General features: G+C 62.2%; 42 protein-coding genes and 1 pseudogene (1 of these 43 running past the window's edge). 26 read left to right on the top strand and 17 right to left on the bottom strand.

Annotated features, from left to right (window positions below):
* Both ABWP89_RS01620 and ABWP89_RS01615 read right to left on the bottom strand, forming a co-directional pair.
* Positions 1–1779: the 5' portion of a thiamine pyrophosphate-dependent enzyme gene (locus tag ABWP89_RS01620; protein ID WP_353226700.1), read on the bottom strand. Its footprint begins 360 nt before the window's first position; the window shows 1779 of its 2139 coding nt (coding positions 1–1779); its start codon is at positions 1777–1779; its stop codon lies off the left edge, out of view.
* 12 nt (positions 1780–1791) lie between these two features.
* Positions 1792–2577, bottom strand: a complete 786-nt coding sequence (locus ABWP89_RS01615) for a cyclase family protein (RefSeq protein ID WP_353226699.1) — start codon at positions 2575–2577, stop codon at positions 1792–1794.
* Between the two features lie 370 nt (positions 2578–2947).
* On the opposite strand from ABWP89_RS01615, the gene ABWP89_RS01610 reads away from it, so the two are divergent.
* From ABWP89_RS01610 to ABWP89_RS01585, 6 genes are all read left to right on the top strand, one after another.
* Entirely contained in the window at positions 2948–4459 is a 1512-nt protein-coding gene (locus ABWP89_RS01610; RefSeq protein ID WP_353226697.1) for an AMP-binding protein, read from the top strand.
* 78 nt (positions 4460–4537) lie between these two features.
* The gene (gene leuC / locus ABWP89_RS01605) at positions 4538–5962 is read left to right on the top strand and encodes a 3-isopropylmalate dehydratase large subunit (RefSeq protein ID WP_353226695.1); all 1425 of its coding nucleotides are present in this window, start codon (positions 4538–4540) and stop codon (positions 5960–5962) included.
* A complete protein-coding gene (gene leuD / locus ABWP89_RS01600) occupies positions 5962–6579 on the top strand; it encodes a 3-isopropylmalate dehydratase small subunit (protein WP_353226694.1) in 618 nt (205 codons plus the stop codon). Before leuC ends, leuD begins: the two co-directional genes overlap by 1 nt.
* Positions 6576–7469, top strand: a complete 894-nt coding sequence (locus tag ABWP89_RS01595; RefSeq protein WP_353226693.1) for an alpha/beta fold hydrolase — start codon at positions 6576–6578, stop codon at positions 7467–7469. Before leuD ends, ABWP89_RS01595 begins: the two co-directional genes overlap by 4 nt.
* 66 nt (positions 7470–7535) lie before the next feature.
* Positions 7536–9953 carry a penicillin acylase family protein gene (locus ABWP89_RS01590; protein ID WP_353226691.1) on the top strand — a complete coding sequence of 806 codons (2418 nt, stop codon included), beginning with the start codon at positions 7536–7538 and terminating at the stop codon, positions 9951–9953.
* A 164-nt stretch (positions 9954–10117) separates the two neighbouring features.
* The gene (locus ABWP89_RS01585; protein WP_353226690.1) at positions 10118–11938 is read left to right on the top strand and encodes a hypothetical protein; all 1821 of its coding nucleotides are present in this window, start codon (positions 10118–10120) and stop codon (positions 11936–11938) included.
* A 50-nt stretch (positions 11939–11988) separates the two neighbouring features.
* On the opposite strand, the gene ABWP89_RS01580 is transcribed toward ABWP89_RS01585, so the two are convergent.
* Both ABWP89_RS01580 and ABWP89_RS01575 read right to left on the bottom strand, forming a co-directional pair.
* Complete coding sequence (locus ABWP89_RS01580; RefSeq protein WP_353226689.1) at positions 11989–17517, bottom strand: AAA domain-containing protein; 5529 nt, start codon at positions 17515–17517, stop codon at positions 11989–11991.
* A gap of 2 nt (positions 17518–17519) precedes the next feature.
* The gene (locus ABWP89_RS01575) at positions 17520–18713 is read right to left on the bottom strand and encodes a M48 family metalloprotease (protein WP_353226688.1); all 1194 of its coding nucleotides are present in this window, start codon (positions 18711–18713) and stop codon (positions 17520–17522) included.
* A 483-nt stretch (positions 18714–19196) separates the two neighbouring features.
* Here ABWP89_RS01575 and ABWP89_RS01570 point away from each other — a divergent pair, with 483 nt between their 5' ends.
* A complete protein-coding gene (locus ABWP89_RS01570) occupies positions 19197–20459 on the top strand; it encodes a site-specific integrase (RefSeq protein WP_353226687.1) in 1263 nt (420 codons plus the stop codon).
* A 241-nt stretch (positions 20460–20700) separates the two neighbouring features.
* Here the strand turns inward: ABWP89_RS01570 and ABWP89_RS01565 are convergent, their stop codons facing one another.
* On the bottom strand, positions 20701–21357 hold the full coding sequence (locus ABWP89_RS01565) for a lytic transglycosylase domain-containing protein (RefSeq protein WP_353226686.1): 657 nt from the start codon (positions 21355–21357) through the stop codon (positions 20701–20703).
* Between the two features lie 125 nt (positions 21358–21482).
* Here ABWP89_RS01565 and ABWP89_RS01560 point away from each other — a divergent pair, with 125 nt between their 5' ends.
* The 5 genes from ABWP89_RS01560 (at position 21483) to ABWP89_RS01540 (ending at position 29304) form a co-directional block, all read left to right on the top strand.
* The gene (locus ABWP89_RS01560; protein WP_353226685.1) at positions 21483–22379 is read left to right on the top strand and encodes a DUF7146 domain-containing protein; all 897 of its coding nucleotides are present in this window, start codon (positions 21483–21485) and stop codon (positions 22377–22379) included.
* A 65-nt stretch (positions 22380–22444) separates the two neighbouring features.
* Positions 22445–26683, top strand: coding sequence for a strawberry notch-like NTP hydrolase domain-containing protein (locus ABWP89_RS01555; protein ID WP_353226684.1), 4239 nt, complete (start codon positions 22445–22447; stop codon positions 26681–26683).
* A gap of 52 nt (positions 26684–26735) precedes the next feature.
* Positions 26736–27149, top strand: coding sequence for an MbcA/ParS/Xre antitoxin family protein (locus ABWP89_RS01550; protein WP_353226683.1), 414 nt, complete (start codon positions 26736–26738; stop codon positions 27147–27149).
* Positions 27146–27868, top strand: coding sequence for an RES family NAD+ phosphorylase (locus tag ABWP89_RS01545; protein WP_353226682.1), 723 nt, complete (start codon positions 27146–27148; stop codon positions 27866–27868). The genes ABWP89_RS01550 and ABWP89_RS01545 overlap by 4 nt, the downstream gene beginning before the upstream one ends.
* Before the next feature lie 296 nt (positions 27869–28164).
* Positions 28165–29304, top strand: coding sequence for an MFS transporter (locus ABWP89_RS01540; RefSeq protein ID WP_353226681.1), 1140 nt, complete (start codon positions 28165–28167; stop codon positions 29302–29304).
* A 148-nt stretch (positions 29305–29452) separates the two neighbouring features.
* Here the strand turns inward: ABWP89_RS01540 and ABWP89_RS01535 are convergent, their stop codons facing one another.
* Entirely contained in the window at positions 29453–31432 is a 1980-nt protein-coding gene (locus ABWP89_RS01535) for a TonB-dependent receptor plug domain-containing protein (protein ID WP_353226680.1), read from the bottom strand.
* Between the two features lie 625 nt (positions 31433–32057).
* Here ABWP89_RS01535 and ABWP89_RS01530 point away from each other — a divergent pair.
* The 5 genes from ABWP89_RS01530 to ABWP89_RS01510 all read left to right on the top strand — a co-directional run bounded on the left by ABWP89_RS01530 (position 32058) and on the right by ABWP89_RS01510 (position 38372).
* Complete coding sequence (locus tag ABWP89_RS01530) at positions 32058–32327, top strand: hypothetical protein (protein WP_353226679.1); 270 nt, start codon at positions 32058–32060, stop codon at positions 32325–32327.
* 67 nt (positions 32328–32394) lie between these two features.
* Positions 32395–33636 (top strand): TolC family protein, encoded by a 1242-nt coding sequence (locus ABWP89_RS01525; protein ID WP_353226678.1) that lies wholly within the window; start codon positions 32395–32397, stop codon positions 33634–33636.
* Positions 33626–34876: an efflux RND transporter periplasmic adaptor subunit gene (locus ABWP89_RS01520; protein ID WP_353226677.1), complete on the top strand. Its 1251-nt coding sequence runs from the start codon at positions 33626–33628 to the stop codon at positions 34874–34876. The genes ABWP89_RS01525 and ABWP89_RS01520 overlap by 11 nt, the downstream gene beginning before the upstream one ends.
* Positions 34873–38022 (top strand): efflux RND transporter permease subunit, encoded by a 3150-nt coding sequence (locus ABWP89_RS01515; protein WP_353226676.1) that lies wholly within the window; start codon positions 34873–34875, stop codon positions 38020–38022. Before ABWP89_RS01520 ends, ABWP89_RS01515 begins: the two co-directional genes overlap by 4 nt.
* A complete protein-coding gene (locus ABWP89_RS01510) occupies positions 38019–38372 on the top strand; it encodes a copper-binding protein (protein WP_353226675.1) in 354 nt (117 codons plus the stop codon). The genes ABWP89_RS01515 and ABWP89_RS01510 overlap by 4 nt, the downstream gene beginning before the upstream one ends.
* Before the next feature lie 31 nt (positions 38373–38403).
* Here the strand turns inward: ABWP89_RS01510 and ABWP89_RS01505 are convergent.
* From ABWP89_RS01505 to copC (ABWP89_RS01475), 7 genes and pseudogenes are all read right to left on the bottom strand, one after another.
* Positions 38404–38619: pseudogene (locus ABWP89_RS01505) on the bottom strand (CopD family protein); the annotation flags it as partial.
* A gap of 99 nt (positions 38620–38718) precedes the next feature.
* Positions 38719–40038 (bottom strand): hypothetical protein, encoded by a 1320-nt coding sequence (locus ABWP89_RS01500; protein WP_353226674.1) that lies wholly within the window; start codon positions 40036–40038, stop codon positions 38719–38721.
* A gap of 13 nt (positions 40039–40051) precedes the next feature.
* On the bottom strand, positions 40052–40423 hold the full coding sequence (locus ABWP89_RS01495; protein ID WP_353226673.1) for a hypothetical protein: 372 nt from the start codon (positions 40421–40423) through the stop codon (positions 40052–40054).
* Between the two features lie 93 nt (positions 40424–40516).
* Entirely contained in the window at positions 40517–42874 is a 2358-nt protein-coding gene (locus tag ABWP89_RS01490; RefSeq protein ID WP_502915212.1) for a heavy metal translocating P-type ATPase, read from the bottom strand.
* Between the two features lie 145 nt (positions 42875–43019).
* A complete protein-coding gene (locus ABWP89_RS01485; RefSeq protein WP_353226671.1) occupies positions 43020–43565 on the bottom strand; it encodes a DUF305 domain-containing protein in 546 nt (181 codons plus the stop codon).
* 89 nt (positions 43566–43654) lie between these two features.
* Positions 43655–44569: a copper homeostasis membrane protein CopD gene (copD, locus tag ABWP89_RS01480; RefSeq protein WP_353226670.1), complete on the bottom strand. Its 915-nt coding sequence runs from the start codon at positions 44567–44569 to the stop codon at positions 43655–43657.
* A gap of 3 nt (positions 44570–44572) precedes the next feature.
* Positions 44573–44917 (bottom strand): copper homeostasis periplasmic binding protein CopC, encoded by a 345-nt coding sequence (gene copC, locus ABWP89_RS01475; protein WP_353226669.1) that lies wholly within the window; start codon positions 44915–44917, stop codon positions 44573–44575.
* A 224-nt stretch (positions 44918–45141) separates the two neighbouring features.
* On the opposite strand from copC (ABWP89_RS01475), the gene ABWP89_RS01470 reads away from it, so the two are divergent.
* The 6 genes from ABWP89_RS01470 (at position 45142) to ABWP89_RS01445 (ending at position 50170) form a co-directional block, all read left to right on the top strand.
* Positions 45142–45429, top strand: coding sequence for a hypothetical protein (locus ABWP89_RS01470; RefSeq protein WP_353226668.1), 288 nt, complete (start codon positions 45142–45144; stop codon positions 45427–45429).
* The gene (locus ABWP89_RS01465; protein WP_353226667.1) at positions 45426–45869 is read left to right on the top strand and encodes a periplasmic heavy metal sensor; all 444 of its coding nucleotides are present in this window, start codon (positions 45426–45428) and stop codon (positions 45867–45869) included. Before ABWP89_RS01470 ends, ABWP89_RS01465 begins: the two co-directional genes overlap by 4 nt.
* Before the next feature lie 47 nt (positions 45870–45916).
* A complete protein-coding gene (locus ABWP89_RS01460) occupies positions 45917–46486 on the top strand; it encodes an RNA polymerase sigma factor (protein WP_502915211.1) in 570 nt (189 codons plus the stop codon).
* Positions 46487–46569: 83 nt separating this feature from the next.
* Positions 46570–48150, top strand: a complete 1581-nt coding sequence (locus ABWP89_RS01455) for a TolC family protein (protein WP_353226665.1) — start codon at positions 46570–46572, stop codon at positions 48148–48150.
* Positions 48147–49502, top strand: a complete 1356-nt coding sequence (locus tag ABWP89_RS01450) for a multicopper oxidase family protein (RefSeq protein WP_353226664.1) — start codon at positions 48147–48149, stop codon at positions 49500–49502. The genes ABWP89_RS01455 and ABWP89_RS01450 overlap by 4 nt, the downstream gene beginning before the upstream one ends.
* Before the next feature lie 17 nt (positions 49503–49519).
* Positions 49520–50170 (top strand): hypothetical protein, encoded by a 651-nt coding sequence (locus tag ABWP89_RS01445; protein WP_353226663.1) that lies wholly within the window; start codon positions 49520–49522, stop codon positions 50168–50170.
* A gap of 329 nt (positions 50171–50499) precedes the next feature.
* On the opposite strand, the gene ABWP89_RS01440 is transcribed toward ABWP89_RS01445, so the two are convergent.
* From ABWP89_RS01440 to copC (ABWP89_RS01430), 3 genes are all read right to left on the bottom strand, one after another.
* Positions 50500–51234 carry a phosphatase PAP2 family protein gene (locus tag ABWP89_RS01440; RefSeq protein ID WP_353226662.1) on the bottom strand — a complete coding sequence of 245 codons (735 nt, stop codon included), beginning with the start codon at positions 51232–51234 and terminating at the stop codon, positions 50500–50502.
* 99 nt (positions 51235–51333) lie between these two features.
* The gene (locus tag ABWP89_RS01435) at positions 51334–52188 is read right to left on the bottom strand and encodes a diacylglycerol kinase family protein (protein ID WP_353226661.1); all 855 of its coding nucleotides are present in this window, start codon (positions 52186–52188) and stop codon (positions 51334–51336) included.
* 415 nt (positions 52189–52603) lie between these two features.
* Complete coding sequence (copC, locus tag ABWP89_RS01430; protein WP_353226660.1) at positions 52604–52987, bottom strand: copper homeostasis periplasmic binding protein CopC; 384 nt, start codon at positions 52985–52987, stop codon at positions 52604–52606.
* A 148-nt stretch (positions 52988–53135) separates the two neighbouring features.
* Here copC (ABWP89_RS01430) and ABWP89_RS01425 point away from each other — a divergent pair, with 148 nt between their 5' ends.
* The 3 genes from ABWP89_RS01425 (at position 53136) to ABWP89_RS01415 (ending at position 56451) form a co-directional block, all read left to right on the top strand.
* Positions 53136–53462 carry a hypothetical protein gene (locus ABWP89_RS01425; RefSeq protein ID WP_353226659.1) on the top strand — a complete coding sequence of 109 codons (327 nt, stop codon included), beginning with the start codon at positions 53136–53138 and terminating at the stop codon, positions 53460–53462.
* Between the two features lie 941 nt (positions 53463–54403).
* The gene (locus ABWP89_RS01420) at positions 54404–55414 is read left to right on the top strand and encodes an acetamidase/formamidase family protein (RefSeq protein ID WP_353226658.1); all 1011 of its coding nucleotides are present in this window, start codon (positions 54404–54406) and stop codon (positions 55412–55414) included.
* Between the two features lie 86 nt (positions 55415–55500).
* A complete protein-coding gene (locus ABWP89_RS01415; protein ID WP_353226657.1) occupies positions 55501–56451 on the top strand; it encodes an MBL fold metallo-hydrolase in 951 nt (316 codons plus the stop codon).
* A gap of 94 nt (positions 56452–56545) precedes the next feature.
* Here the strand turns inward: ABWP89_RS01415 and ABWP89_RS01410 are convergent, their stop codons facing one another.
* Entirely contained in the window at positions 56546–57247 is a 702-nt protein-coding gene (locus ABWP89_RS01410; RefSeq protein WP_353226656.1) for an SDR family NAD(P)-dependent oxidoreductase, read from the bottom strand.
* Positions 57248–57671 lie beyond the last annotated feature (424 nt).

The following is a 57671-nucleotide window of genomic DNA, read 5'->3' as shown; positions in this document are numbered from 1 at the left end:
CGGTTTGGTGCGGCGCTGCTTGTTCAACATGCATTCGGATTCGGCGATGATGATCTTCGGCCCCTTGAAGTCGGTCGTCATCGCCTCGGTCAGGGTGGCGGTCATCGCCGCCAGGTCATAGCTGCGCACGGTGCGCACCCATTGGCCGCCGATGCCGCGGATCGCGTTTTCCATCGGATGTTTGGTGGTGCGGGTGCGGTTTTCAGCGCGGCTGGACAGGATATCCTGCCCGCCGGTCGCCGCCGAATAGCCATTGTCGACCAGCACGGTCACCCCGTCGTTGCGGTTGAACACCGCGTGGCCAACCCCCGATGTCAGGCCATTGTGCCAGAATCCGCCATCGCCCATCACCGACACCGTGCGCTGGCTGGAATCCGACTGGAACGCGGCGGCCCCCGCCATGCCCAGCCCATAGCCCATGGTGGTGTTGCCCAGGTTGAACGGCGGCAGGATCGAAAAGATGTGGCAGCCGATATCGCCCGAAATGTGGAATTCGCCGATGTCGCGCTCCACCAGCTTCATCGCGGTAAAGATCGGGCGTTCGGGGCAGCCGGTGCAAAACCCCGATGGCCGCGCCGGCACCACATCGGTCAGCGGCGCCTGGTTGCTGCCAACCGGCGACGGCGGCAGCGCGGCCTTTGCCGCCAGCCCGGGCGCATGGTCGCGCAGGAATCGCACCAGGCCGTCCTTGATCACCTGGCCAGTATATTCCCCCGCCAGCGGCAGGGTTTGCTTGCCGATCAGTTTCGTCTGCAGATCGGCGCGGCGCAGGATGGTGTTGACATTGTGTTCGATGAATTCGGGCTGGCCTTCCTCGATCAGGAACACCGCCTTTTTGTCAGCGCAGAACCCGGTCACTTCGCTGTCGATCAGCGGATAGGCGACGTTGAGGCAATAGATCGGAATTTCGGTCTGGCCAAAGCTGTCGGATAGCCCGACCAGTTCCAGCGCGCGGATCAGGTTGTTGTACATCCCGCCCTGCACGATGATGCCGACATCGCCCAGGTGCCCGCCCAGAAATTCGTTGAGCTTGTGCTCCTTGATGAACTTCACCGCCGCCGGCCAGCGCTGGCTGATCTTTTCGCGCTCGTGCAGGAAATTGGCCGGGGGCAGCACGATCCGGTCGACATCGCGGACCGGGTTTTCCATCGCCTGTTTCAGGCCGAACGCCGGGCGCACATTGTCCTTGGCGGTGAACCGGCCGTACAGATGGCACGAACGCACCCGCAGCTCCAGCATGACCGGGCTGCCGGATGCTTCGGACAGTTCAAAGCCCTTTTCGACCATGTTGACGATCGAGGGCAGGTTGGGGCGCGGATCGAGCAGCCAGATCTGCGATTTCATGGCAAACGCATGCGTGCGTTCCTGCATGATCGAGGACCCTTCGCCATAGTCCTCCCCCACGATGATCATCGCGCCGCCGGTCACACCACCGGATGCCACGTTGGACAGCGCATCGGACGCCACATTGGTGCCCACCACCGATTTCCACGCGACCGCGCCGCGCAAGGGGTAATTCACGCTGGCCGCCAGCATCGCGCCGGCGGCCGCTTCATTGGCCGACGCTTCGAAACGGATGCCCAGTTCACCCATGATGTCCTGCGCATCGGACAGCACATCCAGCAGGTGCGAAATCGGTGAACCCTGATAGCCGCCGACATAGGATATGCCGGACTGGAGCAGCGCCTTGGTAACCGCGAGAATGCCTTCGCCCGCAAATTCCTCACCCGCGCCAAGGCGCAGCTTTTCGACTTCCTGGGCGAAGGAGCGTTCTGCCACGGTCTGGCGGGCTTAGGCCGGAACCAGGGCCAGCACCCGCAATGGGCTGCCCGATCCGTTGTCGATTTTCAGCGGCGCCGCCACGATCACCGCGCCGGTGGGCGGCAGCAGATCAAGGTTGGTCATGCATTGCAGGCCATAGCGGCCCGCGCCGTGCATGTAGTGGTGGCACGGGTATTGCGGTTCGAACAAAAACGCCTGCCCCGCATCGGTGCCCACGCATTCGGTGCCAAAGCCGATCACGTCGCGATCGTTGATCATCCACAGCGTTGCGGCCGCATCGGGGCCGGGCGAATGGGCGCCCGCGGCATCGAGGTTGGTATAGTTGGCGGGATCGGCAATCTTGCGCCAGTCGCTGCGCAGGAACACCCAGCTGCCCGCAGGAATGCGGCCGTGATCGGCCTCCCACGCTTCGAGCACGGCGACCGACAGGATGAAATCGGGGTTGGCGGCGACTTGCGCAGTGCAGTCGATCACGCAGACCGGGGCGATGAACCGCGCGGGGTCGATCGTATCGACCGAGCCGTTTTCGACATCCTTGCCGGTGACCCAGTGGATCGGCGCATCGAAATGCGTGCCGGTGTGTTCGCTGATGGTGAAGTTGTTCCAGTACCAGCCTGGCCCGCGATCGTCATAGCGCGAGATTTCGGTCTTTACGAAGGGTGACGCCTGGCCGAATTCCGGGGGCAGGGCGATCGTCGGGTAATCGGGCGTCAGCGTTTCGGTCAGGTCGATGACCTTGATGCCGCCACCAGCGATTGCGCCGAGCAGGCCCGCAAGAATTCCCGTATCTGCCATCGTGATGCCTCCTGTCCTGTCGTACATCGCCATCCGAGCCGATTTGGCGGCCGTGTGCAATGGGGCTTGCCCGAAGTTTGGCATTCGGGCAATTTATTTCAAGCTTAAAATGTATCGGCTGGTGCACGATCGCGCCGACGGTGATTTCATCATATGAGAAGTCTGGCTTTGCGGGCAAACCGTCGTCCATCTATGGGTAAGCACCTTTTGCCAAGACGCGCTAAGCGCGACTCATACCTCCCGCCCCGCCTCCCCGCCCGACCACCACAGCATGATGGTATCATTGGTGGTCGGGCGGGGAGGCGGGGCGGGAGGTATGACTGCACGGCAGTGCAGCTTCGCATCGGGCGTAAAACAAGAGAGCAGGGCCATGAACGCTAACCTGATTGCCATTTTCCTGTCCCGCCAGGCCGGGCACGACAGCAAACCGGCGCTGATCTGGCAGGGCGAAACGGTCTGCACGTTTGGCGAACTGCCCGCTGCCATCGGTCGTTACCGCGCCGCGCTGGCCGCGCTGGGGGTGAAGCGGGGCGACCGGGTGATGGTCAAGGCGGAAAACTCACCGGCGTTTGCGCTGACCTATTGCGCCGTGCTGGCCGCAGGGGCGATCTTTGTGCCAATGAATCCGGCCTATACCGCCAGCGAAGTGGCGCTGCTGGTCGATGATGCCGATCCGGTGCTGCTGGTGCACGGTTCTGCCACCGCGGTTCCGCCCGCCGGCGATGGCCTGACCCGCGCCACGCTGGAACCGGATGGGTCGGGATCGCTGCCCGACCTGGCCGCGCAGCTTTCGCCAGACCTGGCGGTAGAGCATATGGCGGAAACCGATCTCGCCGCGATCCTGTTCACATCCGGCACTACCGGCCGGCCCAAGGGCGCCATGCTGATGCATCGCAACCTGTCGTCCAACGTCGCGGCATTGCACGAGGCCTGGCATTTTTCGGATGCGGATGCGATTTTGCACAGCCTGCCGCTGTTCCATGCGCACGGCCTGTTCGTGGCACTGCACCTGGGGCTGTACAGCGCGGCGACGGTGCACCTGCTGGGCCGGTTCGATGCGGCAAAGGTGGTGTCGCTGCTGCCAACCGTCAGCGTGTTCATGGGGGTGCCGACATTCTACACGCGGCTGCTGGACCGCGCCGATTTCGACCGCGCCGCGACCGCCGCAATCCGCCTGTTCGTGTGCGGATCGGCGCCCTTGCTGCCGTCGGTGTTTTCGGCGTTCGAGGAACGGACGGGCCAGCGCATCCTGGAACGTTATGGCATGACCGAAACGGTGATGATCACGTCAAACCGCTATGAGCAGGATGGCCGCATTGCGGGTACCGTGGGTTATCCCTTGCCCGGCGTCGAACTGCGCGTGGTCGGCGGCGAAGCGCGGTCGGAGCTGCCCCCCGGTGAGGTCGGCGAAATCGAAATGCGCGGCCCCAATCTGTGCGCCGGATATTGGCGCCGGCCCGAAGCCACGGCCGAGGCGATCGGCGCGGACGGGTTCTTTGTGACCGGCGACACCGGCTTTCGCGATGCCAGCGGTCGGCTGACGATTGCCGGGCGGTCAAAGGATCTGATCATTTCCGGCGGCTTCAATATCTATCCGGCCGAGCTGGAGATGGTGCTGGCCGAGGTGGAGGGCGTGACCGACGTGGCGATCATCGGCGTGCCGCATCCCGATTTCGGCGAGGCGGTGGTGGCGGTGGTGACAGCGGACCGGCCCGGCCTGGACACCGCGCTGATCGCGGCGGTGGCGCAGGTAAAGCTGGCCCGGTTCAAACAGCCCAAGGCGATCCACATCGTCGACGAATTTCCACGCAATGCGATGGGCAAAGTGCTGAAGGCCGAGCTGCGCAAACGCTTTGCCGAATTGTTTGCGGCGCAGAGTTGAACGGCTGCCGGCTTCACAGCTTGCATTCTCCGCCAATTTGTCGATCACCTGCGGCCAGACCTATCGACGGGGTTTGCCTTGCCGCCACCGACCACGCTTTATGACAAGATCATCGATCGGCACCGCGTCTGCGCGCTGAATGACGTGCGCGGGCCAGGTGAGCGGCTGTTGCTGTATGTCGATCGCACCGTGCTCAACGAATATACCAGCCCGCAGGCGTTCAGTGGCTTGCGTGCGGCCGGGCGCACGGTGTGGCGGCCGCGCGCGGCGATTGGCGTGGTCGATCATGTCAATTCAACCGCGCCCGATCGCGCCGGGCCGGTGGCGGATGCGGATGCGCAGCAACAGATCGACTATTTCGCGCGCAACGGCCGCGATTTCAGGATCGAAATGTTCGACGTGTTCCATCCGGCGCAGGGCATCGAACATGTCGTGCTGCCCGATCTGGGCTGGGTGCTGCCGGGCATGGTGTTTGCCGCCGGCGACAGCCACACCACCACTTATGGCGCGTTCGGCTCGGTCGGGTTCGGCATCGGCACATCGGATATCGAACATCTGCTCGCCACCCAGTGCCTGCCCTATACCCGGCTGAAGACGATGCGGGTGACGGTCGATGGCGCAATGCCGATCGGCAGCACCGCAAAGGACCTGGTGATGGCGGTGATCCGCCAGATCGGCGCGGCGGGTGCGCATGGTTATGCGCTGGAATTTGCCGGAACAGCGGTGCGTGCACTCGCAATCGAGGGGCGCATGACGCTGTGCAACATGGCGGTCGAATGCGGCGCACGCGTCGCGCTGATCGCGCCCGATGACACGGTGCTGGCGGCTATAGCGGGCCGACCGCGCGCGCCGGGCGCGGCAATGCTGGAACGCGCGCGCAAAGCCTGGACCGAGTTGTACAGCGATGCCGATGCGCGGTTCGATTGCGAGGTTCGGCTGGATGCTGCCACGATCGCGCCGATGGTGACCTGGGGCACCAGCCCCGATCAGGCGCTGCCGATCACCGGCACGGTGCCAGACCCCGCCGCATTGCCCGCGCCGGCGCAGGCCGATGCGCAGCGGGCGCTGGCCTATATGGGCCTGATCCCGGGCACGCCGTTGCACACAATCCCGATCGACCGTGCGTTCATCGGATCGTGCACCAATGGCCGCCTGTCGGATCTGCGCGATGCGGCGCGGGTGTTGCGCGGGCGCGTGGTTGCGCCAGGGGTGCGCGCGATGGTGTCACCGGGCAGCAGCGCGGTGCGCCGCGCGGCAGAGGCGGAGGGGCTGGACCGGATATTCACCGCGGCGGGCTTTGAATGGCGGCAGTCCGGCTGTTCGATGTGTCTGGCGATGAACGACGATGTGCTGGCGCCGGGCGAACGCTGCGCATCCAGCACCAACCGCAATTTTGAAGGGCGACAGGGCACCGGCGGGCGCACCCACCTGATGAGCCCGGCGATGGTCGCCGCCGCCGCGATCGCCGGGCATCTGGCCGATGTGCGCGCGATGGTGCCGTGATGGCGGGGTTTACGCGCCTGACCGCGACCGCAGCGCTGTTGCCGGGCGCGAACATCGATACCGATGTGATCATGCCCAAACAGTTCCTGAAAGGCATCGACCGCGCCGGGCTGGCGCGCGGGCTGTTTCACGATCTGCGCTTTGCTGCCGACGGCGCGCGGCGTGCCGGCTTTGTGCTCAATCGGCCGGGGATGGCGGACTGTCGCATCCTGCTGACCGGGCCCAATTTCGGCTGCGGTTCTTCGCGCGAACACGCAGTGTGGGGCATGCTGCAATATGGCATTCGCGCGGTGATCGGCACCAGCTTTGGCGCGATTTTTGCCGATAACGCCGCCAACAACGGGTTGCTGCTGATCAGCCTGGCGCCCGACGCGCTGGCGAATCTGATGGAGGCTGTGGCCGGCGGCGCGGCCGAGCTGACGATCGATCTGGAATCGCAGCAGATTGTCGCCGACGCGCTGACTGTGCCGTTTGCGATTGAGAAATCGCAGCGCCGCGCGATCATGCTCGGGCTTGACCGGATTGGTGAAACGCTCATGCTGTTCGACCGCATCCGCGCGTTCGAGGCGGACTATCTGGCCGCTGCGCCGTGGTTGCTGGACGATCAGCCCGGATGAAACCGGTCGCCGGGCATCCCGACATCCTTCCCGGATTTCGCTGGTTCGATGCCGATGTGGATGGCGTTTCGATCCGTTTTGCCACGGGCGGCAGCGGCCCGCCGCTGCTGTTGCTGCACGGCCATCCGCAGACCCACCTGACCTGGCACAAGATTGCGCCGCAACTTGCCGAACGGTTTACCGTCGTGGCCAGTGACTTGCGTGGCTATGGCGACAGCGCCAAGCCTGCCGGTGGCCCCGATCATGGTGCCTATGCCAAGCGGGCGATGGCGCTCGACCAGGTCAAACTGATGCGGATGCTCGGCCACGAAACTTTTGCCGTGGTCGCGCATGACCGCGGCGCGCGCGTGGCGCACCGGATGGCGCTCGACCACCCGCAGGCGGTGACGCGACTGGTGCTGATCGATATCGCGCCGACCGCGACGATGTATGCGCGGACCAACATGGAATTTGCGCGCCGCTATTTCTGGTGGTTCTTTCTGATCCAGCCGTTCGATCTGCCCGAACGGCTGATTGCGGCCGATCCCGATCACTTTCTCGACACCCATTTGGCCACCCAGACCGGAATTGCCGGCACCAGCGACCCGCGCGTGATCGCGCAATACCGGCGCTGCTATGCCGATCCGGCGACGCGCCATGCGATCTGTGAGGATTATCGAGCGGCGGCGGGAATCGACCTGGTCCACGATGCGGCGGATGCAGATGCGCGAATTGCTGCGCCGCTGCTGGTGCTGTGGGGCAGCATGGGCACGGTCGGTGCGCTGTATGATGTGGTCGCCACCTGGCAGGACAAGGCCACGGATGTGCGCGGGGCCGCGATCGCCTGTGGTCATAGCCCGCAAGAGGAAGCGCCGGCGGCCTTGCTGCAGGCTCTGCGCACATTCCTGTGAAGGTGTTGCCAGCGGCTGGCGCATGATCATAGTGTGGGCATGCCACGCCGACGCGAGTACGTGCCCATGAAGCGCCTTGTAATCCTGCCGCTGTTGCTGACCTCCGCCGCCTTGCCGGCAGGCGTTGCCCACGCCGGTGACACGCCGGCGCCGGCGCAGACCGTCAGGATCGACCGCGACGCGATGGGTGTGCCGCATGTGTTTGGCGATACGGCCGAAGCGGTGCTGTTCGGCGCCGGTTTTGCCGAGGCGCAGGACCGGCTCGCCGATCTGGAACAGGCGCGGCGGCGCGCGCTGGGGCGGCTGGCCGAAATTCTGGGTCCATCAGCGGTGCAATCGGATGTGGTTTCGCGTCAGCGCCTGGCCGACAAGGCCGAGCTTCTGCGCATGTTTGGTGCGATTCCGGCCGAATACCGGCGCATGCTGCAGGCCTATGTCGATGGGGTAAACCGCGCGATCGACGACATTGCGCGCGATCCGGCGCACAAGACGCCCTATCAATTCACCAAATGGGGCGTGTCGCCCGAACGCTGGGCGCTGACCGATTTTCTGGCGATGGTGGCAGGGTTTCCGCGCGATCGCGGCGGGTCAGAGGTTGAAAATCTGGCCTTTCTGCAGGCGATGATCGCGCAACATGGCGATAGCGCGGGGCGGCAGATTTTCAACGATGTCGTGCCCGCCAGCGATCCCGACACGCCCACCGCCATTCCCCCCGGCGAAGACCTGGCCCCGGCGCGACCGCTGCCCGTGCCGACCTTTCTGACCCTGGCGCCGCTGGGGGCCGCAAAGGCCGCCGCCGTTCTGCCGGCGCCGGGCAGGGACCATAGTCGCTGCCTGGTGCTCGGCCCGCAACGGACCGCCAGCGGCAAAGTGCTGATGATGGAATCGACCGCAGATGGCCCGGAAATTCACTTGCATGGCGGCGGCTTTGACAGCGCGGGGTTTACCACCCCGGCGTGGGGCGTGCCGATCATGGGGCGCGCGGCCCATCATGGCTGGCTGATCACCTCTGGCCAGTCGGACAGCACCGATACGTTTGCGGAAAAGCTCGATCCCCACAATCCCTATCGCTATTGGTTCAACGGTGCGTGGCGCCAGATGGAGCGCAGCACGCAGACCATCGTGGTCAAAGGCACTGTGCCCGTCGTTCACGAATTCACGCGCACGGTGCACGGCGCGGTGGTCAGCCAGGACCCGGTCAACGCCATCGCCTATACCCACCGCTTTGCCCAGCGCGGGCATGAACTGGAAAACTGGGTCGCGCTGGTCGATATGCAGCGGGCGCGCTCGATCGGTGAATTCGACGCGGCCATGGCCCGGCTCTCGACCAATTTCGGCATCTGTTATGGCGATGAAAGCGGCCAGATCGGCTATTGGGAAACCGGGCTGCAACCGCGCCGCGCAGCCGGCACCGACCCGCGCCTGCCAACCCCCGGCACCGGCGAATACGAATGGCAGGGCTTTCTGTCGCCGGCCGAGCGCCCGCACATGATCAACCCGAAACAAGCCTATATCCACGCCTGGAACAGCAAGGCGACCAGCTGGACCCGCGAAGGTGATGAGGCGCGGATGGGCGCCACGTTCCGCACCTGGCTGGGCAACCGGCTGGGCGCGGCGGCCCACGGCGCGACATTGGTCGATATGGCCGAATACAACCGCCAGATCTGGCACGCCTATGGTGCGCGCGACCGCGCCAATGCCCCGCCCGACCTGTTTGCGCCGTTCCTGCGCGCCGCCGCGACCTCTGCCAACGACCCCGACGTGGCGCAGGCCGTGGCACTGATGACAGCGTGGGACGGGCTGTACGAGGACCGCGACGCCGATGGCCGCTATGACAGTGCCGGGCTGACCCTGTTCCGCACCTGGCTGGAGATCGCACCCAAGGTGCTGTTCGATCCCGCGATGGGCAATTGGTGGAAGGATATCGATGCCAACCGCTATCTGAAATACCGCACCGGCCTGCTGTATCGCACTTTGCAGGGCAAGGCGGCGGGGTTGCCGGTCGAATTTGACTACCTTCTGGGCCGCACGCGCGACGCGGTGGTCGCCGACACGATCCGCCAGACGATTGCAGCGCTTCGCCCCACATTTGGTCAGAGCGCGATGGCGGACTGGAAAACGCCGATTTTCTGGAAATACTTTACCGATCAGCCCGACGATCCGGCGCGGCCGCCGTTGCCCGATGACGACGAGCGGGGCACCGCGCTGTGGGCAGAGCTTGGCCTGGGGCCCAAAATGGTGCCGCTCAACGGTGAGGAGGATTGGGTGGGCATGATGGAGCTGACCCCGGCGAACGCTGCGATCTACACGATTACCGAGGTGGGCGGGCAGAACCAGTTCATCGATCCGGCCGGCCACGGCACCGCGCATCTTACCGATCAGGTGCAGATGCACGCCGAAAACCGGTTCAAACGGATTGATCTGGCACCCGCCGCGATTGCGGCAGGTCGGGAATCTTCGACAGAGTTGACCTACACACCCTGAATGCGCGGCGCCAGGGCATCGCCGTGGTTTGGATGCATGCCGGTCAGCGGGATGTCTGCCGGCAATTAACCGCGATTAAACCGGGATCTGATTATTGTGCCTGAACGCAACGTCCGGCCGAATGTTCGATCGGACCAGACGATCTTCATGCTGTCGGAGGTACAATGTTTGAATTCGGCAGAAAAGTGTTTGGTCGCAAGTCTGCCGGGCTCAAGCTGGAATCCAGCCCGTCGCAATCTGGCAGCGACAACCGGTTCGCGCGTCCGGGGCACGAGGGGGCTATTTCGCTCGACTGGCTCCAGCACGCCTTCCGGCCCGTGCCCGGGTTTACCCTGAGAGATTTCGTCGGCCAGATGTCGGTCGCAGAGCGCATGGAACTGTTGCGCGCGCTGGGCGGTGAGGTCGCCCTGATTGCGGCTTATGTGGGTTCGCGCGGCACGCCCGAAACACGGGCGGAGTGGGCCGACCAAGCCTTTGACGCATGCTTTCGGCATGAGCTGCGCGCCACGCGCGAAGATTTGCCAGCGCTCATGGCATTGATCACTGGTCGCGAACGCTATCGGGAGGACTATTACCAGCAGGAAGTGCTCACGTTGTTTCGGCTGATGCGCGAAGCGGTGAAGGACGGCGCGTTTCTCACCACGGTCGATCAGGACGTGCTGGGCGAATATGCCGCAACCTTGCGCCGGCACGCCGACATCAGGGCCTATGACAAACCAAGAAAGCGCAAGCTTGTCACCCGGGCGGAGATGGTCGAGAAATTCGCCGGCAAGGAAGCGTCTGCCACGGCGCTGCTGCTCGAACGCTGCGACGGCGCGGAAAATCCCCATGCCCTGCAGGATATGCCGCCGAACCACGCCTTCTGGTGCGAACTGCTTGGCGCGACGGTCGACGGTTTGCATGGTATCCTGGCGCAGCTGAAGGCAAAGCCGGCACCGGCCTGGCTCAAGAATGAGGCCGCGTTCAAGGCGGCATTCCCGCCAGCCGGCCCTTTCGCGCCGCGTTTTGGCGCGTGGGCGGACTGCGCGTGGGAAGCCTCACGCGACTTTGCCGATCTCAGGACACACTATGGCAGGATGAAAACCCCGCTGGCCCAGGGCGACGATTACCGCCGGCTGCATGTGGTGCGCGCCGAAGTGGAGCCGATGCTGCGCTGGCAATGGCAGGGCAAGGATATCCCCGCGCTGGATGCCCTGGGCGATCTTTCGGATCCGAAGTGCACAGCGCTGATCGAACACCTGATCTGCGTTCCCAATGGTCCCCGGCCGACCGCGGCCTGGCTCAAGCAAGCCAAAGCGCTCGCCGATGCTGCCGGTTCCGCGCAGGCCCTGGCGCAGTTGTGCAGCTGGCTGAGCGTGTTTCATTCGCCGCTGCCGACGCCACAGTCGCTCGCCGATGCAGACAACGCCTGGCTGATGGATCGCACGGTCAGATGGCTGAACGAGCAGCGCCCGGATTGGCCCGCGGTCATTGCGCAACGCGACATGGCTGCCACGGGACTGGCGCTGGCCATGGAACTGGCGTCTGGCAATTGCGCCAGCGTGCCCGCGCCGTTCAGACTAAGCCTGCTGGGCTACACGGACCATTACTGGGACCGGCAATCGGCCACGCACCACAAGCTGCCGGTGGCCGCGAGTGTACCGGAACGGCCTGATAGTCCAAGGGACTATGGCACGATCCAGTCCTGGCAAAAGGTTTCGCTGGAGAACGAACAGCTCTTGCGCGGCGCGATCTGGCTGATGACCGCCATGGCGGAACGGCAAGTGGCCATCGCCACGCTTGAACAGGTGGCCTTGTCTGCCAGCGCGCGCCTGACGATGGGCGATGATTGCCGGCGCAGCAAGGTTGTCGCCAATGCCGCGATTGCCTCGCTGATCCATCTGGGCGAGGCCGATGTTGCGCCCGCGCTGATGCGCCTGATCCGCGCAATCGATGATCGCACGATCAAGGCAGCCGCGATGAAGGCGCTGAACACGCCGGTCTGACCGTACCGGGCGGCGAGCGCGCGCATGTCCCCGCGCTTGTGGCCCGTGGCTTACCCGATTTCCTGATAGCCCTTGCGCGTCTTTTCAAGCGTCAGCTTGATTTGCTCGCGCCGGGCACGGTCTTCGTCGTCAAAGGTTTTGACCACGCGCTGGCCCCGTGTGCCGATTCTTCCGAATTCGACGGTCAGGTCACAACCCGACACGCCGATGCGCCAGAACTTGCTGGATGAACCTTCGACCAGGCGGAATTCCGTTAACGCGGCCTCGGCCGTTTGGCGCGGCGGGGCATCGGCCTGTGGCGGAAACACGGCGGCGGACGGGGCCCGGTCGTCGTCCGGCGACAGGATGCCCGCGCTGGTTGCCCCGGTTGATTTCGGCGCGTACGCCGCATCCGGCTGGGGCATCGTGATGCCGGCAAACGGATCGCTATCGATCAGGGTCCAGCTGCATGACGTCAATTCGCGTTCTATCCGTGCGATGGTCGCATCGGGTGCATGCCGCCAGTTGGCCACCGGAACGTCGATCACCCGCCAGCCCATCGCGCGCAGAATTCCGGGGCGGAACACATGGCGTTCCTCAACCGCACCCACCGCGCCATCATCGCGATCAAGCAGCACGGCCAGCGCATAGCCATCGCCGGCGGTGTTCACCACGGCCAGATCGCAGCGAAAACTGGCCCCGCCGACATGTTCATGAACGGTGTGGCCGCGCGCCCGCAGGCCGGCGGCGATGGCATCGCGGACCGGATCGACCGGCAGCGCCGCCGCGAAGGTCCCGGCGATCTGCGGGTTGAGCCCGGCCAGCACGGCCTGGGCGTGATCCTGCGCGCCGCCGGACTGCGCCTCTGCAAACGACAGGAAGCTGCGCAAGGCGCGGGCGCCGTCGTTGTGCGTGTTGGTAATCGCCTCTGGCGCGATCGTGGTCACGATTCCCATGTGGCGGCGCGCGCGGCTGAAAATTACATTGAGCCGCTTTTCCCCGCCGCGTTGGTTGATCGGGCCGAAATTCATCACCATGCGGCCCTTGCGATCCGGCGCGTAACAAACGCTCATCAGGATCGCGTCACGTTCGTCGCCCTGCACGTTTTCCAGATTTTTGACGAACAGGCCGTTGAACTGGCCATCGTCCTCACGCGTGTATTCGCGTTCCAGCAACGCCGCGAACGCGGAATCTTCGGCGGCGAGGTGATCGAGCGCAATTTCGATTTCGCTTTGCTGCGCTTCGGAAAACGCCACGATGCCGATGCTCTGGCCGGTTTCGCGTGACAGCATTTCGCGGACCAGTCCGGCAATATAGCGCGCCTCGGGCAGGTTGGTGCGGTTTTCGTAAAGCCCATCGGCCATGCGGTGCACGGTGATCGGGGCCGCCAGCAGGCGCGTGACACCAGCCGCCCACTCTGCCGCTTCGCCCGATTCCACCGGCCCTGGCTGGCCTTGGGACAGGCGCAGGCTGCGGTCGGGAACGGTGACCAGCTGGCCACCATAGAATGCCGCATTGGAAAAGCTGATCAAGGCTTCGGACCGGCTGCGATAGTGCCAGGCCAGCAGCGTGGCGGGCAGATTGCGCGCAGCCTGGTTCAGCAGGCTGTCCGCATCGAGCAGGATCGCGATCCGTTCACCATCCTCTTCGGCGACGATTTCCATGTCCTCGTCATCCAGTGAAGCCGAAAAGAAGCTGGTTGGCGGCAACTGCATTTCATCGCCGACAATGATGACCTGGTTCGCACGGCACAGCGCCGGCACCGATTCCTCGGTCGGGATCTGGCTCGCTTCGTCAAAAATCACCACATCGAACAAGTCGGCCGTGAGCGGAAGCGTGTCCGACACCGACAGCGGGCTCATCAGCCAGATCGGCTTGAGATCGTTGACCACATTTCCCGGATCGCCGCTGGCAAGGTCCCGGATCGAACGATAGCGCATGGACTTGCCGAACTCGTGTTCCAGCTCCCGGCGGCCGGTGGCATAGGCTTTCTTCAAAGCCCGCCCGGCAGCATCAAGCTGGGTGACCGATTGTTCGGACACTTTGACATTTTCGCGGAATTTGCGCTGCAGCACGGCGGTGATCGCGTCGGAATTTTCATCCCGCAGCCGGTCGCGCGCCGAACTGGCCCGCCGCGCGGCGGCAACCAGGCGGTCGATATCAAAGCGTCTGATTTCGGGCTTGGTGCGTTCGATCCTGGCGATTGCCTCATCGATGATCAGTGCCTCGATCGCGGCGAGGGGAAGCGGGATGGTCCGCAAGGCCAGCGCGACGCCGGCTTCGGCCTGATGAACCTCGCGCAGCGCAGGCAGCAGGTCGGGCAGATCGTCCAGTGCCTCACGCATGTCACGCAGCACTTCGGAAAGCTGGTCAAAGGAAAACTGGCCGGCACCATCCAGCACCGCATCCACCGCACTGCGCAGGTTGCGCACCGTATCGGCGTGTCGGGCCTCTGCCGCCAGCGTTTCGGCCGGGTGCGGCGATTGCCGGGCGCTTTCCAGCAGCGCGATCTCCACCTTGCCGGGGTTGCCGCCGTCCAACAGCGCGGCGCGCAGTGCGATCAGATCGTTCACGTTGGCCGATTGCAGCCGTTCGCCCAACGCCGCCGCAGCGGCGTCAACCGCCGTTTCCGCCGCGTGCCGTGCGGCCAGCAGTTCGAGCACGGCGGTGATCCCCGGCGTTACGGCGTGGGCGGCAAAGTCATAGCGTTCCTGCACAGTCTGCCGCAGCTGCCGCCAGGGGCCGCTGAACAGGCGCAGAAACGATGTCTCTTTGGCACGCGCAAGATCGAGCGCGGCAGCGGTGTCGCCGGGCGAAAGCGGTTCGCGCCAGTTCGCAGCATCGCGCACCGCAGTATCGCGCAGGGTTTCCAGCCGGGCAATTTCGGCGCGATGGGTCTGCAAGCGGTTCGACGCGTCCGACAGCGGGTCCAGCAGGTCAAGCGCGCGGGCCAGTCCGGTGGTGACCAGCCGGTTTGCCAGGTCGGTCGCGATGGCCGCGTCGCCAACCGGCGTGGTTCCCGATGCGACCGCACTGCCGCCGTCCAACCAGCGATCGAGGCGCTGCAGCAGTGCTTCTGCGGTTTCGATCATGTCCGTGACCCTGGCCACCGGCCGCGCGTCATCGACGGTGGCGCGGTTGATCAGGGCAAACGGATGGGCGGCAAGACTGTTTGCGCCCAGCAGTTCATGCGCCGAACGGAACGCCCGGCCGGCCATCGCGCGACTGGTGTCCCAGGCTTCAAAGGGTGGCAATTGTTCGCGCAATTGCGGGCCAAATCCAGCTGGCGGTGGCGGCAAAGTCACGGCGCGGCGCACCAGATCGCGTAACCCCGGTCCTTGCGCCGGGCGGCCCACCGCCGCGTCATAGCGGGCGATGGCCGCGATATGCTGATCGAGCGCGGACACGGTTTTTGCCCGCACGGTCTGGAAATGGCCGAGGCGGTCGTCAGACTTGCCCCACTGTTCGTACTGCTGCTTCAGATCGGCAATGAAGCCCTTTTTGTCTTCCTGCGAATCGTGGATGATGCAGGCCAGCCGATCAAGCCCGGCCTGGCCCAGCCGGTGGAACACCACATCCAGCGCCGCCCGTTTTTCGCAGACGAACAACACCCGTTTGCCGCGCGCGGCATAGTCCGCGATCAGGTTGGTGATGGTCTGCGATTTGCCGGTGCCCGGTGGGCCCTGGATGATAAAGCTGCGCCCGGTCCGCGCCAGCGCGACAGCGGCATCCTGGGTGGCATCGGATGCCAGCACGTTCCACTGATCGGCATAGGGAACGGGTGGCGGCACGTCTTGCGTGAACGGCCGGGGTTCGATCGAGAACACCTGGTCAAATCCCGGCTGTGCTGCGGGCCGGTCGATCAGTTCGGCATAGTCGCGCACCAGCGACATCTTTTTGTAATTGAGATTGGCCAGCGTGACCTGGGTCAGATCGATTTCCCAGGCGAACTTGTGGCCCTCGTCGCCGCCTTTGGCATAGCTTAGCGCTTCGGTTTCGGCGACCATGAAGGTCCGCTTTGGCGCCAGCGACCCGCCAGAGGCAATGCGCTGGGGCAGCGGCGAGGGCCTTACGAATTTTTCAAACAGCGCGTGGCCAAGCGGGCGATAATCATCGCGCGCATAGCTGTAATCCACGCTGGTGCTGACCGTTTGCCGGCCGGGATTGCGCCGCCGGTTGAACCGGTTGACGCGCTGCACCGCCTTGCTGTGGATCAGCTGGATCTGTGGCCGTTCCTGCAGTTCCAGCCTGACGCCGGGTTCGCTGTGGTGGATCTGGCGCATGAGATCGGCGTGCACCTCGGCCAGCGAGGTCTGGGTGAGATCGATTTCAGCGGGCAGTTCGATATTGTACAATTGCCGCAGCATGTGGCGCAACGCGGGGTTGTATTCGGCCACAGCATCGACGCAGCGCAGCATGTACTGATCGCGCACGCCCTTGGTTTTGGTCACCTCTGCGGTCAGCCACAGCAAGGGCGAACTGATCCGCTCGTTGGGGGCCTCTTTCAGATTGTGCCAATGCAGGAACGCAACCGCCAGGCGCAAGTGACTGAAACCGTATTCTGCCCGGTCGCGCCGGGTTTCCTGGATCAGCCGGTCGAATGACGAGGGCAGGTGGGGTTGATCTTCGAAACGCAGCCATTGGCCCAGCGGTACGTTGCGGCCGGACAGCACATCCTGAATGAATTTGCCCTTCCACGTGCACAGCTGCTCGCTGCGCACCGATTCAATCCGCATGACGATCGGCATGCTGGATTCGGTCAGGTTGACGCTCGACTGGGTGGGGCGGAAGTGAATCAGTTTGTTGCGCCGCGACAGATCGAACAGGCGATCGCGCAGATGGGCCATGACGGCGGTTCTTCGGCCGGGCACACCGTGCGTTGCCGACAGGACCCGGTCGACGTCAAGCGCGACCGGCTGGTCGCGATAGCTTTGCAGCCGCCCGGCCAGTTCGGCCAGGTCCGTCGCGCGCTCGTGCCGGTTGAGCATGGTCGCTTCGAGAATGATCGAGGCGAGCACCGGGTGCAGTCGTGGTGCGATCGCGAACAGGTTTGACCGGTTCATCGAAAAGCGTTCGATCTGCGCCGGATCGGTGGGGTCGAGGCCGCACACGAAGCAGGCCATGATCATCCCGATCACAAAGACATCGGTAATCTCGTCATGATGGCCCAGCTCGATTTCCCAGCTGCGCAAATCGGGCAGGTAGATCGGCTTGGTGATCGCCGCGTCCTCATCCGTCGCGGCGCGCAAGTCGTGGACGCTCGTGCCCTTTTCCTCGTCGCTGACGACGCGGTATTCGCCCACCACTTTCAGCGCGGAGGAAACCTTGGGCTGTACCCGGTCGATCGCGGCCAGGTTCTTGCGCGTTGCGGCGCCAGCCGGGTTGACCAGTTCAAGCCGTCCGTCGGGCCTTTCCCGCACTGACGATAGCGTCAGTTCGGCAACGCACCCGTGCGCGTGCAACGCGGCGACCTGATGCATCAGCTGCACCATGATCAGGATCATGTCTTCCGGTGACGGCACGTGCTGCACCTGGCCAAACACATCGCCCAGGCTGCGCAGTACGACGGTTGCAGCGGACTGCTGGTGCGTTTCAGGCACGGTCAGGCCGCCTTTACCGCACGGGCGAACAAGCTGTCGGTCGCCTTTTTGGTCCATTTCAGATCGCGTTTGAGCGCAGTCTTGAGCTGATCTGCGGCACCGATCTCGCCTGCCGTCCTGGCCGCCAGGGTCATGACGTAATCGCACGATTCCGGATCGGACAGCGCGCAATCGAACATCAGCGAGATGAAATAATCGCGCGTCGGATCGTCGATCCGGGTGTGCGCAATCTGGTTCAGGTCCAGCGCGTCTTCGCCCGGCGCAAGGTTGGGGAAGTAGCGATGGATTTGTGTCAGCACTTCCTCGCTCGGCGCCTCGATCTGCGCGACGAAGCCCGACAGGAATTCGCGCGTCAATTTGGTCAACCGGTCCTGCCCGAGCAGATCGAGCGATTCGATCGAAATCGGGCCGAACAGGTGGCGGTCGATCCAGTTCTCAAGCTGTTCCGATGCCCGCCACCACAATTCGAGCGCGCGTGCCCGCAAATGGGATTCAGGATGGGAATGGCCTGATGACTTGATGTTGCTTGCCTCAAGCTCGGCGGCCTGGCGCAAATAAGCGGCCGGATCGACGCTGCGCAGCCCGGTCATCACCATCACCAGCATCGCAACCGCGGGCGCAACGTCTCCTGCCACCAGCGCCGCACCGCGATCGGCATAAAGTTCGGTGTTCAGGCTCAGCAGGCGGGCGGTTTCGCGGTGCGATGGCGTGGCAGCAGGCGATGACAGAGCCATTTCGAGAATGCGGCTGGCATTGAAATAGGCGTTATCGTCGCATGACCACAATTTGTAATGCGCCAGTTCGTGCCCCATCAAGGCCAGCAGCTCGGCCTCACCCAGCCGCTCCAGCGTAGGGCCGGAAAACATCAGGTGAATTTCGCCGGGCACGTAATACAGCGCGGCATTCATGGTTCCGTCGGCGGCCTGGTAGATGGTTACGGGCGCTTCGATGCCCAGCTTTTCCATGGCGGCGGCACACGCCGCGAACACGGCGGGATGGCTGTCCGGTTCCAGCCGGTAGGTCTGGCGCAGCATGGCATCGCGAACGTCGTCGGATTGCTGCGACGCGGCACTGGTCGAACTGGCCCATTCCCACACATGTGGTTCGGATTGTTTAAGGTATTCAACAAGATCGCGGTGATATTTAAGCGGAAGCAAATCCCTGGCTTGCGCGGAATGGCCGTCTTGCATGGTCATTTTTTCCGGATTTCCCTGCTGCAACCGAAACCTGCCGAACGGGCTCTATAACGATCAGCTGTTAAACTGTCGTTTGCAATAGGGTTCTTTGGGATGTTCAGACCGGTTTCCATGCGTTTCGGCATACCGGACCGATACAACTGGGCGCGTAAAGTTGCGCCGGCCACCAAACTTGCGCCAGCAACGCCAACAGCTCTGCACGCCGAAGGGCGGAGAGCGTCTTTTTCAGCATATCGAATTGATTGTTAGTTGGTCGGGACGAGAGGATTCGAACCTCCGACCCCCACACCCCCAGCCGTTAATTTGAGCGACCCATAAGGCACCGAAAATAAACAAAAAACCTTGATTTTTCGGGCCTTATTGGGTACCTCCATGGTGCTGTGGTGGTGCAGATTTTCCTGTTTTGTTCCGCCTTGTTTCATCAATTTGCACCACCACAGCACCACGGGATTTCAAGTTCTGCTAGAGAGGTGAGGCCGCCCGATGCGCTCTGCATTGACACAACTGGTTGTTGACAAGATCACGCCGACACAGCGACCCGTGGAGCATCGCGACACGCGGCTCAAGGGGCTGGTCTTGCGGGTAACGCCGGGCGGTGCGAAGTCGTGGTATTGTGAGTTCGCCCGCGGCAAGCGCGTCTGGCTTGGGCGCGCCGATGTCCTCAGTTTGAGCGACGCGCGGGAAAGCGCCCGCGGAATTTTGGCTGAAGTCTTCCAGGGTATCGATCCGATCGAGGCACGCAAGCCGAAGGCAGAGATGCCGACCTTCGGGGCGTTTCTTGAAGGCGACTATGCAGCTTGGGCGAAGGCGAGCCAGAAGGCCCATGAGCAGAACGTCAAACGGCTCAAGACCGCATTCAAAGCGCTGCTCAAGAAGCCGCTCGACAAGATCACCGCACTCGATGTCGAGCGCTGGCGCGCCAAGGAGGTCGATCGGGGCCTCAGCAACCAGACGATCAATCGGGACATTGCCTCGATCAAGGCCTGCTTCAATCGTGCGGTGGATTGGGAGATTCTTCCCACGAACCCTCTTGCAAAGGTGAAGAAAGCGCGCGTCGATGACTGCCTCAAGGTTCGCTATCTCAGCGCAGAAGAAGAAGTACGACTGCGCGATGCGATAGAGGATCGGGAAGAGCGCCGCCGCGCTGAGCGCGACAATGCCAACCAATGGCGGGCGCAGCGTGGATATCCGTTATTGCCCAGCCTGCGGGATGTGGTCTTTACCGATCATGTCAAACCCCTGATCCTGCTCTCTCTCAACACGGGATGTCGCAGGGGAGAGCTGTTCGACCTGACCTGGCCAAACGTCAATCTGGACCGGCGGATCCTGACTGTTACCGGCGCAACCGCCAAGTCGAGGCGGACGCGTCATATCCCGCTCAATCGGGAGGCAACATCGGCATTGCTCAACTGGCGCGCACAGAGCGAAGACACTACCGGGCTGGTGTTCGTCAACGAGCAGGGCGACCGGTTTGATCGCGCCAATTCGTCATGGCGGCGTTTGCTCAAGCAAGCACAGATTACGGAGTTTCGCTGGCACGACATGCGCCACCATTTTGCATCGCGTCTGGCTATGGGCGGCGTCGATCTCAACACCATCCGCGAATTGCTCGGCCATAGCGACTATACGATGACGCTGCGCTACGCGCACCTTGCGCCAGAGTTCAAACTCAAGGCCGTCGAAGTACTCGACGAAGCAAGAGAAGCGGCGCTGAACGGAGCCAAGGTCTTGGCCCTCGTTCGTTGAAGGCTGTTGCCGTGGCTCGCCTCGATTAGCCAGTAGTGGACTTCAACGACAGCCTGCTGACACGAAGACATCTGTATTTCTGAAACAACGTACCAAATGAAATATTTATGGGTGCAAAGACGGCCTCACACTTTGACCGACAAAATTGTCTGGCCCGGATCGCCCTGAGTGGTTTGCAGATTTTCGCATGCCATCGCCCTAGGATCTGGCAGAGCGATTTCACCCGGCGCGAGGGTGTTCGTCAGGGTCTCAAGCTCTGCCAAGTAGCGAGGACGTTCCGGACATAGCTGGGCGTCTCGGCATTCTTTGGGATGCCTCCGGAATCTCGGACTGCGCCGGGACCGGCGTTGTAGGCGGCAACTGCAAGATGGATCTTGCCGAACTGGTCGAGCAGTTGCCGTAAGTACTGTGCGGCACCTCCAAGGTTCGCGCGTGGGTCATAGCGATTAACCACGCCCACCGCACGGGCGGTGCTAGGCATTAGCTGGCCCAAGCCAGCTGCACCCGCTTTGCTTAGTGCCAAGGGATTATAACGGGACTCGGTCCAGATCAGCGCATCGAGCAAGCCATGGGGAAGGGCGTATCGCCGTTCCGCCGCTTGCACATGCGGGAGATAGATCGCCCGCCGGAAGCTGCCGCTAGATAGGTTGTTAGGGCGTACATTCGTAAGTTGCCCGGTCGCCGCGACGGATGATGCGATAGGGTTACGAACCTCGGGTGTGTGCCAGGTGCCGAACGTCACCAGCGCAAATCCGCCCGGCTTGGTCTCGGTAGTCACGCCAGTCTGCTGAACTTGAACAGCGTTGGTCGGTGAGAGCGGCGCCTCTGCCGCGAATGCCGATCCGGTCAAAGCCAGCGCTGTTATCAAAATCGCACCACTGCATTGCAGACGTTTCATGATGAACCTTTCGCTAGCCGACTCGGATTAGAACATATATAGAACATCGAGCGCGATAAAGCGCGTTTCGAATGGGCGCAGAGCGGAGGCTGCGCGGGCGGTGGCATCCATTATGGAGATGCCCAATGTCGAATGCCCCTGTTATTGATCGTCTTGAAGTCCGTGCCCGAGAGATTGTCACCGGCCTTGGCGGCTCGTGGTCGCGCTCGCGCGGCATGTGCCGCTGTCCTGCCCACGAAGATCGCACCCCGTCGCTCAGCGTGACGCTGGGCTCACGTGCAATCCTGTTCCATTGCTTCGCCGGCTGCGCAAACGACGCCGTGCTGGCGGCATTGGCGCAGCGCGGGATCAAAACTGCGACATTATTCGACGGTCGATCCGTTTCGGTCCGATCGGTTCGCTCGGACGAAGCACCTCCGGAGAATATCCAACGCCTTTGGCGTGAGGCTGTTTGCCTTATCGATAGTCCCGCAGAACGCTATCTGGCGAAGCGCGGCATCACCGCTGGTTCGCCTGATTTGCGCTATCTGGCGCGCACGCCGCTCGGCCCCAAGGGTGCAGTGCGGTTCTTTCCGGCGCTGGTGGCGACAGTGCGCAATGACCTGGGCGTCCTTGCGCTCCACCGCACGTTCATCGACTTGAAGACTGCCAGAATCGCGAAAGTCGATGGCCCGAAGCGCGCGCTCGGTGCCTTGGGGCGCGGGGCCGTTCGCCTGCACGGCGCGCGGGGCGGCAAGCTGGGCCTCGCCGAGGGGATCGAGACGGCGCTGTCGGCAAAGCAGCTGACCGGCATTCCCTGCTGGGCGACGCTTGGGACTGAACGCTTCGGGCTTGTCGCGATTCCGGAGAGCGTGAGCGAACTCCATTTGTTTATCGATCACGATGCCGGAGGCGCGCAAGCCGAACTTCGCGCCCGCGCGGCTTATGCGTGCGAGGGACGCACCATCGTGACGCATCGGCCCGAGCAGCCCGGAGCGGACTGGAACGACGTGCTGATGGCCGGGATTACCGTCGACACCTGATCAGAGGGGAGGGGGCTTGGCGCCTTTCGAGACCTGCATGGCGCGGGTTTCTTCAGGAGGTTTTCATGTCCACGTCCCCCGTTCTTGCCTTGCCCTTTGCGGGTGAGCCGCTTGTCCTGTCTGCCGCCAAGGAACTGGTAGGATACCTCGAAACCGGCGCGCCGGTCACAAAGGCTGTGCGCAATGCCGTCCTCGCCGCGCACTTTAGTGGGAGCGATGCCGATGGCCGCTGGTCGGTACGCGACGCGCATACGGCGCTCGAACTGGCGCAAGTGCTGCGGCTGCGTGAACAGCCTCAATTGACGTTGGCGTCCAGTCCATCTGCTGCATCGACATGCTTCGATTGCCTCGAAGCGCAGCTTCCGCGTCAAAGCGTTCGCAGCGAGGAACAGATCGAACTCCAGCAATTTGCGACCCCGCCGCGCATTGCCTGGCTCGCGGCGCGGGCTAGCGCGTTGGCACCCGGCGATCTGGTACTCGAGCCATCGGCAGGAACCGGGATGCTTGCGCTTTGGGCTGACAAGGCCGGAGCGAGGCTCGTCCTCAATGAGATATCGGCTTTGCGCCGCGATTGTATCGAAAGCGTGTTTCCTGCGGCGAGAGTCACCGGGCTCGATGGCGAGCTGATCGACGAACTGCTTGATCCCGCGCTGCGCCCCAGCGTGGTTCTGATGAACCCGCCCTATTCGCATGGGCTTGAGCGCGGGCATGACGGTCGAACCGGTGCGCGGCACTTGCGTTCGGCCTGGAACCGATTGGCACCCGGCGGACGGCTCGTGGCAATCATGCCGGAGTGGTTCGATCTTACGCGCTTTCTGAAAGACGCAATCGGCCAAGTGGCCTTGCGCCTCGACGTGGCGATCGAGCGTGGCTTTGTCGCCCATGGCACATCGATCACAACGCGGCTGCTCGTGCTCGACAAGATCCAGGGCACCACCGACGGGATCGACGCCAAAACCGCCGAGTTCGGCGAACTTTGCGAGCTGATCGATAACCTCCCAACCCGATCGTCCCGTGTTGCTACTCAGGTTTTGGCGTTACGCCCCGTTCGAGCCCTTCCGCTGCTGAACTCCGCTTCCCGTCCACTGCCCGCAGCCATCAAGCCGGCTTCGGCCACGCTGGCAGTGCAGCCAGTGGCGTTCACATCGCTCGACACCGCCGCACCCACGCCCGAACAAGTCGGACACTATCTCCCCTATCGGCCGAGCCGCATCGTCATGCCCGGTGCCGCAGAACATCCGACGCCGCTCGTGGAATCGGTGGCGATGGGCTCGATCACTGCGCCAGTCCCGACGCAGGTCCCGCAGTTGCCCGGCGGCGTGATCGACCGGGGCCTTCTATCGGCGGCCCAGGCAGAAACGCTGATCTACGCCGCCAATGCCCATGCACGCGATTTGCCCGGCCTGTTTGCGCCCGAGGACAAGGGCTGCACGCTCAAGCCCAGCGCCGAGGGCAGGGCTTATCGCGCGGGCTATTTCCTTGGCGACGGCACCGGTGCAGGCAAGGGACGGCAAGTTGCCAGCGTCATCCTCGACCGCTGGGTGCGCAGCGAACGGCGGCATATTTGGATCTCGAAGAACGAGGCGCTGCTGGAAGATGCACGCCGCGACTGGTCCGCGCTTGGAGGGCTGCCCATCGACGTCCAGCCGCTGGCGTCATGGAAACTCGGCATACCGATTGCCATGCCCGAGGGCATCCTCTTCGTAACCTATCCTACGCTTCGCTCAGGCCGCGCCGATGCCACCCGACTCGATCAAATCCTTGCCTGGGCGGGTGACGATTTCGACGGTGTGATCGTGTTCGACGAAGCCCACGCCATGGCCAATGCAGCTGGCGGAGAAGGATCGCGAGGCAAAGTCAAGGGGTCCGAACAAGGCGTAGCCGGTGTCCGCCTTCAGAACCTGCTGCCGCGCGCCAGAGTGCTCTATGCATCTGCAACTGGCGCGTCGGATGTCAACAATCTGGCCTATGCAACCCGGCTCGGGCTTTGGGGACCGGAAACGGCCTTCGCAAACCGTGAGGAATTCGTCACCGACATCCGAGCGGGCGGGATCGCCGCGATGGAATTGGTCGCCCGCGATCTCAAAGCGCTCGGCCTCTACACAGCAAGGGCGCTGTCGTTCGCTGGTGTCGAATATGAAATACTCGAACACTGTCTGACACCGGACCAAATTGCGGTCTACGATGCCTATGCAGACGGCTGGGCGATCATCCATGCAAACTTGCGCGAGGCGCTGGAAGCCACGCGCATTGTCGATGGCGATAGCGGCAATACGCTCAATTCGGGTGCCAAGTCGGCGGCGCTATCGGTCTTCGAAGGCACCAAGCAGCGCTTCTTTGCGCAGCTTTTGCTCTCGATGAAGCTGCCGAGCTTGCTGCCAGCCATCGATTTCGCGCTGAGCGAAGGCCAAGCGGTCGTCGTGCAGCTGGTCTCGACTGCGGAGGCCATGCTCAACCGCAGGCTTGCCGATCTTTCCGACGCCGAACGCGAGGCGCTCGAGATTGACTTGTCTCCGCGCGAGGCCGTCGTTCAGTACCTCGAAAAGAGCTTCCCCGTCCGGCTGATGGCGGTCTTCACTGACGAGAACGGCAACCCGCGGTCCGAGCCGATGTCCGACGATCAGGGCAATCCAGTCTTGTGCCGCGCGGCGATGGCTGCGCGCGACCGCATGATCGAGCAGCTCTGCGCCTTGCCGCCGATTGCGACCGCGCTCGATGCGATCATCGAACAGTTTGGCACCGATCAGGTTGCCGAAGTCACCGGGAGGACGCGGCGTCTGATTGTCGGGTCTGACGGACGCCAGAAGCTGCAAACGCGCACGCCCCGCGCCAATGTTGCCGAAACGAAGGCGTTCATGGACGCCGACAAGCGCATTCTGGTCTTCTCGGACGCGGGCGGAACGGGCCGCAGCTATCATGCCGACCTTGCCGCCAGAAACCAGGCACGCCGCATCCACTTCCTGCTCGAACCGGGCTGGCGGGCTGATGCCGCTATCCAAGGCCTTGGTCGCACCAACCGCACCAATCAGGCCTCCGCCCCGTTGTTCCGGCCGGTGACCACCGATGTGCGCGGCGAGCGCCGCTTCATCTCGACGATCGCGCGGCGGCTCGACAGCCTGGGTGCACTGACGCGCGGGCAGCGCCAGACCGGCGGGCAGAACCTGTTCGATCCCGCTGACAACCTCGAGAGCGTCTATGCCAAGGATGCGCTGCACCGGTGGTTCGGGTTGCTGTTCACAGGCAAGCTTGAGGCTGTCGGGCTGGCCCGGTTTCAGGACCTGACCGGGCTCAGGATCGAAAGTGCCGATGGCGGGATGGTCGATGACTTGCCCCCAATCCAGCGCTGGCTCAACCGCATCCTCGCCCTGCCGATTGGCTTGCAGAACGCGATCTTCGACGAATTCCTCGGCCTTGTCGAAGCGCGGATCGATGCGGCGCGGGCGGCAGGAACGCTCGACCTCGGACTCGAGACCATCGCTGTCGAGAGCTTTGAGGTCCTGTCCGACACTCTGCTGCGCACCGACACTGTGTCGGGCGCCACGACGCACCTGCTTGAACTCGAGATTGCCCGAGCACTGAAGCCCCTGACTCTCGACCGGCTTGAGCAGATTGAAGCGCCATCGGGTAATCGTCGCAGGTTGCTGCGCAATGCGCGCTCGGGCCGGGCGGCGTTGCTGGTGCCGGCGCGCAGTCTGCTTGCCGACGATGGCAGCCGGGTTACCCGGTATGAATTGGTGCGCCCACTGAAGCGCGGACACCTGACCGCCGATCAGCTTACCGAAAGCAGCTGGGAGCCGGTCGATGAGCAGGCGTTTCGGGCTGCCTGGCAGGCAGAAGTCGATGAGGCTCTGTCCTCGCTCAAGCGCGAACGGCTCCATCTGGCGACGGGCCTTCTGCTCCCGGTGTGGGACAAGCTGCCGAAAGATCATGTTCGGGTGAGCCGCATCTCTGCAAGCGACGGTCGTTCGCTGCTGGGGCGCGAAGTCCCGCTGCATGCCGTCGGCGATATCTGCACCACTCTGGGCCTCGATGCCCTGCCTGAGATTGCGCCAGAAAGCCTTGTTGCGGCGGTTCTGACTAGCGGCCGTGCCATGTCTGTCAGAGCGCGCGAGACACTCTCGCTCAAACGCAGCCTCGTCAACGGCGCGCAGCGGCTTGAACTGACGGGTTGGTCGGCAAGCCGCCTCGACTGGTACAAGGCGCAAGGGTGCTTCACCGAAATCATCCGGTTCCAGACGCGGCTGTTCATCCCTATTGATGGCGCGCCGGGCATCCTTGACCGAATTGGCGGCGAATCTGGGTAAAGATTGCCAAACGGCATCATATCGCTTATATACTGCCATAAGGAGATTTCCAGTGCTGGCATTGCAACCCGTTGAAACCGTCCCTCCCGCGTTCCGAGCAGAGCCTGTCACGCAGGAAGAAGCCGCCGCGATGTTCCGGGCCGCGCTCGGCCTGTTCGGCAAATGGGAGCTCACCGATGATCAAGCGGCGACCCTGCTCGATATGCCAGTGCGGACCTACCGGCGCTGGAAGGCAGAGGGGCCGGGCCGGGTTTCGCGGGATGGTTGTGCGCGTCTCTCCAATCTGATGGGCATTCACAAGGCGCTGCGCATCATCTTTGCCGAAGCCCAGCGAGGCTATGCGTGGATCAGGGCGGGCAATGCCGCCTTTAACGCATCGAGCGCTTTGGAGGTCATGCTCGGCGGCGAACTCACCGATATCATGCGCGTGCGCCGCTATCTCGACGCGACCCGCGGTGGCTGGTGAGCGACACCGATAGCCTGCCAGTGAGTTCTGTTAGATGGACAGGGGCGGTCAGGATTATCCGCAGCGCTTTCCCGCCCATCGACTTGTTCGAGGATATCGCTGACCCGGCAGACTGGCCGCTGCTGATCTCTGCCGAGCAGAAAACCAATCCGCGCATCATGTCCTCGATCGGCAATCTGGACCTAGTGCCAGTGGAGCGCCGGGTTGGTGGCCTAGTGGCCTCTTGGCTCATGGCTCCGTTCACGCATGTCAGCGCGGACAGGCCCAGCCGTTTCACCGACGGCAGCTACGGCGTGCTCTATGTTGGTAAGGTGTTCGAGACAGCGCTGTTCGAAACGATCCACCACCATGCCCGCTTCATGGCCCGAACGGCCGAAGCACCGGGTTGGACCTCGCAGTTCCGGGAAATCGTTCTCTCGGTTAGAGCCGACCTGCATGATCTGCGCGGTGCCGGAGCCGCGACTCATCCCGCGCTTGATCCCGAAAACTACACTGCCTCCCAAGCCTTGGTGAAGACGCTGCGGGCCACTGGGTCAGATGGTTTGGTCTATCCGAGCATCCGTCACGCCGGCGGCGAATGCGCCGGACTGTTCTATCCTGATTGCGCGGGCGATCCTATCCAGGGGCGGCATCTTGACTACCATTGGGACGGCGCGCTGGTTGATTTAGTGCGCGATGCGGGCTCGGGTGCGGTCTTTCGCTTAGTGGATTTGCCCTGATCAGATTGAAGCAAAGACATCAGTCGGCGGCTGTCGGGCTAGGGCGGCTTTGCGCCCCAACTGCAGTTATAAAGAACCCCGACACGCGGTGCAAAAGCGGGTTCGGCGCTACACGATTCAAATGGACCGGATGCGGGTAGGGGATTATCCTTTTTGCAAACATAGCGTCCGAAGTAGGGAGGACAGTGCATCTGCCGCTCAGGTAAGCGAACCAAATAATGTCGATCTCTGAACCTCCCCCGCGAACGGGACTGGCATCCGTTCCGCGAGGTGTCTGGGCCCTCGGCTTTGTGTCGATGTTCATGGATATTTCGTCGGAGATGATCCACAGCCTGCTGCCGCTGTTCCTTGTCGGAACACTCGGCGCCAGCGTGGCCTTGGTAGGGTTGATCGAAGGAATTGCCGAGGCGACAGCCGCGATCACCAAGGTGTTCTCGGGATGGATCAGTGATCGCGTCGGGAAACGCAAACTTCTTGCAGTGATCGGCTACGGGCTCGGCGCTTTGACAAAGCCGGTCTTCCCGCTCGCGGCGACTCCGCTGGCTATTTTCGGCGCTCGCATGGCCGATCGTATTGGCAAGGGCATCCGCGGGGCACCGCGCGATGCGTTGGTTGCCGATATCACCCCGCCAGCGGTCCGCGGAGCGGCGTTTGGCCTGCGGCAATCACTTGATACGATCGGTGCCTTTGCTGGACCGCTGATTGCGATTGCGCTCATGTTCGCACTGGCAGGCGACATACGCGGGGTTTTTGCATGGGCAATTGTCCCGGCAGTGATTGCAGTTTTCTTGCTGATCTTTGGCGTCGAGGAACCATCCCGCCCAACCGGCACCGCCCCGGTGCCGCTGCCCATTCGCTGGTCGGAGGTGCGTACCATCGGCGCCCCCTATTGGCGGGTCGTCGTGCTCGGCGTGGTGTTCACGATGGCGCGGTTCAGCGAAGCGTTCCTTGTCCTTCGCGCCAGCGACCTCGGAGTGACTGCCGCGCTTGTGCCGGGCGTGATGGTTGCCATGAACCTTGTCTATGCGGCAGTCTCGGCACCTGCCGGCAGCCTATCGGACCGGATCGATCGCCGTCTCATTCTGCTGGCTGGGCTGGTAGTGCTGATCGTGGCGGACCTGATCCTTGCGTTTGCCAGCAATGTTGCAGGACTACTTCTGGGAGTCGCGATGTGGGGTCTTCACATGGGCCTGACCCAAGGGTTGCTGGCGGCGATGGTTGTCGATGTGGCACCCGCGCGGCTGCGCGGAACGGCATTCGGGTTGTTCAATCTTGCCACCGGCTTCGCCCTCCTTGCCGCCAGCAGCGTCGCTGGGCTCCTTTGGTCGACGTACGGCGCATCGACAACCTTTCTTGCAGGCGGCGGCTTTGCCATGCTCGCCGCCATCATGCTTGCGGTAACGATCAAACGTTTGAGACCAACGGAGCAACGCTAAGGCCGCACCGTTTGACGCGACAATGTCCGACAATCATCCGTACTCTGGCGAAGAACCCGAGCAGCACCTGACTTCGCCTGAGGGCCTTGCACCTCGCAATCCCCGTTGGTCATGCGGTCCGACGGTGCCGCCTTTGAAGTCGTCAGTGTCAGTCGCGGTGCCCGCCGAACTTAAACTTGACCCCAGCGTTGAACAGGATGCCATCGGTCGGCGCCCAGCCATCGACCGTCCAGCTTCCGCTCGGTGCCCGTTTCGGCAGCACCAGCGGGTCATACTTCGTCTGCCGCACATTCAGCAGGTTCTCGACATTGGCGAACAGGCTAACGCGGCCGAGATTGACCTGCGCCATGGCACCGATCTGAACATAAGGCCGGCTCGTCTGCCGGAATGGGTTGTCGGTCAGCGATTGGCGGCCGACGTAGAAGCCTTCAAGCCCAATCCGGCCACGTCCCGGCTCTTCCCACGACAGGGTCATGCCCGCTGCATCGCGCGGCGTCAGCGGCACGATTCGGCGTCCAGGCTGATCGGGGTCCGGCTCGACAGCCGACACATGGACATAGCTCACCGACAGTCGCAGCTCATCCCAGCGATAGCGCGCCAGAAACTCCCCGCCGCGCGTGCGTGTCACGCCATCGGTGTTGACCAGCGCGACCAGAGTCGGCGACAGGGTCCGCAACTGCACGGCATGATCGATGTCGGAGCCGAATAGCGTCAAGTTCACCTCAAGCGGACCCTCGGCGTAGACCACGTCGATCGACCCCGAACGTGCAGTTTCGGCGCGCAAGATTCCCAGAGGCGCAAGACGCGACAAGCCGGATGCTTCGGTCTCCTCAATGAACGGCGTCGGTGCGAAAAACCCGCTACTGAATGACCCGCGCACGGTCCACGGCCCCGGGTGATACGTCAGCGACACACGTGGGCTGAAGTGCGTGCCGAAGTCGCTATGAAAATCGAGCCGCGCGCTTCCCGCCAGTTTGAGGTCAGGGCCGATATCGCGCTGCAACTGACCGAACACGGCGGGAACACTATAGCTGTAATCGAATGAGCTGAACTGCTTCGACCGATAGTCGTCGATCTGCACCGCGGTGCCAGCCAGCCATTCGAGACCATCCGCGTCGCCGCTCAGGGAGGTTTCGGCAAACACGGTGCGATGCCGGTCATCTTCCAGTGTGGTGCCGAATCGGTGATTATGGTTCTGCGTAACACCGGAAGCGCGGACCCTCAGCTTGCCGAGACCTTCGATGGGAATGTCTGCAGTCACGCCCAAATCATAGCGACGACTGCGCACTGTCAGCGGAAAGGCCGTACCGTCAGGAACAGTGCGTCCCGCAAGCGTGCCGCCCTCGCGCTGTTCGTGCATCGCCCCGCCGGTCAGCATGATGCTGATGCCGCCGCCGGTTTTGGCGAACAACCGCGGCCGCAGTGTAAAACGGCTAAACGAAGGGATGTCCGCCCAGCCATCACCATCGAGGTCCTGAATCGTCTGGCGATTGTAGCCACCAGTCAGCGACACTCCCATGTTTGCCCCCAGCGGGGTAGCGCCATACGCGGCAACATCCTGGCCGTTGCGGCTAGTCGCGTTGAGCAGCACTTCGGCTTCGGGCTCGTCGCGCGGACGCCGCGAGACGAGATTGATTACACCGCCGAGCGCCGACGGGCCATAAAGTGCGGACGCAGCGCCCTTGATGAGTTCGACCTGGGCAAGGTCGACCGGCGGTATCTGCACGATGCCGATCGGCGGCACCTGCCCGCCGAACAGCGGCAGGCCATCGGACAGGAGCTGCGTGTAGCGGCCCTTCAAACCCTGGATGCGGATATTGGCAGCGCCCAGCCCTGGCGAGACAATCTGGGTCTGTACGCCGGGAGTTTCGCTGAGCAGCATCGCAATGCTGCCAGGTGACATCAGCAGCTTCTCTTCGATCTCCTCTCCCCCAAGGACCTCGACACGGATGGACTCGTCCTTCAAGCGGCGACCAGATCGTGTTGCCTGGACGACGATCTCGCCAGCATCGGCTTCTTCGGCCTCAGGCTCCTCTTTGCTTTGGGCATTGGCAGGCGGGGCTTCGACAAGCACCGAAAGCACCAGTAACGGCAAAGCGATTGCGGCGCGGAATTTATATGACGTCATATTCGTTCGATCGCCGATCTGATATCTGCGGTATGGGGCGGGCTTTGGTCGAAGCGCCGGTATAGCACCGCTAATGGTTGTGATAGCAATCTGTTCGATGGGCACACGTGAAAAGGTGCGGGCAGGTGGCAGCGGCAGCAATGCGGCTTGATGGGCTTGCTGAGCGCGGGCAGCGTTATCGAATTTTGTCGCTTCACTGGTGCTTTAATTCAAATTGTCTAGCAAGCGTACACTGACACCAATCGTGCAAAGGACGTCGCTGAGCGGTTGTCAGCGGGTGACGCACCTACAGAAGAGACAATAGTGGATGCCAGTCATCTGATCTCCCCGGATATAGGCTTTCGTTTCGCCGGAAATGCGCACCACGTCCGGCGTGTAACCGAAGACACGCCCGGTGAAATCGCCAGAAGTTCGCTTACACCTTGAATTCACACTTTGCGTCCTGCGATCTCAAGCGCGTTCACTTTGTCCTGCGCGAATTGACTTTTATGATGCCCAGCCCCAACTGCGGGAAATGTTGAAGTCGCTCGCCCGTCACTTGCTTCTGCTAGGTGTCCTCCTTGGCCTCGCCAGCCAAGGGATTGCGCGCGACACAGCGCCCTGCAGGGACATGGCCCAAGCCGAGATGACCGCGATGTACGGCATGGCAGGTATGGCCGACATGCCCGGCTGCGCTGAAATGCAACATACTGGCAAGGGCAAGATACCAAGCAAGGACCAGTCGCTTTGCTGCTTTGCGATGGCAAATTGCCCCGTTGGCATCACAACCGACGCTGGGCCGCTGCTCGGTGTCGCGATACTGCCGCCTTTGCTGGCGGCAACCTGGCCCGCAATGCAGGTGCTGCACGGGCGCGAGATTGCTCCGGATCCTGACCCGCCTTCAATTCTTGCCTGAATGCCAAAAGGAGCGCTGATGATGCCGGCGCCTCCTTCTTGCCCGATTCAGTCAAGGGATTTGCAAGATGAGATTGTTCTGGTTGGCCGCGTGCGCGGTCACCGTCCCGTTGGGGACGACGGCTGCGTTGGCTGAACCGCTGACGTTTGGTGCCGCGCTGAGACGTGCGGCGGAATCGCCGAGTGTGCTGGGGAGCGATGCCGGCATCGCGGCAGCGCGGTCGTCCGCCATCGCTGCAGACCGGCTTCCGGACCCGACTCTTAGTCTGGAGCTAAAGGACTTTCCGGTCACCGGGCCAGACGCGGGCCGCCTGAACCGCGATAATTTCACGATGACGAGCATCGGCGTGAGCCAGCAGTTCACCAATCCCGCCAAGCGGCATGCCCGTGCGGCGATGGCGGCCGCAGGCATCACGGTGGCGGAAGCGGACCGGCTCATCGAAGTGCGCGCCGTTCGCCTCGAGACCGCGCTAGCGTGGATCGACCTCTATTACGGCCAGAAGCGCCTTGCCCTGTTGCAGTCGCTGGATGCCGGGCTCGATGATCTGCAGGCGACAGTAAGCGCACGCCTGGCCTCGGGCAGCGCGCGGCCCAGTCAGGCTCTCGAGCCCGCGCAACTGCGTGCCCAAGTGGCAGACCGCCGGGCGGCGCTGGTTTCCGATGTTGCCAAAGCCAAGGCCAAACTGATCCGATTCACCGGAGACACGGACGTACAAACGGCTGGCGAACCGCCCGAGCTGCCGGTCGATGAAGCGCGCTTGCGGTCCTCACTGGCGGCTGTCCCGATGCTGCGCGCCCGCGACGCCGCCACCCTTTCGGCAGACGCACAGGCGCAACTGGCGCGCGCAGACAAGCACCCGGACTGGACAGTCAGTGCCTCGTATGGCCGCCGCGAGCCAAGCTACGGCGATCTTGTGACAGTCGGGGTCACCATCGACCTTCCGCTATTCGCCAAGCGCCGTCAGGACCCGAAAATCGCAGCTGCCCTGAGCGAGGCCGATCGAACTCGGTTCGAACGTGCGGCCGCGGAACGCGAATGGGCGGCTGGGCTGGAAGCCAATCTGGCTGAACACACCATGCATCACCAGCGCCTCGAAAATGCCCGCAAGACCTTGGTGCCGCTCGCCAAGCAGCGGGCGATGCTCGACCGCGAAAGCTACGCGGCGGGCAAGACCGATCTCGGCACTGCGTTGCTGGCAACGCTTTCCGTCGCCGAGGCCGAAGTCGACCTGCTCGACCGTGAAGCAGAAGTCGCGCGAGACGCGGTCCGGATCAACATCACATATGCAGGTGCAACCGATGAGCTTTGAAACAATCTCGGCGGTGCGCTTGCGCGCGGCATTTCTGGTCGCCATCCTGGTTGCAGGAGGCGGCGGTTATTGGCTCGGAACCCAGCGGGAAAGCACCAAGCCAGCAGCCGGTGCAGCCGATCCCGTCGGCAAAGTGCTTTACTACTATGACCCGATGTTCCCGGACCAGAAGTTCGATAAGCCGGGCAAGTCGCCGTTCATGGATATGGAGCTCATGCCGAAGTACGCCGATAGCGGCAGTGCGGGCAGCGGCGAGGGCGGAGCGGCTCCGGGTGTTACCATCGATCCATCGGCCCGGCAGAACCTGGGCATTCGCCTAGTAGCTGCGAAGATCGGGGCGTTGACAGCGAACCTCAGCGTTGCCGGCAGCATCGAGTTCAACCAGCGCGATGTGGCCAACATTCAGGCGCGGTCGGGCGGGTTCGTGCAGAGAACTTATGGCCGCGCGCCGGGCGATGTGATCGGCGCAGGCGCGCCGATTGCCGATCTTCAACTGCCCGAATGGGGAGGCGCGCAGACCGAATTCCTGTCGGTCAAGCGGCTGGGCAATCCAACGCTTACCGCTGCCGCACGCCAGCGCCTGCGGTTGCTCGGCATGCCGGAAAGCGTGATTGCAGGCGTTGAACGCTCGGGGCGCACAGGTGGCACAGTCACAGTCACAAGCCCCATCGGCGGGGTGATCCAGACGCTTGATGCGCGCGCCGGGGCAACGCTCGGGGCCGGCCAGACGCTTGCTCAGGTAACGGGCCTCGGGACGGTCTGGCTCAATGCTGCCGTGCCGGAGGCGCAAGCGGGATTGATCCGTGTGGGGCAGAATGCCGCCGCCACGCTGACGGCGTTTCCAGCCGAGGCGTTCGCAGGCCGGGTCATTGCGATCTTGCCGACAGCGCAAACCGATAGTCGGACGCTGACGGTGCGGATCGAGCTCGCCAATCGCGGCGGCCGATTGCGCCCCGGCATGTTTGCAAGCGTTAGCCTTGGCGGTGACGCGCGCACAGCCCTGCTTGTTCCCAGTGAAGCGGTCATCCGCACCGGCACGCGCACGCTGGTAATGCTGTCAGCAAAAGACGGACGCTATCATCCTGCCGAAGTTCGCACCGGGCGCGAAAGCGGCGGCCAGACCGAAGTTCTCGCGGGGCTGAGCGAGGGCGAAGAGGTCGTTGTCTCGGGCCAGTTCCTGATCGATTCGGAAGCCAGTCTCACCGGCATCGTCGTCCGTCCGATTGGCGCGTCCAAATGATTGAATCCATCATCAGGGCCTCGGTCAGGGCGCGCGGGTTGGTGGTTCTGGCCGCGCTGGTGCTGATGATCATCGGGATTGGCGCGGTGCAGATCACATCGGTCGATGCGCTGCCCGATCTGTCCGACGTGCAGGTGATTATTCGCACGACCTATCCGGGACAAGCTCCGCAGATCGTCGAAAATCAGGTCACATATCCGCTCACCACAACCATGCTCTCGGTTCCCGGCGCACGCGTGGTGCGTGGCTACTCGTTCGTCGGTGACAGCTTTGTCTACGTGTTGTTCGAAGACGGCACTGACCTATATTGGGCGCGCAGCCGTGTGCTGGAATATCTCAGCCAGGTGCAGGGCCGCTTGCCGGCTGGTGCAACGGCCTCGCTCGGGCCGGACGCGACGGGTGTCGGGTGGATTTACGAATATGCGCTGGTCGACAAGACCGGGCGGCATGATCTCGCGCAGCTGCGCAGCATTCAGGACTGGTTTCTGCGCTACGAGCTGAAGGCCGTGCCAGGCGTTGCCGAAGTTGCCAGCATCGGCGGGATGGTCAAGCAATATCAGGTCGTTGTCGATCCGCAGAAACTGGCGTCCTACGGCGTGACAGCCGGCGAAGTGGGCGATGCTTTGCGGCGCGCCAATCAGGAAGCCGGCGGCGGCGTGATCGAAATGGCCGAGGCCGAATATGTCGTCCGCGCGGCCGGCTATCTGAAGACGCTGGAGGATTTCCGCTCCGTTCCGCTCAAGAGCGCGGGCGGCATCCCGGTCACCATTGGTGATGTGGCGACAGTGCAGATCGGCCCCGACATGCGGCGCGGCATTGCCGAACTCAATGGCCAGGGCGAGGTTGCAGGCGGGGTCATCGTCATGCGTCAGGGCAAGAATGCGCGCGAGGTGATTGGCGGCGTTCGCGCCAAGCTGGCCGAACTCAAGGCGAGCCTGCCGCCCGGTGTCGAGATTGTCACGACGTACGATCGGTCGGGACTGATTGACCGGGCTGTCGAGAACCTGACCGGCAAGCTGTTTGAGGAGTTTGCCATCGTCGCGCTCGTCTGCGCGCTGTTCCTCTGGCACGTTCGCTCGGCGCTAGTCGCGGTTCTGACACTCCCGCTGGGCATCCTAATCGCCTTCATTGTGATGCGCTTGCAGGGCCTGAACGCAAACATCCTGTCGCTGGGCGGAATTGCCATTGCTATCGGCGCGATGGTCGATGCCGCCGTCGTGATGATCGAGAACGCCCACAAGCACCTCGAACGCTGGGCGCACGATCACCCCGATGCAGAACTGAAGGGGCCGGAGCGCTGGGGTGTCATTACAAACGCCGCCGCCGAAGTGGGGGCAGCGCTGTTCCTCAGCCTTCTGATCATCACGTTCTCGTTCATCCCGATCTTCTCGTTGCAAGGCCAAGAGGGGCGGCTGTTTGCCCCGCTCGCCTTCACCAAGACCTATGCGATGGCCGGTGCGGCCCTGTTGTCGATCACGCTCGTCCCTGTCCTGATGGGCTGGCTGATCCGCGGGCGAATACCAGCCGAGCAGAGCAATCCCATCAATCGCTGGCTGACCCGGATGTATCAGCCCGCGCTCGATTGGGTTCTGGCTAAGCCCAAACAGGCGCTGCTTATCGCTGGGCTTGTGTTCGCGTCGAGCGTTTGGCCAATCAGCCAGACGGGCGGCGAGTTCATGCCGCAGATGAACGAGGGCGATCTGCTTTATATGCCCTCGGCCCTGCCTGGCATCTCCACGGCCAAAGCATCGATGCTGCTCCAGCAGACCGACCGGCTGATCAAGACCGTGCCCGAGGTGGAAAGCGTGTTTGGCAAAGCAGGGCGCGCCGATACCGCCACCGATCCTGCCCCGCTCGAGATGTTCGAGACGACGATCCGCTTCAAACCCAAAAGCGCATGGCGCGCCGGGATGACGCAGGACAAGCTGATCGACGAACTGGACAGGACGGTGAAAGTCCCCGGCCTTGCGAACTTCTGGATTCCGCCGATCCGCAACCGCATCGATATGCTGGCGACCGGCATCAAGAGCCCGATCGGCATCAAGGTCTCGGGCGCAAACCTCGACGAGATTGATCGCACGGCACGCCAGATCGAGGCGGTGGCCAAGACGGTGCCGGGGATCAGTTCGGCACTGGCCGAACGGCTTTCGGGTGGGCGCTATATCGATATCCAGATCAACCGGGCCGCTGCCGCACGCTATGGTCTGAATGTGGCGGATGTCCAATCGGTCGTGTCGGGGGCCATTGGCGGCGAGGCGGTGGGCCAAACCGTTGAAGGACTGGCGCGCTATCCGATCAGCGTGCGCTATCCGCGCGAGTTGCGTGACAGCGCCGACAAGATCGCCAGCTTGCCAGTCCTCACCCCGTCACGCCAGCAGATCACGCTGGGCACGGTCGCAGATGTGCGCATCACCAACGGTCCGCCGATGCTCCGCAGCGAGAATGGCCGCCCGGCAACCTGGGTCTATGTCGATGCAAGGGGGCGCGCAATGACGGACGTTGTGCGCGACCTGCAACGCGCCGTTGCCGAGCAGGTGAAGCTGCCGCCGGGCATCAGCATCGCCTACACGGGCCAGTTCGAGTTCCTCCAGCGCGCAACCGAACGGCTGAAGATCGTGATCCCTGCAACGCTGCTGATCATTTTTGCGCTGCTATATGCGACGTTCCGCCGCTGGGATGAAGCCGCGCTCATCATGGCGACATTGCCGTTCGCGCTGACGGGCGGGGTCTGGCTGCTCTACCTGCTGGGCTACAATCAATCGGTTGCCACCGGCGTGGGATTCATCGCGCTCGCCGGAGTATCCGCCGAGTTCGGCGTCGTGATGCTGATTTATCTGAAATACGCGCTGGCCGACCAGCCCCCCGATCCGGGCCAGACCGACGTGGCCGCTGCGGTGCGCGAAGGCGCGCTGCTGCGAGTCAGGCCCAAGGCCATGACCGTCGCCGTCATTCTTGCGGGCCTGATCCCGATTCTCGTCGGCACCGGCACCGGGTCCGAAGTGATGAGCCGGATCGCTGCCCCGATGGTTGGCGGGATGATCACCGCTCCACTCCTCTCGATGCTCATCATACCGGCCGCCTACCTTCTGATGCGCCGCCCAAGACACCGCCCAACCTATCAACACCCCCAAGGAGAACCCGAATGATTAGAACTGCCGTGACCATCGTCGTCACCCTGGTTGCCGCAGCACTGGCTGCTTGCAGCAAGCCCGCGGAAACACCGCAAAACGCCAGCCCCGAGCCCATGCCCGGCATGTCGATGCCAGCGGCAACAAGAGCCGGGCAGGCGACCGGCGTTGTCACCGCCATCGACACGGCGGCAGGCAAGATCACGCTCGATCACGGCCCGGTACCTGAGCTGCAGTGGCCCGCGATGACAATGGCATTCGGCGCGACGGCAAATCAGCTCTCGGAAATCGCTGTTGGCGACAAAGTGGCATTCAAATTCACGGTGACCGGCACGTCCGCCCAAATCACCGAGATCAGCAAGCAATGAGACCGCCCAGTTTCGAAGACCGACCCACCGGCTACATCGATTGTGGAGGCTCGATCATACCGAGCCACACAATCATGGCGAGAATTACGACTGCGGTGCCTGTTTCGATTGTCAGGCTGATGCGCAGCGCACGAATGGCGGCATTCGTTTCGCCCGTGGCGAGGCTTTGCTCCAACGCAGGAGTCAGTCGAAATCGGTTGGTTGCGGCGAGGCCAAGCATCACACCAAACAGGACCAGCTTGGCGAGAAGCCGTTGGCCCTAAAGTGTGAACGGCATATCAACAACGTGGTCTGGCCCGACAAGCACGAGGCCATTGATCAGTGTGCTCGGTCGGCTTTGATGTCGCTACAGATTTGCGCCGCCAGCAATATCAAGGACGGGCGCAAAGCCGCCTCCCGGCGTTCGCATATTGGTGGTCTGACCTTGATAAAGCCTGGCGGCCGTAAGCAGCCGCGTCCCTGCATAGGTGTACAGTCTCACATCGACTTTGAATGCTGACGGCGCGCCATCTCGAACTACCATCCGGTTGCTTGGCGGAGCAAAGGCCTGAGCGACATAGCTGCCACACAGAATTTCTGCCCAAACCTTGCGGGTCAGCTTTTCTCCGCGATAGGCGGCCTTACTGCCATGCCCACCTGAAGGCTTGAAGAACTGGTTCCGACGATCTGCCCACAAATTGTCGGCGTTGGCGGCGCCGACGACAACAGTTGCAGGGACGGCGGATTGCAAAGCATTCCGGTGCTGCGCTGCGAGGCCCCACCGCTCGAGCGCGGTGGCGTCCGAAAGCAAAGCCAAGTTGCGTTTATCGGCCAGGAGCGCGTGATTGTGGGGGTTCGGTGTTACCACTGCCCGGCCACTTTCATAGGCAGACCTCAGCGCCGTATGACGGTCGCCTGTCAAAGCGAAGTCAACGAGCCGGTTATAGACAAGGTCGATTCTAAGGTCGTTGAACCAAAGCGCCACGCCGTCGAACTTGAGCGCGGCGGGGTCGGCAATCACGGTCTGTATGCCGCTTGCGTTGAGGATCGAGCATGCAAGCTGGAACTCCGGGAGCAAAAATTGGGCCTCGGGATCGTCATCGACAATAGCGATCGTTGACAATTGCTCTGCTCCGCGTTGCAGCTGCCATTCGGCAATGAACATGGCCGATATTTGCTCATCAAAGTTTCGCCCCGGCAAAATGTTTTGGGCAAGCCTCTGCATTTCAAGGCAACACCCTCGCTGGGCGACGGCAAGGGCGTGGTTGAGAAAAGCACCGCCAGCGTTGGTATTCACCTCGATTAGTCGGGGACCGTCGGCGGTGATGTGAAAATCGTAACCCATCAGGGCGCCCATCGGCCCGAAATCCGCCAAGGCGATGGCTGGTGCCCATGCCATTGCAGCGGCTTGAAAATCCGAAAGCTGAGCAGCCGCCTCGACTGCAGCGACATCGTGTTCCATTGCCAACATCGTATCTGGCGCAACAAAGACCGGAACGTTTGAAAACAGCGAAGGGTGAGAACTGGCAAGCGCCGCTGCAAAGCCAGCAATGCCGACTTCGGCATCGAGATGTCGCGACAAGGCCGCTCGATCGAGGGTCACACAGAAGCACCCGTGATTCAGACGTTCTGCCAACGCTGGTGCTTCGGCGTCTGCGGATTTCTTCTCGGCTGCGGGCGTCAGCATGTGTGCGCCGACATCATTCCGGGGGCGTATCACGATAGTGAATAGCTCGGTCGACAAGCCCATTCATGAGCGACGCCGCCTGGATTGTCAGGGGATGCGGGGTCATCCCGGCGCGTGGTGAAATCTGTTCTGCCATCGAACGGGCCAGGTTGTGCTGATGCTCCGACGCGCCAACCAACAACGCTGTCACCAGATTTTCAAGGGCAATGACGCGAACGCGAAGTTGCACCAGTTCGGTGTTGGTCAGCTCAGGGACCTCAAATCGTGGAAACCAGGCCGTGCTTTCCTGGGGACCACAACGACCAGCGCCGCCTTCATTGTCCCACTCCGACAATGGACGTTGCAGGCTTTTTGGTGCGGGATCGTCGCAACTCTCTTCAGTCATGTTTCGCCCCTTTTGAACAAAATTCCGAGTAGGCTCTGGAGGCGCACGTCTTGCGGGCTGTTATGCCGGTCCAAACTCAAGAGATGTCGCCCTTCACAGCTCAGCGCTTCTGAGGCGCAGAGCGTTCCCGACAACGGACAAGGATGACAATGCCATCGCGGCAGCTGCAATGGCGGGTGAAAGCAGCAGGCCGAACGCCGGGTACAGCGCCCCGGCAGCCACCGGCACGCCAATCGCATTGTAGACGAACGCCAGAAACAGGTTCTGGCGGATGTTGCGCATGGTGGCGTGGCTGAGACGCCGCGCCCGGACAATGCCGTTGAGGTCGCCCTTGACGAGGGTAACCCCGGCGCTTTGGATCGCGACATCGGTGCCGGTGCCCATGGCAATACCGACATCGGCGGCGGCAAGGGCCGGCGCATCGTTGACCCCGTCACCCGCCATGGCGACAATGCGGCCTTCCGCTTTCAAGCGGTCAACCACGGCGCTCTTGGCGTCCGGGAGGACATCGGCTTCGACTTCATCGATGCCCAGTTTGCGCGCGACGGCTTGCGCAGTGACGCGGTTGTCCCCGGTGACCATGATGACCCGGATGCCTTCGGCCTTCAGTGCCGCAAGCGCGCCGGGCGTGGACTCCTTTACCGGATCGGCAATGGCAATGACGCCAGCGGCCTTGCCATCGACCGCGACCAGGATTGCGGTCGCACCTTCGTGGCGGTGCCGGTCGGCGGCTTCGGTTAGTGCGGCAGTATCGACACCGAGTTCGGTCAGATAGGCCGGGTTGCCGATGGCGACGCGGCGGCCGCCGACAGTACCAATAACACCCTTGCCAGTGGGAGCGTCAAAGTCGCTCGCGGTTTCAACGGGAAGCGATCTGGTGGCGGCTTCCGCAACGATGGCAGCGGCCAGCGGATGCTGGCTCGGACGTTCGACGGCGGCGGCAAAGCGCAAAAGGTCAGCTTCGGTGATGCCGCTGAACGGTTCGATGGCGACGACTTTTGGCTTGCCCGCAGTGAGCGTGCCGGTCTTGTCGACGAGCAGCGTGTCGACCTTCTCCATCCTCTCCAGCGCTTCTGCACTTTTCATCAACACCCCGGACTCGGCACCGCGCCCAACGCCGACCATGATCGACATCGGCGTTGCGAGACCCAACGCGCAGGGGCAGGCGATGATGAGAACCGTCACTGCCGCCACAAACCCATAAGTAAAGCGCGGCTCGGGGCCGAACGCCGCCCAGACGATGAAGGCGATGGCCGCGACAGCAATGACAGCGGGCACGAACCAGCCCGCCACCTGGTCCGCAAGGCGCTGGATCGGCGCACGGCTTCGCTGCGCATCTGCCACCATCTGGACAATGTGCGCCAGCATCGTGTCGCTGCCGACCTTGTCGGCGCGCATGGCGATGGCACCGGTCTGGTTGATCGTGCCAGCGATCACGGTATCGCCGGTCGCCTTGGTGACCGGCATCGATTCCCCGGTGACCATCGATTCATCGATCGTCGATCGGCCTTCGCTGACAGTGCCATCGACGGGTACGGCTTCTCCGGGCCGGACGCGCAGGCTATCACCGACAACAACCACGCCGAGCGAGACTTCCTCATCGGTACCATCGGCCTTTAGGCGCCGCGCCGTCTTGGGTGCCAGGTCCAGCAGAGCACGGATGGCGCCACCGGTGGCCTCTCGGGCGCGAAGCTCGAGCAGTTGTCCCAGGAGGACGAGCACGACGATGACCGCAGCCGCCTCGAAATACACCGCGACCGCCCCGTCCATCCGCCGGAACGCTGGCGGGAACAGGCCGGGCGCGGCGGTAGCGGCAACGCTGTAGATCCACGCGACGCCGGTGCCCATGGCAATCAGTGTGAACATATTGAGGCTGCGATTGACCAATGACAGCCAGCCGCGATGGAAGAACGGCCATCCCGCCCACAGCACGACCGGCGTTGCCAACAGCAACTGCACCCAATTCGAAACCTGCGGCGCGATCAGGTGGTCGATGCTGAAAAGGTGCCCGCCCATTTCGATGACGAACACCGGGATGGTCAACGCCAGCCCGATCCAGAACCGGCGGGTGAAGTCGGCCAGTTCGGGATTCGGCGGCGTTTCGGCTGTCATTACCTCAGGCTCGAGAGCCATGCCGCAGATCGGGCAGGCGCCGGGCCCGATCTGGCGGATCTGCGGGTGCATCGGACAGGTGTAGATCGTGCCTTCGGGAACCGGCTCGTGCGATTGCAACGCTTTGGGGGTTTCTGGCGGCGTCAGATACTTGTCGGGGGCAGCGACAAACTTGGTCCTGCATTCTGCCGAGCAGAAATAATAGGGATGCCCATCATGAGCGGCGCGGTGGCCCGTTTTGTGCGGATCAACCATCATCCCGCAAACAGGATCACGCTCGGTCTTGGCGGCATCTGTGCCCTTGTCGGTCAGGCCGGCTGGTTCCTGCGACCCACGCATAACAGGTGCTGTCGCCTCGAGCGCGTCGTGCGGTTTGCCTGCCATTGCACTTGTCCTTGTGGTCGATCAAAATTTCCCGCGTGCGATGAGCCTTCAACAATGGTGCAGCCAGGTTCAATGAAATCAACCCGGCTGCGCACCGCTGCTATTGCGCCGTGTGCCCGTGACGCTTCAGCCAGGACTGCAGGCTGACGATGTCCTTTTCCTGCATGGTGATGTCTTTCTGCGCCATGGTGCGGGCTTCCTTGTCGTTGGCTTGCGCAACCGCAATCTTCGACATCGCGATCGCACCGCGATGGTGCTCGATCATCTGGCGGACCCAGGTTTCGGAAGCTTCAGCGCCGACCACCATCATCTTGTGATGCATTGCCATACCGGCTTCGGCGTAGGGGTTGGCAGGCGTGTTCTTCATCATTTCGCCCATGCCACCCATCATAGGGTGATCCATAGTCTCCATTTTTGCATGATCCATGCTCTGCATTTTTGCGTGGTCCATAGCGGGCATCGGTGCGGCGGGCATCGGCGCGGGAGGCATAGGCATGCTAGGCTTTGGCATGGCATCGTGTTTCATACCTCCCATTCCGCCGTGATTCATGCCCGACATGGTACCCGGATCGTTCTGCGGCGACGTTTGCGCTGCGACCGGGGCTGCGATCAGGATCGCTGCGAGGGTTAGATATCTGTGCATCATTGTGCCTTTCCGTGGTGATTTCCCCGAATTTGAAATCGAACCGGGGCCGTCTCGTTGTCGCTACAACGCTTGGCGCATGGATTTGTTGCTCACATTGCCGCTACTGGCGGTTCGAGGGTGCCAAGCCAGGCAACGAGCCCGAGGATAGCAAACGCAGCAAGTGTCTCGAGCGTTAGGCTGACCTGAAGCCGCTGGAGCGCATGGCGCGCATCGTCAGGAATTCGGGCTGCGCCCAAAGCAGGTGTCAGACGGAAGCGGTTTATGGCTGCCAACGCAATCATGCCCGCAAACAGCGCGAGCTTGATGAGCAGCAATTGCCCGTAGAGCGATGTGCCCAGCGAAAGAACGTTAGAGGGGCCAACGAGCAGCCAGGAATTGATCAAGCCGCTTAGCAGGACCAGCGCAACGCTAGCCGTGCCTGCCGATGCGAAACTTGCCAGCGCCCGGTGCGATGCGGCGGTGCTGCTATGCCCGGCGGTGAGCAACCCCCAGAGCAACGAGGCGAGCGCGCCGACCCAGACGCCGGCGGCGAGCAGGTGAACAATGTCGGCGACCAAGTGCAAGGTGCCGACCCTGCCGTCATCCATGACGCCGTGGCCGGACCAAGCGAGTGACCCTAACGCCACCGCGCCGCAAAGCGCTATGGCGAGCACAATCGCGCGGCGGCCTGAGCGTTGCAGCGCGAGCACAAGGGCGGCTGCCGTAGCAGCCAGACGGAACAGAAACGCAGCCCCCACCGCGGTTTGCGTCACCATCATGGACACTGTTGCCGCGTCGACTTGAGCTAGGGGCACACCGCTCATGGCCGCTGCCAAGATCGCGATCCCGAAGATCGAGAGCAGCGTGCCAACCAGCGCAATCCAAGCGATCGTGGACCGCAGAGGCGCTGTAACTTTTGTATCGACGCCAGCAGGGGAATAGATCGCGAATAGCGGCACGCCGAACAACAACATCAGATCGGCGACAAGCGCCCATCGCACCACAATGCCGAGTGCGGCGTCCACGCGCTATCTGACCGTAAAGCTGTAACTGCCTTCAACCCGGTGGGTGTCGGCGGTGACGGCATGCCAACCCAGCGTATACGTGCCAGCGGGCAGCGGCGATCTTAGCGTACCGACCAGCGTCTTGCCATCGGCGGCAACGGTTGATGTCACCGCACCGACCGACATTGGCGCTGTCATCTTCATGCCGGGCATGTCGGTCATGAGGATCGATATGCCGGAAAACTGGGCCACCAGCGCTTCGCTGAAGGTCAGTTTGACCTGGTTGGTGCTGGCAATCGCGGTGTTGGCTGCTGGCGATGCGGCAACCAGTCTGGGATGCGCCTGTGCGGTTGTCGCGAACGCCAACATGCCGAGAGTGATTGCGGCAATGACGAGCTTGATCGGGGGAAGCGAGCGAAACGACATGATTGGATCTCCGAAGGGGTGCAATTGACCATACGCGGCTGGGGCGAGCGGCCCTCATTGCGGGCACCGATTTTCTGACCTTCGTTTGCAAGGCATATTGCATGGGCGGCAAAATGAGGGTCGTCTGCGGGGCCTGCGTATAGTGACTGACAAGCCGGGAGGACGGAATGACGGACAGCATCGATCGGGCACTGCAGATGCTTGGGCAGGCCGAGATGCCGAGCAGCGCTGCCAACTTCGAAAACGCGGTGATGGAGCGCATCGACGCCGCCGTGCGTGCCCGCGAAGCGCGGCCCACGCTGGGCGTCGGACTTGGCGCGGCTGCGGCGGCGCTGACCATCGGTCTGGCCAGCGTCAATCCGGGTCTGATTTCAAGAGACGCGCCGCTGGAACTGTCGGTGTTTTCGGCGAACGCAGCTTTTGCGCCTGCAACCTTGCTGGCCACTGACAGATGACCCCGCAGCTGCGCCGTGCCTTTCTGGTCGCGCTGATCGCCTTTTGCGCAGGGCTCGCAGGAGCCTGGGTCGGCCGAACGTTCATTCCCGCCCCTTCGCCGCCACGCGCCGAGCTGCATGACTTCCTGCACAACGGGCTCGATCTCGACGCAGGCCAACGCACCAGGCTCGAAGTGCTGGAGTCCGGCTTCGCGGTTCAGAAGCGCACTCTTGAAGGCCAGCTGCGCGCCAACAATGCCGAACTTGCCCGTGCGATCGGCCAAGAACATGGCGCAGGCCCGGAGGTAACCGCAGCGGTTGACCGCTCACATCATGTCATGGGTGAACTCCAAAAGGCCACGCTGGCGCATATCTTCGCGATGCGAGCGCTGATGCGCCAGGATCAGGCGGCAAAGTTCGATGCTGCCGTGACGCGGGCGCTTACCGCTGACGGACAGTGAACGATTCCGGGAGCCGGGCGGTGGTGACTGGCAACGTAACTGGCGAAGTGACTGGCGATCTGGCCAAATACTCCGACGGGGAACTGGCAACGCTGGCGCTCGACAGGAGCAGCGCAGCCTATGCCATGCTGATGCGGCGGCACGAAGCGCGTATCTACCGGCTCATTCGAAGTCATATCGGCAACAACGATGAAGCGCTCGATCTCGTCCAGGAAAGCTTCGTCGCGGCCTGGCTGGCGCTGAAATCCTATGATCCCGCTCGGCCCTTCGGCACCTGGCTGGCGCGGATCGCCATCAACAAGTCGCGCGATTGGGGGCGCCGCCGCGCCGTGCGCAAGTTTTTCACTTTCGCTGCGCCGTTGGATGGCGATGTGTTGGAAATTCCCGATGACGCCATCGGGCCCGATGTGGCAGCAGATGATCGGCAACGGATGGCCGCTGCGGCGCGCGCTATCCCGCAACTGCCGACCCAGTTGAAGGAGCCGCTGATTCTCTGCGCGGTGGATGGCTTGTCGCAAGCGGACGCGGCAACGGTGCTGGGGATCAGCGAAAAGGCTGTCGAAACCCGTATCCGCCGCGCACGGGCAAGGCTGACAGAAATACTTGGCAACGCCTGAGGGCCGCGCGATGGAACTGCGTATACCCTTTGACGGTTACACAGCCGCACATCTGGAAACGCGGCATCAGGGTCGAACGGTACATGTTGAAGCAGAAGGGCCGAGTCCTAGCGTCCGTCGGTTTTGCCATGCTGCTTGCAGGCTGCGCTACCGTGCAGCCCGGTCTCGACCCGCCGCAGATCAACAAACTGCTGGCGGCGCGCGGCGCTCCCCAACTGGGCTGGGAGAAAAACAGCAGCGGTGCCGATGCCGCACTGGTCACCCAGTGGCTTGGCGAACCGATGACCGCCGAACGCGCCGTCCGTGTCGCGATGCTGCGCAGTCCGCGGCTGCAAGAGGAATATGCCCGGCTAGGCCTGGCGCGCGCCGACATTATGGAAGCAGTCCAGATCGCCAATCCGCGCTTCGCCATCGGTAACCTCGATGCGCTGGGCGGTCATGGCAGCCAGCTTGCACTGGGGCTCACGCTGCCGCTGGTGGATCTTTTGGTCCTGCCGGCTCGCGCGCGTCTGGCGAGGTCCGATTTCGAGCGAGCCAAGCTTGCCATCGCCGCCTCGGTGCTCGGCGTCGGCTTCGACGTGGAATCGGCCTGGTATGATTACGTCGGTGCACAGCAAGTGGCGGATATGCGCGCGGCGGTCGCGTCGGGCATGGCCACATCGGGCGAACTGGCGCGCCGCTTCTACGCCGCCGGCAATATCAGCGAGCTGCAACTCAAACGCGATGAAGCAGCTGCGTCACAAGCGCAGATCGATGCATCCCGAGCGGCAGTGGCAGCGCGCATGGCCCGGCTAAAGCTGAACACGACCGTCGGTCTGTCAGGCGCCGACGCCGAATGGCGAACCAGCGACCGGCTGCCGCTGCCGGTGGCCACCGAAGACGATCCGGTGCTGCTCGAAACAATGGCAAACCAGGGCAATCTCGCGCTGCTCGCACAGGCGCGCGAGGTTGATATCCTGCGCGATGCTGCCAGAATCACGCGGCGGACGCGGCTGCTTGGCGATACCCAGATCGGCTTTGAGCGCGAACGCGAAACCGATGGATCGAAGATCCAGGGACCGACCGCCAGCATCGAAATCCCGATCTTTAACCAGGGCGGCGCACGAGTCGCTCGCGCCCAGGCACGCTACCTGCAAGCGCGCGCGCAATTGCTGACTTTGCAATTGAAGACCGACAATGCGGTGCGCCTTGGTGCCGAGCGCGTCCAGGTGCTCTCCGATATCGTCAAGACCCACCGCGAGGCGCTGATTCCAGCGCGCGAAACCATTGTCGAACGCAGCCAGCAAGAGCAGAATTACATGCTGATCGGTGTGTTCGAACTCATCCAGGCCAAGACGCAGGAATATGATGCCTATCAGGGTTATCTCGAAGCGATCCGCGATTACTGGCTGGCCCGGATCGACCTGATGCGCGTCGTCGGTGCCCGGCTGCCGAGCGAGCAGGAGGTCAGCGGCCAGACGCCGAGTGTCAGCGAAATCCTGACGCCGCGCGGCATTGGCATGGACCACAGCGGGCATGGCGCGGCAAGTGCTGGGCCAACTGCTGCGCCGGAGCCCATGGCCGACATGCCGGGAATGGATCATTCCGCGCATGACGCGCCGCCAGCGTTGCCCAGCCCGCCACCGCCGCCGCCAGCCCACCAACATCCCGGAGGCCCGTCATGACCATCGATCGCCGAAACCTGCTGATGCGCAGTGGCGCGGCGGCTGCCGCCGGTGCATTGGTCGCGGCCAACAGGGCGGCTGCACAAACACACGACATGGCCGCGATGGATCGTGACGCGATGCAGATGGCGCCAGCGCCAATGTCTTCTTCAGTGCCAGACGGTCCGCGCGATCCGCGCTACACCCCTGTCCGCACGCTCAATGGCTGGACGCTGCCATGGAAAATGGTCAATGGCGCGAAGGAATTTCACCTCGTCGCCGAGGAAATCGTCCATGAATTCGGCCCCGGTTCCAAAGCGACTTGCTGGGGTTATAATGGCTCCACTCCTGGCCCGACCATCGAGGCCGTCGAAGGGGACCGTGTCCGCATCTACGTTACCAACCGGCTGAAGGAACACACCAGCGTCCACTGGCACGGCCTGATGCTACCCTCGGGGATGGACGGTGTCGCCGGGCTCAACCAGCCCGCGATCGGACCGGGTGAGACGTTCGTCTATGAGTTCACGCTTCGCCAGCATGGCAGCCATATGTACCACCCCCATGCCGATGAAATGACCCAGATGGCGTTCGGCATGATGGGCCTGTTCATCATCCACCCGCGCGGGGGCGAGCCGGTCGCCATCGACCGTGACTATGCGTTCATCCTGCACAATTGGGCGCTCCACCCCGGCACGTGGCGGCCCGATCCCTCGATCATGGTCGATTTCAACCTGTGGACGTTCAATTCCAAGGTTTTCCCCGCCATCGACCCGATCGTGGCCCGCACCGGTGAGCGCGTCCGCATCCGTATCGGCAATCTTTCGATGTGGAACCATCCGATCCATCTCCACGGCCACGAATTTGCGGTCACCGGCTCGGATGGCGGCCGCCGCCCGCGCGGACAATGGACCTCCGAAGTCACCGAAGTCGTCAATGTCGGGCAGATGCGCGATATCGAATTTACCGCCATTCCCGGTGACTGGTCGTTCCATTGCCATATGTCGCACCACACGATGAATGCCATGGGGCATGGCGTGCCTAATCAGACCGGGGTTGATCAGGACAATGTCGAAGCCCGCGTGAAGGCAATGCTTCCGGGCTATATGAAGATGGGCCGCGATGGCATGGCCGAGCATCAGGATCACACCGATGGCGGCCACCCCGGACCGCCCAATACGATGGCGATGATGGTCGGCAACGGCCAGTTCGGCAATATCGAAATGGGCGGGATGTTTACCGTTGTGAAGGTTCGCGACGACCTTGCTCGCGGCGACTACCGCGATCCTGGCTGGTATCGTTTCCCCAGCGGCACCGTGTCACGCCGCGTCAGCACCGACCCCGATTTTGGCGCGCCGGTGCGCCGGACAGTCTGACCATAAGGTTCCCCGTCATGATCAAGCCCGTCCATCTTGCCGCATCGGCCCTGCTCCTCTCCGCACCGGCACTGGCGCAATTGGCCGATCCCCACGCTGGCCATACAATGCCTGGCGCGGCAACCACACCGGCCCCGCCGATGGATCACGCCGCAATGCCGGGCATGGACCACAGCAAAATGGACATGCCAGCCCCGGCGGCCTCCAGCGACAGCGCTATGCCCGCGATGGATCATAGCAAGATGAACCATGGTGGCATGGCGATGACACCCGCGTTAAAAGGCATGACTCGCAGCAATGTTGGTCCTGCAGAAGCCGCGCTCCAGTCCTTTTCGGATGCCCTCGAAGTCGGCAACAGCGACCTCGCGATCGCTCGCCTCGCCCCCGGTCTCAAAGTCGTCGAAGATGGTGTCGAGGAGAGCCGGGCCGAATACATCGGTGGCCACCTTGCGGCAGACATGGCTTATCAGAAGTCGGTGAAGACGGTGCTGCTTGAACGCAGTGTCATCAACGAAAGCCCGGTACAGGCGCGGATCGTCTCAAAGCTGCGCATGGTCAGCAATCGCAGCGACAAGATGATCGACTCGCTTGTCGAGGAGACGGCGGTTCTGACAAAGCTGCCCGATGGCTGGAAAATCGTGCTCCTCAAATGGGACTCTGCAAAATAGCGACGCTATGATCCGGCGCGGCGTTGGGCAGGAGACCCATTTGCAACATCCAGCTTACCCCGCCTGAATCAGCAAAGCTGCGAGGTCGAACGCGGCTCAGTCTGGCCAAGCCTTAACCACGGGCGGACTCGCTCCGAGCTACAGCAGAACCCTACAAGGTCCAGCCACTCCCCGGACTGGATAGGCTCATCAACGTTTCGCGGTGATCTGGGCCGATGCTTGAGGTTGGCTTGGGCACGTGAGCCTTTCACGTCATCAATTGCGGACACGGCACGGGACAAATCTTAGTGTTGCTCCGATGATGACATTGGAGGCGATCGCAGCCCGCGTCATGGTTCTGCTGGATAAGACGCGAGCCACAAGGCGCCTGCGAACAAGATGGTCGCTCCGGCGGCATAGCCGGCCAGCACGTCGGTGATCCAATGCACGCCGAGGTATATTCGCGACAGGCCGATCAGCAAGATCAGCGCAAATACCGGAACCGCTATCCACAGGCGCAGCCGCGGTGCCAATCGGACGATGACGAGCGCGATCATCCCCCAGATGGCTACTGCAGCCATGGCATGGCCGCTTGGGAAACTGTAAGTGTGTAGTGTCGCGATTTCCTGAAACAAATCGGGCCGCGACCGTTCGAAGTGATGCTTGAGTGCGAAGTTCAACGTCTCGTTGATGGCCATGACGCCAATCAAACCTGCAAACGCCGCCCGGTCCCTCCTGTGCCAGCACCACGTCAGGACAAGGAGGCCACTGACTGCGATCACCGGAAATGACCCGATGAAGCTGAACAGTCGCATGACCAGATCGAGCGTCGGCGTGTCGAACCTGTGGACCCAGAGGCTGGCTGCCCAGTCGAACTGGGTCGATTCGTGATGGACTACGTCCTCGGCAATCTTCGTGAACAGTACCGCGCAGGCCAGCGCGACCAAACCTATTGCGGCCTGTCGCCTGTCCACAGCGGCGGGCAGATTCCCGCGCAAGAAGGTCCGCCAGCGCATCCGGCTTGCGCCCGCAAGCAGCGCGCCGCCAATCATGAGATAGCCGAACTGAGAAAACAGGGAAATCAAGATTGCTGACAGATGCTCTACTCCTGTTCGTTTCAGTTCGGATACCGTTGCTCGGATTGACGCCTCCCGCTCTTGCTCGGATTAGAAAGCGGCTTGGCATCAGTCGAACGGAACCGTTGCCAGCAGATCGACCGCACACTGCGTCAATGCAAAGGTCTCCGTTCCTTCTCCGCCGGCTGGCTGACCATCGAGCAGTAGGCCCATCGAACCACCATTCTCCGCTGCCAGCGTGACCTGGGCGACTATGCCAAGATCATCATGCGGGCCTTCACGAAAGCGGCGCCTGACAATGGCCGCTCCCTGCCGCAGAAAATCGCCCAATGATTCGACACAATAGCCGGAAATGTGCAGTCCATTCTGGGTCGGCTGCAGCGCCAACAAGCGGTAGCCGTTCTCCCGGCCAAGCTTTGGATCAATCAGATGGAGCGGCGGTGCCTCGCTCGTTTGAGTGATTGCTTCGCTGGCCGTTTCGATCATTTGCGAAACATTGGTATCGCGCAACGCTTCGCGGACCGGTGCCCAGGATGTGCCTGGCCCCGCGAGCAATTCTGCGAACGCGATGCCTTGCGAGGTCTGGATCACTTGCGGGCGCACCGCTGTGCATTTGCCCGAGCCGATCAGCTCAATAATCTCTGAAGCCGAGGCCGCGCCGTGCAATCCTTTGGAGAGGAGGTTCATTGTGCCGCCTGGCAGCACAAGAATAACCCCGCCCCAACCACTCAGGCCGCTGACGGCAGCATTGATCGTCCCGTCGCCCGCAAAGATCGCGAGCATCGCCACCTCGGCCTTGTTCAGCTTTTGGGGCGTAGGTAGATCTTCTGCCGGGAAATGGATGGTTCGCTGGCACTGCAACCCAGCCGCTGCGATCGAGGCGAGCAGATCGACCAGCGCCGATGTGTCGTTACCTCCGCTGGTGTCGTTCACCACTAACCACAACGTATTTTCTTGTCTCATGCGGGGAAGAACCCAGCAAATGGCATGTTGTTTCCCAAGTGAGGTTTAGACCGGGGCCCCCATCAGCGCTTGCCCACGTTTTATGGGTCAAGTTCGCAAGCAACTTACATAACCCGCACAGCAAGCAACCCAACCGGACGCGATGCACCCACTTGATTGCTCAAATTCCAAGGCCAGCACTTATGAGCGTGGGAACCAAATTCGCTAACACCCATTCCGCATTGCTTTGCACGAAATGGCCCAAGACAATGTTACCCCGCGCACATCGCGGGCTCATTTGGGCCGGTTGCGGAGACTCCGCAACTGTCGGGCCGGGGCTCAGACCAGCGTGTGTCGAGGCAGAAGATCGGCACACCGAACAGCAGCATCAGGTCAGCATAGAGCGCAAACCTGATGCCGATGGTGAGCCGGTCTGTCATTTCACCTTGAAGCTAAACGTTCCTTGCACACGGTGCGTGTCGACCGATACCACGTGCCAGTTCAAGCGATAGCTGCCCGGAGCCAGCGGACGCTTGAGTGTCAGCATCAGCGATTTGCCGCCGATGACGGCCGATGTGACCCCCGCAACCTTAATCGCTGCTGTCGTGCCACGGCTCGCCAGTGCCGTCGCGATGATGTCGCCGCCGCTCATCGGTGCGATCAGCCGTTCACTAAACGCGAGCATCACCCGGGTCGGCCCTGCGACTGTCGCGTTGGCAGCCGGATTAGCACGCAGGAGCTTGGGATGAGCCTCGGCCGTCGCGCCCACGCCCAGCGCGAAAACGGCGAGTAGCGCCCTGATGGCATGGCTATGTTTCATAACGATCTCTCCGTGGTGTATTTATCGCTCTGCGTGAAGTCCGATCCGGTACAGGACAGCTCATTCGCGTTCCGGACATGCGCTGTAACCAGCCGTAATAACTGCCGCGCGGGTAATAGCGATTACGATATTGCCAAGAATTGCGCTGATGTTCGCGGGCATGTTGCCAGCGCAGCCGGGCGTCCGCGTCTTCGTGCCGATAATCCAGCTCGCGGTGGAGCTGCGCATGTTCCCAAGGGCTTTAACCCTGTTCGTGCGCCTCATCGTGTTCTTCGTCGAGCTGTTCGTGCACATCGTCATGGCGTTGATCAAGCCGCTGGTGCTGCTAGTCGTGGCGATATTGCTCATGTGCCGATGCCGGCATCGCGAAGCCAATCAGCAACGCACTACCCAGAATTGTCATAGCCAATTTTCGCATCAGTTTCCTCCTCAAGACAAAATGACCAATACGAAGACCGATCTGAACCCGCTCTGATCGAGGAGTGCAGCCAGTATTCACGGTCACACGAATAACGATAACATCGTTCGTTATCTTGCCATCGAGATCCACGACGCCATTGCGTATGTTGAGCGTATCGAGAGTTGAGCCCGGCAGCTCGGCGCTGCGAAGCGGAGCTGCCTCCTGCAACGATGAATGCAGAACACTTTCCGAGATCGTCGATCCGGAACCTGCGGGTCCCGCCATCCTGGAAATTGCCGACAGCCCGTGTTTGGCTACACGCTTGGGGTAAGCCACCATGCGTTCACCATGATGGAATTTGTCCGCTTTGCGCCCCAATGCCGGTAGTAAGAAGACCAAGGCGCTGCTCCCAAAAGCGGTGATTCAGGCCAAGCAACGCGCGAACTTCGCCTTTGCACCGCGAATGACGTGGTCTGCCTGACCGCTTTGAAACGCAAAGTCGCGCGAGTGTGAGGTCCGTGTAGCCTAATCGAGGCGTCGGCATGCCGACTAGCAACGCAAGCAATGCGACCGGGCGTTACCAAGGTGAAAATTGCTTGATTCCTTTGTTCCAGCGCACCAACATTACAGGGGAGTTAGCATATCATATGGCGGGCGCGTCTTCAGTTAACGATGGGCATTGGTTTGGAGCCGAACGGCGCGCGCGGTGTTACAACGTGTTTTGGGCGATTGGCCTGATCTTCGCGAGCGTCGCGCCGAGCTACGGAAACTGGCTCGTAGTCAGCGACCGTGCGCCGGTACGGACGCCTTATGGCGTCACCGCCGAGGTCAACTTGCGCACGATCAGCGATGTGTTTGGGGCCGAAGCGCGCGCATCCGGCGTCGCGCCATGCGCCCCGGCCGTCCATGCCAATTGGCGATATACTCCCAGCGCATCACGATGCTGAACGCTAGGGACGTGAACTGGCTGCCCTGATCAAAGCGAGTTGCCCTGCAACCCCACGTAGGAATTGACCATGAGAATTATGCTTCTTGCTATTTTTGCGTTCGCCACACCAGCGCGTGCCGATACTTATGAATTGCAGGCGACCCCGCAAACTGTTGCGTGGGGCCATTATGATGCAAGTGACAAGCCCGTGCTTACGATCAAATCGGGCGATACGGTGGTGATGCACACGCTGCTTACAAACAGTCCAGCGGGACTTGAGAAGGCAGGCGTTGCGCCGGCGGATATCGAGCCGGCGCTGCGCGCGGTATACGAAGCGGTGCCCGCATCGGCGCGCGGTCCGGGCGGGCATATCCTGACCGGCCCGATCGCGATCGAAGGAGCCGAACCAGGTGACACGCTCGAAGTGCGCATTCGCAAGGTCGATCTGGCAATACCTTATTCCTATAATGCGTTTCGATTTGGAGCGGGTTTCCTGACCGATGACTTCCCCTACGCACGGATGAAAATCGTGCCTCTGGATGCGCAGAGGATGGTCGGCAAGTTCGGGCCGGGGATTGAGGTGCCACTAGCGCCATTCTTCGGCAGCATGGGCGTCGCCCCGCCGCCAGCCTTCGGGCGTTACGATTCAGCACCCCCCACGATCAATGGCGGCAATATGGATGACAAGGCACTGGTGGCGGGCACAACGCTCTATCTCCCCGTCCATGCTCCCGGTGCGTTGTTCCAGGCGGGTGACGGGCACGCCGCGCAGGGCAATGGCGAAGTTGACATTACTGCTTTGGAAACCTCGCTTACCGGCACATTCCAATTCATCCTGCACAAAAAGCTGGTGACCCCTTATCCTTGGGCAGAAACGCCGACTGCCTACATAGCGATGGGCTTTGACGACGATCTCAGCCACGCAACACGCAAGGCTTTGCGCAACATGGTCGATTTTCTTGTAGCCCAGAAGAAAATGACGCGAGATGATGCCTATATGCTGATCAGTGTGGCGGGGGATGTTGAGATCACCGAATTGGTTGATCGCAACAAGGGCGTCCATGTGGTCTTGCAGAAATCGCTCTTTAAGGCCCAATGATCTTACCTGACAAAGAAAAATGCCTGCCCCGATCGTTGCCTATCATCAAACCAAATCACCTTGGGGCGGAATGAGGAATAATCAGAATGAGCAAGCGTATCATTGCCCTACTTATGTCCATCGGTCTGCCGCAGATCGCGTCCGCTCAACCCGTGTTGCCGGACTTGAGCGAGGCTCAAATCAAAGTATCCAAAGTGGCGGGCAATGTTTACCTACTCCAAGGAGCCGATGCCGGAAATATCGCTGCGTTGGTGGGAGAGGATGGCATCGTCATGGTTGATGACGAGTATGCACCCCTCGCTAGTAAAATTGCCGCTGCGCTCAAGGGTATTGGCGCAACCGAAAAGCCCGTTCGGTTCATCATCAACACTCATTTTCATTACGATCACGCAGGAGGTAACGCGGCATTCGCCAATGGAAACGTGACGATTATCGCGCATGACAATGCCCGCGCGCGCATAATGAGCGGCAGCGCATCGGGCATTGGCAGCAAAGTATTTTTTCAGACGCTTGCTGGCGAAAAGGCGGCGTTGCCGGTGATTACATTCGATCACGATGTCTCAGTGCATTTGAATGGGGAGGACATACGAGCGCTGCATTATCCGGCTGGCCATACGGACGGTGACTCGATCATCTTCTTCAAGAACGCGAACGTCGTGCACATGGGCGATGATTACGTGCGGTATGGTTTCCCCTTCATCGATGTTCAGGCCGGAGGCAGCGTCGAAGGCATGATCAAGGCTTGCGAAGGAGCCATCGCAAAGCTTCCGCCTGATGTGAAAGTGATCCCGGGGCATGGGGAGGTGTCAAACGTCGGCGAGGTGCGCGAATATGTGCAGATGCTGAAAGGGACTTCTGCGGCTGTCCGCAAGGCGATCAAAGCTGGAAAGACGAGCGATCAGATGAAGCGAGAAAAGATTCTCGCTCAGTGGAGCCAAAAATATTCAAATGATTTTATTGACACCAATAGTTTTATCGACACGCTTTATAGTTCTTTGACCTACCAGAAATATTCAAAATACAGAATTCATAATTAGAATGTGCGAGCGATACATCGCTCATAACTGATGAACGATTTATGTGAAGCGGCTTTTGGTCCTGCGCAAGCGGACGCATATCGCGCTCGCGCCGCTACCACCGTTCGCAGAACGGTCGCAGATCTAGCTCAAAGGTCCAGGCTTGGCGATTTTGCTGGGTCAGCGCGAACGCAGCATCCGCGATGCCGTCCGCAGAAAGAAAGAACTCCCTCGGTTTGTCGGCCATCCGCTGCATTGTGCTGGGAATGTCGATGACACCGTCAAGGATCAAGAGCGCAACGTGGATGCCCTCTGGGCCGAGTTGCCGGGCGAGAGACTGACAAATCGAACGCTGAGCGGCTTTTGCTGCTGCAAACCCGAGCGTGTCCGGGCGACCCCGCAAGGCCGCGCCGGCACCGACCACAATCACGTTGCCTTGTCCAGCCGAGCGCATCGCTGGCAATACTGCTTGGACGGCACGGATCAAGCCGGCGACGTTGACGTCGAACCCGGGCAGAAGTTCGTCCGCCTTGATGGAATCTACGTTCCCCCACCGCGCATTCCCCGCGTTATAAATGAGAGTATCGACCGGACCTTGTCCTTGCGCGATTGCGTCGAAACCCTCCCGCACCGAGCTATTGTCGGTCACGTCGACGGCATAGCCGCGAGCCGTGTCGCCGATGGCACTCGCCATATCTGTAACCCGATCAAGCGTACGTGCACATAGGGCGACGTCGTATCCGACCTTCGCAAACCGATTGGCGAATGATAGCCCGTTGCCCGGACCGACCCCGAGTATAGCGCAAACTTTCCGCATCAAAGTCTCTCCAGATCCGCCATCCACTGTCACGGGAACGTTCGTCCCTAACGAAGTGACGCATCCGCATCTAAGGTCTCGAGATGAGCCTAGTCGAGATAATACAGTGTATCTGGAAGAACCGTAACTGGTGTTTTCAGGCGGGGTCGGCTCTCAGTGGAAATCAACAACCAGCCCGCAAGCGGCTTAGCACGATCTGCTTTCCTCTATGGCTATCTGAAGCCGCCTGGCTCAAACCGGCCCACTTGCCGCCATCGGCAGCCGGTGAACGTAGGGCAAGTTTCATTCGCCGAGCTTGGACTAGCTGACCTACAGGAGCAGCTAGACGAACTGGCAGATTTCGCCCCACTTTAAGTCACTCGGCGCTCAGTGAAGCGTCCCGGGTTTCCTGGAGGCTATTTGGCTTGAGTCATGCGACCATATC

This window comes from Novosphingobium sp., from assembly GCF_040398825.1.
Taxonomy (GTDB): Bacteria; Pseudomonadota; Alphaproteobacteria; order Sphingomonadales; family Sphingomonadaceae; genus Novosphingobium.
This window is presented reverse-complemented; position numbering and strand designations above follow the sequence as displayed.

Bases quoted from the DNA above. Each gene is read 5' to 3' on its own strand.
- ABWP89_RS01615 (WP_353226699.1), bottom strand. From the start codon at position 2,577: ATGGCAGATACGGGAATTCTTGCGGGCCTGCTCGGCGCAATCGCTGGT.
- ABWP89_RS01610 (WP_353226697.1), top strand. From the start codon at position 2,948: ATGAACGCTAACCTGATTGCCATTTTCCTGTCCCGCCAGGCCGGGCAC.
- leuD (WP_353226694.1), top strand. From the start codon at position 5,962: ATGGCGGGGTTTACGCGCCTGACCGCGACCGCAGCGCTGTTGCCGGGC.
- ABWP89_RS01595 (WP_353226693.1), top strand. From the start codon at position 6,576: ATGAAACCGGTCGCCGGGCATCCCGACATCCTTCCCGGATTTCGCTGG.
- ABWP89_RS01590 (WP_353226691.1), top strand. From the start codon at position 7,536: ATGAAGCGCCTTGTAATCCTGCCGCTGTTGCTGACCTCCGCCGCCTTG.
- ABWP89_RS01585 (WP_353226690.1), top strand. From the start codon at position 10,118: ATGTTTGAATTCGGCAGAAAAGTGTTTGGTCGCAAGTCTGCCGGGCTC.
- ABWP89_RS01575 (WP_353226688.1), bottom strand. From the start codon at position 18,713: ATGACCATGCAAGACGGCCATTCCGCGCAAGCCAGGGATTTGCTTCCG.
- ABWP89_RS01570 (WP_353226687.1), top strand. From the start codon at position 19,197: ATGCGCTCTGCATTGACACAACTGGTTGTTGACAAGATCACGCCGACA.
- ABWP89_RS01565 (WP_353226686.1), bottom strand. From the start codon at position 21,357: ATGAAACGTCTGCAATGCAGTGGTGCGATTTTGATAACAGCGCTGGCT.
- ABWP89_RS01560 (WP_353226685.1), top strand. From the start codon at position 21,483: ATGTCGAATGCCCCTGTTATTGATCGTCTTGAAGTCCGTGCCCGAGAG.
- ABWP89_RS01555 (WP_353226684.1), top strand. From the start codon at position 22,445: ATGTCCACGTCCCCCGTTCTTGCCTTGCCCTTTGCGGGTGAGCCGCTT.
- ABWP89_RS01540 (WP_353226681.1), top strand. From the start codon at position 28,165: ATGTTCATGGATATTTCGTCGGAGATGATCCACAGCCTGCTGCCGCTG.
- ABWP89_RS01535 (WP_353226680.1), bottom strand. From the start codon at position 31,432: ATGACGTCATATAAATTCCGCGCCGCAATCGCTTTGCCGTTACTGGTG.
- ABWP89_RS01530 (WP_353226679.1), top strand. From the start codon at position 32,058: ATGACCGCGATGTACGGCATGGCAGGTATGGCCGACATGCCCGGCTGC.
- ABWP89_RS01525 (WP_353226678.1), top strand. From the start codon at position 32,395: ATGAGATTGTTCTGGTTGGCCGCGTGCGCGGTCACCGTCCCGTTGGGG.
- ABWP89_RS01520 (WP_353226677.1), top strand. From the start codon at position 33,626: ATGAGCTTTGAAACAATCTCGGCGGTGCGCTTGCGCGCGGCATTTCTG.
- ABWP89_RS01515 (WP_353226676.1), top strand. From the start codon at position 34,873: ATGATTGAATCCATCATCAGGGCCTCGGTCAGGGCGCGCGGGTTGGTG.
- ABWP89_RS01510 (WP_353226675.1), top strand. From the start codon at position 38,019: ATGATTAGAACTGCCGTGACCATCGTCGTCACCCTGGTTGCCGCAGCA.
- ABWP89_RS01500 (WP_353226674.1), bottom strand. From the start codon at position 40,038: ATGCTGACGCCCGCAGCCGAGAAGAAATCCGCAGACGCCGAAGCACCA.
- ABWP89_RS01495 (WP_353226673.1), bottom strand. From the start codon at position 40,423: ATGACTGAAGAGAGTTGCGACGATCCCGCACCAAAAAGCCTGCAACGT.
- ABWP89_RS01490 (WP_502915212.1), bottom strand. From the start codon at position 42,874: ATGCGTGGGTCGCAGGAACCAGCCGGCCTGACCGACAAGGGCACAGAT.
- ABWP89_RS01485 (WP_353226671.1), bottom strand. From the start codon at position 43,565: ATGATGCACAGATATCTAACCCTCGCAGCGATCCTGATCGCAGCCCCG.
- copC (WP_353226669.1), bottom strand. From the start codon at position 44,917: ATGTTGGCGTTCGCGACAACCGCACAGGCGCATCCCAGACTGGTTGCC.
- ABWP89_RS01470 (WP_353226668.1), top strand. From the start codon at position 45,142: ATGACGGACAGCATCGATCGGGCACTGCAGATGCTTGGGCAGGCCGAG.
- ABWP89_RS01465 (WP_353226667.1), top strand. From the start codon at position 45,426: ATGACCCCGCAGCTGCGCCGTGCCTTTCTGGTCGCGCTGATCGCCTTT.
- ABWP89_RS01455 (WP_353226665.1), top strand. From the start codon at position 46,570: ATGTTGAAGCAGAAGGGCCGAGTCCTAGCGTCCGTCGGTTTTGCCATG.
- ABWP89_RS01450 (WP_353226664.1), top strand. From the start codon at position 48,147: ATGACCATCGATCGCCGAAACCTGCTGATGCGCAGTGGCGCGGCGGCT.
- ABWP89_RS01445 (WP_353226663.1), top strand. From the start codon at position 49,520: ATGATCAAGCCCGTCCATCTTGCCGCATCGGCCCTGCTCCTCTCCGCA.
- ABWP89_RS01435 (WP_353226661.1), bottom strand. From the start codon at position 52,188: ATGAGACAAGAAAATACGTTGTGGTTAGTGGTGAACGACACCAGCGGA.
- copC (WP_353226660.1), bottom strand. From the start codon at position 52,987: ATGAAACATAGCCATGCCATCAGGGCGCTACTCGCCGTTTTCGCGCTG.
- ABWP89_RS01425 (WP_353226659.1), top strand. From the start codon at position 53,136: ATGTTCGCGGGCATGTTGCCAGCGCAGCCGGGCGTCCGCGTCTTCGTG.
- ABWP89_RS01420 (WP_353226658.1), top strand. From the start codon at position 54,404: ATGAGAATTATGCTTCTTGCTATTTTTGCGTTCGCCACACCAGCGCGT.
- ABWP89_RS01415 (WP_353226657.1), top strand. From the start codon at position 55,501: ATGAGCAAGCGTATCATTGCCCTACTTATGTCCATCGGTCTGCCGCAG.
- ABWP89_RS01410 (WP_353226656.1), bottom strand. From the start codon at position 57,247: ATGCGGAAAGTTTGCGCTATACTCGGGGTCGGTCCGGGCAACGGGCTA.